Source organism: Vibrio sp. V30_P3S12P165 (assembly GCF_009904905.1).
Taxonomy (GTDB): domain Bacteria; phylum Pseudomonadota; class Gammaproteobacteria; order Enterobacterales; family Vibrionaceae; genus Vibrio; species Vibrio fujianensis.
This window is the reverse complement of record NZ_WXWH01000036.1, coordinates 57,672-115,342: the sequence shown is the minus strand read 5'-3', so window position 1 is coordinate 115,342 and position 57,671 is coordinate 57,672. Positions and strand designations below refer to the sequence as shown.

Here is a 57,671-nt window from a genome sequence, read left to right as displayed (position 1 = left end):
CGCCTCATCATCCAGTTGAAATTCGTTGGCGGCCACATAGACTGTTTGCCCAACTAAACTAGCGGTTGAAAGCACTTGCATGTTATCTAGTAAAACCATGCTGTTTTTCATCAAGCTGGACATATTTTCCATACTGCGAACTTGAGAAAACTGCGCTAACTGACTGACGTATTCCGTCCCATCTAAAGGGTTTAGAGGATCCTGATTTTGAATTTGAGCGACCATAAGATTGATAAACTCATTTTGCAAAGCAGTGCCTCCGTTGGGATCCTGAGGGTTAGCTGCAACTTTTGGCGTCTCATAATTAGTCGATGCTACTGGAATATCTGCCGAAAAAGCCGTGTATTGGGCAAGACTCATTAACTACCCTGCCCTAACTTAAGTAAACCTTGTTGCATACTTTTTACATTCGCAAGCACTTCAACGTTGGTTTCAAAACTACGAGTGGCCGACATCATATCCGCCATCTCGGCGACAACATCAATATCTGGATAGAAAACGTAGCCTTCATCATTCGCTAAAGGATGATGTGGCTCAAAGCGTTTTTCCGCTTGCCCAGCACTTTGTACGACATCAACAATGCGTACTTCCCCGCTCGGATAGCTGTTACTTTCTGGGGCCAGTTGTGTCTTGTTATACACCGTGGCAAAAACAGGCTTTAACGCCTTATAAGCATCATTTGGATTTGCAGATACCGCATCGGCATTTGCTAGGTTACTGGCGATGGTATTTAATCGCACTGTCTGTGCATTCATCGCCGAACCGGTAACAGAATAAATATCATTAAATGACATGGTTAACGTCCTTCAATTGCTTTCGCCAGCCCATTGAATTTCATATTCAGAAAAGTCAGACTGGTTTGAAAATCCATATTATTTTTCGTGAACTTAGCTTGCTCAACGCTCAGCTCTACGGTATTCCCATCTTTACTGTTTTGATAAGGGACGGCGTACTGAGTTTGCACTTCAAACCTAGCTCTAGGTTGACTTATACGGCCAGATGAGTGCTGATCCATAACAGTTGTAAAACTTAAATCTTTGGCCAAATATCCTGGGGTATCAACATTTGCTAGGTTACTGGCCAGGACTTTGGTACGCTGAACACGAAAGTTGAGAGCATCGGTATGAACACCCAGAGCACTATCAAATGAGATCGCCATTCAAGTTTCCTTTAAGTCGTTTACGGTCTGACTTAATAAGAATCAAAATACATGCCAATCAAATAAGTTATTTTTTTCAATGATTTATAAAAAAGAAAGGAAACCAAACTTCCGCAACGCGGAAAGAGAAAAAATCAGTAGGAAGCAAGGTAAACGCCACCCCATCCATACCATGCTACTTGCTGTCTGGTTGTTTTTTACTCTGCCAAGCTTAGCGATGGAAGCCCAGACTGAAAACCAAATCAAACAATATGTCTCAAGCCAGTTTGAACAAGAAGTGCACGATTATGCCCGCAATGAACATTGGCAGCACTACCGGCTAAATTACGAATTATGGCTACCTAAGTCAGTCCAGCATTTGCCTAAGTGTACAAAACGCCTTTTTATTTCAACCCGAGATTATCATTCACTGCCTATCGGAAACCTAAAACGTGCCATCAGTTGTAATGACCTTAATAATACTTGGCGTATTAATGTCACCATAAAAGCCAGCATCTCTTTACCTGTCGTCGTAGCAGATAAAACCATCAACCGAAATACCACACTCTCTGCCGCCGATCTAAAAGTAGAACGTCGAACATTAACCAAGCAAGACAGCTTCTACACCGACCCTAACCAAGCTATCGGTCTCGAAACCATCAGACGCATACGAGGTGGCAGCGTGTTGAGCCAAAGTGATGTACAAGTCTCCGCCGTGATCGAAAAAGGTAATGAAATTATTTTAATTGCTAACAAAGATGGATTTATCGCAACCACAAAAGGAATTGCTTTAGAAGATGGATACTTAGGCAAACAAATTGAGGTACAAAATATCAGTTCAGGAAACGTTATTCGTGCCGTCGTAACCGGAAAAAATCAAGCAAAAACGCTATTTTGATTTCCGATTCTAGTGATCCATATTCACGGCCGTGAATAACAAAGCAATTTTATATCCCCTTCCTACTTGAAGCCGCAGCGGTGTTGGCTACGTTCGTTCACCCCAATCACATCGCCTGTCTATGCTCATGGAGATGATGAGAGCCATCCGTGGCTCTCATCAAAGGCCAGCCTACGGCTGTTCACATTTGTTACTCACTTGCCGCCTACCTGCAACGCCAAGTTGTTTGGGTATACCTTTCAACATAAAAATAAGCTGAAGCTTAAAATCATAATTTCGATTTAACTATCGTCATCTGTTGGCCGCCTAAGTACAATAGGAGAGGATGATTGAGGATAATGACATGAAAATTGATAAAATAGCCGGTGGGAACGTATCTCACACAAGCTTGCAGCAAACAACAACAAAAACGGTCGACATGCCAACTAGAGCCAAAACACCAGAGCATCAGGTGCAAGTGGACACAACAGCAATCGAGCATGCTCAGAAAGAGATGGCCGCTCTTCCAGACATCGACATGGCAAAAGTAGAGCAAGTTAGAAATGCGCTGACAAACGGTCAATTAAGCCTAGACTCAAAAGCATTATCAAAAGCGCTAATGCAATTTTATACGGGACACGAGTAAGACTATCATTGAGGATATCACGATGGCATCACCCAAAGCTCAACGAATTCAAGCCGTTATTAACAGTATTAGCATCGATATAAAACTATACCAACAGCTGCTAGAGCTACTTAGAGAACAAAAATCTATTTACCTCACATTTGATAGCGTGGCATTAAACGACAACGTAGCTCAGCAAATCCCGATACTCAATCAGCTAAGTCATCATGCCACTGAGCGAAGTTTGCATCTACGCAAACTTGGGCTTCCCATTCATGAACACAGTGTCCAACGCATTTGTAATGCGCTTCCCTCAGAGCTTAATATCAAGGCCAGAAATCAATGGACATATCTCAAGAGTTTGATTCATGAGTGCCACCAGCTCAATCAAAGCAATGGACAAAGCTCTGCGGCTTTCCATGAAATAATGCATCATATCAAACATCCAACCCAGCATACTTATGAAGAACAACGGTTTTAATACCAGATTTTAATACTCATTGTCACCACCCAAAATCATCCGTAGCTTTCTAGGGTCTGTTTATCTTTCGCGGTTAAATTTTGTTCGAGATAAAAGTGTTTTAATCGCGGCGAGAGGTTTGTAGCCCAGTTATTCTAGGCAAAACACCTCTCAACAAAGAGTAAAACACTTTTAGCCGAACCCTTCGGGCAGCGTTTGTAGCTCCTTTCTACGGCGTTATCGGCTTCTCAGGTAGAATAATGACTACTTTGATGAGAGAAAAGCTGCCTTAACCAAACTCGCCAGTAAAATCAAATCCATTGCTTAAGATTTAACTATAATCATAAAAACCTAGAGGTGATTTTATTGTCGAGTAGTATTGCATCTCTACTAGTCTGAAAAAAGAGAGGGAAATCTCGTTTCCAGCTAGCGACAAGTCTCTCGATAATCCCCATATCGCCAGTTTTCCTAGCTGTTTTTATTTTATTTTGAAGCTGGCGAAATAATTTTAAGCGAGCTGCGCTTAGCCTTTCACAATTCAAGTTAAAAACTCTTATTGTTTCCTCAACAAGCAATAGTGTCGTCTCATGCACATTGCCTTCTATAACTTGCTCGTTACATGCTTGTAAATTCGGTGTCAGATTACCTGTAACTTTATCAAAATCAAACAACCCATGATCCTGAAGAATACTTAAAGGAGATAGAACTTTACCATTCCAATCTTTATCAACTATCGATTCCAACTCCTCTATATGCGCTTTATGCGAATCGCAACTTAAGTTTTCAGGCAACTCATATTCTTCACGATTTTTATAATCAGTCCCCCCTAAACAAACTCCAATAAGATTAAACCAATCTAAATGAACATTGCTGGACGAGGAAATGTCGGACTTGGACACAAAGTGTTCTATTCTCTTATTGTGGTTAGGCTCACCTTTCAAGCCCACTTCACAATATGCGCAAATTTCATACTGTTCCGAAAAAATCTTAGTCTTTATAGTTGCGTAAGATTCTCCCTTATTATGTTGCCTAAATTCATCCCAATTAGAGTCTGGGAACTCCGCGGCATACTCTGTGAGAACGTTGCTTTCGGTAGATTTGTTAATCCTCCTCAAACTCTTTCTCCCACTCTTTGTTTTCGATATACAGGTCTAACTCAACAATTTCGTCATAGTCTTTCCCAAAATTATCTATCAGTACTTCTCTTGCTTTTAGAGCTTCCGCACTATCATATTGATCAGCGTATACCAACTCTTTGTACTTATTGAAACGTTGAGTAATATCATCTTCAGGAGGGCGTTCTTCTACATAAAAGAGGTTTTTCAATACCCACGAGGACACCGCTCCTCTAACACCTTTAGGAGCATTAAACTTCTTACCATCTTTCAGTAACCATATATTGTCACTGTCTAGTGTATGACAGACTTGTGGGCTGTGGGTCGTAACTATGAACTGCAAATTAGGAAAAGTACTTTCTAGCCTTTGCATAATCTTCTGCTGCCACGAAGGATGGAGATGGAGATCTACTTCATCAATCAATACCAAACCACTACCTTCAAGTGGGTTCGCTAATGACGGATTCAACATAGTCAGTCTTCTCGCTATATCTGCGATTAGCGCAAGAACGCTTTTTTCACCTTGAGACAATTGTAATACGCTAAACTCTTGGCCATCTTTTTTAACAACCATATCCAATGGAGCTCTTTTCAGCTTGAGATCAGAAAAACCAGGAAGGAATTTATAAATTGCGTTTCTCACACTATCTAACGATTTATTTCCAACATTAGATTTCTCATTCAGCTGTTCTTGAAGCTCATTAATCTGATCCTCGTACTGCTTGATCAAGATTTCACCAGTTTCGACAGTTTCAGGGTTAGACAAAATAGACTTCATTAAAGAACTGTTAATTTCACTTTCTTTCGATTCTATCTGCGCTTTAATAACTTTAATGTCACTACTTTCATCATTCTCAGACTCAACTTGCTCTTTAAACCAACGAAAGAACAGTTTGAAGTCAGCCTTCCCTGTTAAGCTTTTACTATAAGCTTTAGATTTGTCCCAAGTATGACTGCTCAGTATTTCGTCAGATTCTTCAATATCCTTGGTCGTAACATCATTAGCCCTTTCTACGGTATAACTAGCTAACAGAGGGAGTGAAAGCTCTTTTTTTTCAGTATTCGCAAGGCGGTACAAATTTCCAATTTCATTTAACTCCGTAAACTTACTTTTTTTCCTAGGCTCTATCATTGGACGACTCTGAGATAGTTCGAAACTAAAACTAGTTTCCGCAACCTTAAACTCAGGAATGACTGTCGCAAAAGTTGCACCATTGGAAATATCGAACTCATCTAACTGATCGCCATTGTAAGATCTTGTAGATAAACGCGAAACAAAGTGTGTAAGAGATTTTTGAATGGCATCTAGTACACTAGACTTACCACTACCATTGTTACCAACAAGCACAGTAACATTTGATTTTTGACTGAAAGGAATATCTAAGGACTCAAACCCACGGTAGCCCATTAATTTTAATGAAGCCAATCTTAGGTTTGCACTAGTTAGCTGCTCGGCACATTTTATACGATAGTAGTGAACCTTTTCGACATCGACAGGTGCCCCCATCATGCCCTCAGAGTATATCTGCACTAACTGCGCAGAAGCCGCAAAGCTACCAGACTCCGATTTCGATACTATTTTATTAATCTGCCGATTTGGGGTACTAGGCATCATCTTCTCCAGAGTATTTTCTGATCGAATCAAGAACATTAGCGCCATATTTCAATGACATATTGCGTAAAAATCTCACTTCAATATGCTTGGCATACGATATCAAACCTTGTAAATGATATATATCTTCTTGATCCAGGAGCCCAAGCTTAAACTTGTGAATCAGAGATGATATATACCTTTTTTTATCTCTGCCCAAAGAAATCTTATTATTGTTAGTTAGAGTAACTCCTGTTACATGTCTATTATGAGCTTTAGATGAAAAAACCGTCTTTGATTCGTTCAAAACTAATCTTGCACCGAACTCTTTCTTCAGCACTTTTCTCACTTCATTCAAATGCTGAAACAAAATATTTTTATGAGTCGTAGAAAAAGTCAGATCATCTGCATAACGAGTGTATGTTATACCTGTACTTCTGCACAATTTAGACATTCTCTGATCAAAAGCAAACATAACTAGATTTGATACAAATGGGGAACTAGGAGCACCAACGCTAAGAACTAACTTTCCATTTGTTTTTTTTGTAATGTTCCAAAAAAGAAACTGACTCAAAACCATAATATCAGTTTGAGATATATTAATGCCTTGATGCTTTAGAGCCTTAACAAGCATTTTCGGTGTTATGCTATTAAAGAAGTTCTCTAAATCCACTTTCAGTAAATAGTCTGACTTTACATGTTGGAGCGCATTATCTTTTATCCCTTTTCCCGATACATAAGCCAAAGCAGATGTATGAATAGAAGTTTTAGGTATCAGATAGTCTACGATCTGCTTTTGGATTACCTTAACCGCGGGTGTAGGTTGAGCGATAGTACGAAAACCAAGTCGCTTCTTGGGGATCTTGTAAACCTTGTAGTGTTTTGATGGGGTCGCTCTTAAAAGATTCGTAAAGTTAGAGTTTTGACTTTCAAGATATTGATAAAGTTTCAAATCCATTAATTGTTTACTTTATTGAAGGTGACTTGGGAGTTTCCTCCCAAGTCACTCAGAGCTCTTTACTCGAAGCCGCGGAACAAAATTTTAGATCCGCAAGCGTCTGCGAAGGATGAGCAGCGGTTGCGGGTCTAAAATTTTGTTCCGCAACTGCAAATCTGCCCAATAAATGAGAGTTTAGCGCATCGCCAAACTAGATTAAACTACTGAAAATTCAATCCAAATTAACACTAAAGAGCCTTCTGATTTTAGCCTTTTTTTTTAAACAAAGCAAAGCTGATCTGCTCCAGCCAACCTGTTTGGGAATACCTCCATTTTAACGGCAATCGCTTTTATCTTCTGGCCGTATCCGGTGTTGTGCAGCCTCTATCTCCCAAAATAGAACGCCTTCATCGCTGTGAACTGATACAACCATAAAAAAATGCCAGTCAATAATACTGACTGGCATTTTTATTTTATAAGGACTTGGCTAGTTTTTACAACTAAGCCTACTCCCACTCAATGGTCGCTGGTGGCTTACCGGAGATGTCATACACCACGCGAGAAATGCCATCGACTTCATTGATGATTCGATTCGACACCTTACCTAAGAAATCATAAGGTAAATGCGCCCAATGAGCGGTCATAAAGTCGATCGTTTCAACTGCACGTAGTGACACAACCCAGTCGTATTTACGGCCATCACCCATGACACCAACCGAGCGCACGGGTAAGAAAACGGTAAACGCTTGCGATACTTTATTGTACAAATCGGCATTATGCAGCTCTTCAATAAAGATAGCGTCAGCACGGCGTAGCAAATCGCAATACTCTTTCTTAATTTCGCCCAGTACACGCACACCAAGGCCTGGCCCTGGGAATGGATGACGATAAAGCATGTTGTATGGCAAACCAAGCTCTAGGCCAATCTTACGCACTTCATCTTTAAACAGTTCGCGTAATGGCTCAACTAGCCCCATTTCCATGTCGTCAGGTAAACCACCTACGTTGTGATGTGATTTGATGACATGCGCTTTACCCGTTTTTGATGCAGCTGACTCAATTACATCTGGATAAATCGTACCTTGTGCTAACCATTTGGCATTTTTAAGTTTTTTAGCTTGTTCATCAAAGACTTCAACAAAAACATGACCAATGGTTTTACGCTTCTCTTCAGGATCTGCTTTGCCTTCTAAAGCTGATAGGAAGCGTTCTTCCGCATCCACTTTGATGATGTTTAGGCCAAATTTATTGCCAAACATGTCCATCACTTGTTGGCCTTCATTGAGACGTAGTAGGCCGTTGTCGACGAAGACACAAGTCAGTTTATCGCCAATCGCACGGTGGACTAGCATCGCAACGACAGAAGAATCGACCCCACCAGAAAGGCCGAGGATCACTTCATCATCACCCACTTGCGCTTTAATACGGGCAATCGCATCTTCAATGATGGATTCAGAAGTCCATAGTCGCTCACAACCACAAATATCGAGTACAAAATTCTCGAGCATTTTTAGGCCATTTTTAGTATGCGTTACTTCTGGGTGGAACTGAACCCCATAGTATTTCTTCTCTTCATTGGCCATTGCTGCGTATGGGCAAGTTTCGGTTTCACCAATTTTTACGAAATCGGCTGGAATTTCCACCACTTTATCACCGTGACTCATCCAAACATCTTGAATTGCTTCAAGATCTTTAAATAATGCCGACTGGCCTGAAACATTAACTTGTGCGTAGCCGAACTCACGCTCGTTTGAGCTAGCCACGCGGCCCCCCAACTGCTCAGCCATGGTTTGCATGCCATAGCACACACCAAAGACTGGCACGCCTGAATCAAATACATATTGAGGTGCGCGAGGTGAGTTAAGCTCAGTTACGCTTTCAGGGCCACCAGACAAAATAATGCCGTCAGGGTTAAACTCTCGAATATCGGCAGCTGCGACATCCCAGCTCCATAATTCGCAGTACACCCCGATTTCACGGACACGACGAGCTACCAGTTGAGTATATTGAGAACCGAAGTCTAGAATAAGGATTCGTTGATCATGAATATTCTTGGTCATTATTAAGCAATCTTATCAGCTAAATTAAGAAACGGAGGCGAGTCTACCCGCCTCTCGATAGGTCATCAAGGAAAAAAGCAAACGTTTACGTTTAACCCATACGATAATTAGGGGCTTCTTTTGAAATCTGTACGTCATGGACGTGAGACTCTTTCATGCCCGCTCCTGAAATTCGGACAAATTGTGCTTGCGTACGCAGTGCTTCAATACTTGCCGATCCGGTTAGCCCCATGCATGAACGAAGCCCCCCCATCTGTTGATGGACGATCTCTTTAAGGAGGCCTTTATAAGCAATACGGCCTTCAATACCTTCAGGAACTAATTTGTCTGCCGCATTATCGGTTTGGAAGTAACGATCAGAAGAGCCTTTAGACATCGCACCAAGCGATCCCATGCCACGGTAAGCTTTATAAGAACGACCTTGATACAGGATCACTTCACCGGGTGCTTCTTCGGTGCCAGCAAACATGGAGCCAACCATCACACAAGATGCGCCGGCAGCAATCGCTTTTGAAATATCACCCGAGAAACGAATGCCACCATCAGCAATAACAGGGATACCATACTCATTGGCAACACCCGCCGCATCGGCAATGGCAGTCACTTGAGGAACACCAACCCCAGTCACAATACGTGTGGTACAGATAGACCCAGGGCCAATACCCACTTTAACCGCACTAACACCAGCTTCAATCAATGCGCGAGCACCTTCCGCTGTTGCGACATTACCACCGATAATATCGAGATCAGGATAAGCCGCTCGAGTTTCACGAATACGTTGCAGTACACCTTCAGAATGGCCATGAGAAGAATCGATCAGTAAGACATCCACGCCAGCTTCCACTAACGCTTTCACGCGCTCTTCATTGCCAGGAGCGGCTCCAACAGCTGCGCCAACCCGTAAGCGACCTTGCTCATCTTTACAAGCATTGGGTTTACTTTCTGCTTTATAGAAATCTTTTGCCGTGATCATACCGGTTAATTGGAAATCGTCATTGACGACAAGAACTTTTTCAACACGCGCTTTATGCATCCGTTCTTGAACGTCTTCACGAGAAGCGCCTTCTTTAACCGTTGCTAGGCGATCTTTCGGTGTCATCACATCTGAAACCGATTTAGAAAGGTCTGTCACAAAACGAACGTCTCGCCCGGTAATGATGCCAACCAATTCGTGATTTTCAGACACCACAGGGAAGCCAGCAAAACCATGTTTTTTGGTTAAGCTCATGACATCGGCAATCGTTGCATCTGGACGAACTGTAACTGGGTTGGTGACGATACCCGCTTCAAAGATCTTAACTTGGCGGACTTCTTCAGCTTGCTGTTCAATGGACATGTTTTTATGGATAAAGCCCAAACCACCTTCTTGTGCAAGAGCAATTGCTAGGCGCGCTTCTGTTACTGTATCCATAGACGCTGAAATCATAGGAATATTTAGCGTGATGTTTTTGGTAAGTCGAGTGCGAAGATCGGCTGTGTTCGGCAGAACAGTAGAGTGTGCAGGAACGAGTAAAACGTCATCGAAAGTTAGTGCTTCTTTAGCAATTCGTAGCATTTGCAATATCTCACAACATAGATGTTAAAGAGTATTAAATCCACTTTATCGTTTCGCATAATAAAGGGATTTAGATTTGATATTGCGGATGGATTATACGCCCAGAGCAATCGATTGACCACTCATTTTTTTAATTTTAATTTGCAATCCCCCCCTTGCTATGTATTATATTGCCGCTAATTTCCATACTCACGTCTGGTTCAATTAGCGGTGCCCTCCTTGACTAATCAAAATATTTATACTGTTTCCCGCCTAAATGCAGAAGTCCGGTTGTTGCTCGAAAATGAAATGGGCGTTATATGGTTAATCGGCGAAATTTCTAATTTTTCTGCACCTGTTTCTGGCCACTGGTATTTAAGCCTGAAAGATAGTCGCGCCCAAGTGAAATGTGCCATGTTCAAAGGGAATAACCGTCTTGTTCGTTTTAAGCCTCAGAACGGCCAACAAGTGTTAGTCAAAGCTAGGCTCTCTTTGTATGAGCCTCGTGGCGATTATCAAATTATCATTGAAAGTATGCAGCCTGAAGGCGATGGACGGCTACAACAAGAATTTGAACAACTAAAAATGCAACTGGCCGCAGAAGGGTTATTTGCGCAATCACTCAAAAAACCACTGCCAGAACACCCGCGCTGTGTGGGCGTGATCACCTCAAAAACCGGAGCTGCTCTGCACGATATTTTGCAGGTGCTGAAACGCCGCGATCCAAGCCTGCCGATCATTATTTATCCGACCATAGTGCAAGGTAGTGAAGCTGCAATCAGTATTGCTCAGGCCATTGGCTGTGCTAATTCTCGCGCAGAATGTGATGTATTGATCGTGGGACGCGGTGGTGGCTCGCTAGAAGATCTCTGGTGCTTTAACCATGAAATTGTGGCGAGAACGATAGCGGCAAGTCAAATTCCGATCATCAGTGCCGTCGGGCATGAAATTGATGTCACGATTGCAGATTTCGTTGCAGACATGCGAGCCCCAACTCCGTCAGCGGCCGCTGAAATGGTTAGTCGAGATAATAGCCATAAAAAACAAACATTTGCTAATTATCAACATAAATTAGCAAGTGGCATGCGCTACTATTTAACTCAGCAATACACCGGCCTTAAACAGCGACAACATCAGTTGGATAAGCACCACCCGATTCATCGGTTACAACGTCAACAACAACAATTAGACGAGCTAAACTTTCGTTTAGAAAGAGCCATCCAACGCCGTTTGTCGACCGCGCATCAACAGGTTGTAAACTCATACCATCATCTGCAACGACTGTCTCCAGAAAAGCAGCTACAAGCTCAAAAATACCGCTTGAATTTATGCGAACGCCAATTAACAGCCGCAATGGAACGAGCCCTCGTTACCTCTCGCCATCGTTATACGCTACTGATTGACAAATTGCATACCGTCAGCCCATTAGCCACTTTATCGCGTGGTTATTCAATCACTCAAAATGAGCAAGGAAAAGTGATCCGCCGTGCAGATGAAGTCAAAACGGGCGATAAACTTGTGACACGACTTGCACAAGAAGCGATACATTCCACAGTAAATTAGTCGATTTTCTGAAATTCAGCACGAACCCGCGATTTAGATTTCAACTCATTGCACCGATTACAAAAGTAGTTAGCAGCGCCACATGCTTGGAGTTTTGCTAACTCTTGATCACAATCAGGACAATGCGCTATTTTTTTATAGTGAACCTGACAACTCACGCAGTGATACTGGCCATCCCACTTTAATGTATCCGCACACTGCGGACATAATTCATTCATGGTTTATTTCCGATGCTATTTTTTCTTGAATCATAATAGCTATAGCTTAAGAGTACAAATCGAACGGATTTAGATCGTACATTGACGCTGAAAATGATCTCCCCGACCAAATAGAAGCGATCATAGGCTGATCTTTTGCTTTCTTCAGCATGAGCAGCGATCACCAGCAAAAAGAACATTTATATCACCACACACCGAAAGCATAAGTTACATATTCTGCATTTGGATTTTAAACAGATAAAAAAACCAATTAAAACAAAAATACTCTAATTATTAGAATTTAATAAAACGATCATTAAGTGATCTCACTAGGAGAAATATGGCAACTAGGTGAATCGTAGGCAGATGCCCAAAGTCACGCTGCCACCTGAATAAGGAAAATAAAAGCAGCGATCAAAACAGTACAAAACAGAGAGGTGTAAGGCGCGGAACTAAGAAAAGATAAAGAAAAACCCAAGCACAATGCTTGGGTTTTTAAGGTTTATTTACGACGATCTTTGACCATATTCATTAAGCGTTTACGTTTACGCTCTTGGGATAAAGTCAATTTATTTGATTTGGTCTCAAATGGGTTTTCACTATTTTGGAACTGAATTCGAATCGGAGTTCCCATAATATCTAATGATTTACGGTAGTAGTTCATTAAATAACGTTTATACGAATCTGGTAAGTCATTCACTTGGTTACCGTGAATAACAATAATCGGTGGATTATATCCACCAGCATGAGCATATTTTAGCTTCACGCGTCGACCACGGATTAAAGGCGGTTGGTGATCATCGGTTGCCATCTTCATAATGCGCGTCAGTACTGATGTACCCACACGAGTGGTCGCAGATCGATAAGCTTCTTGTACGGACTCAAACAAGTGTCCAACACCCGTTCCATGTAAAGCAGAAATAAAGTGAATACGAGCAAAATCGACAAAGCCTAAACGACGATCCAGCTCTTTCTTCACTTGCTCTTTAATATCAGTGGTCAACCCATCCCATTTATTGACAGCAATGACGATAGAGCGCCCAGCATTAAGCGCAAACCCTAGCAAGCTTAGATCTTGATCAGAGATATTTTCTCGAGCATCGACAACAAGTAGAACAACGTTAGCATCTTCTATTGCTTTTAAGGTTTTGACGACAGAAAATTTTTCTACCGTTTCATTAATACGTTTGCGGCGGCGAACTCCCGCGGTATCGATCAGTACATATTCACGCTCATCACGCTGCATGGGAATATAAATCGAGTCTCTCGTGGTACCTGGCATGTCATAAACCACCACTCGCTCCTCCCCCAAAATACGATTGGTTAAGGTCGATTTCCCCACATTAGGTCGTCCAATGATCGCTAACTTAATGGGTTGATCTTGCAAACGCTGATAGACCGCTTCCGCTTCTTCTTCGGTATAATCAACTTGCTCTGGCTCATGGTCTTCAAATTGAGTTAAATCTTCTAGTTCACCACCTTGCTCAAGCATCTGCTCAGCTAAAGGACTCAAAACTCGATCAATCAATGCTCCCACACCACGGCCATGTGCTGCCGCAATATGATACATTTGCTGGCCCATGCCTAACTGCCAAAATTCCGCGCTAGCGGAATCCGCATCAATACCGTCAACTTTATTGACCACTAAAATGGCATGCTTTTCAATTCGACGTAAATGCTGGGCAATGGCTTCATCAGCAACCGTCAGTCCAGCACGGCCATCAACCATAAATAGGACGACATCCGCTTCATCAATCGCCGCTAACGATTGCTGCGCCATCTTGGTTTCTACACCTTCTTCACTGCCATCAATACCACCAGTATCAATCACAATAAATTCATGTTCACCTAACTTAGCTTGACCGTATTTTCGATCACGCGTTAAACCAGGAAAGTCCGCTACCAGTGCATCTCGTGTACGGGTGAGTCGGTTAAATAGCGTCGATTTACCTACATTAGGACGCCCAACAAGAGCAACAACAGGTATCATAACAACCTCAATAATGATTCTTTTCTTATGTAATTATACTGAAATAACTTCGCGACTTTGTAATTAAGCTTAGTATTCACAAGTCATTTGGGTATATAAACTCAAGGTTTATTTCAACAAAACGGCTCCCAACTGTTTCCAGCTAGGAGCCAACTGTGAATTGTATCACGATTTATTGACGGATCGTCAGTTTCTTTATTTTACCATCCCGTGTGATCACTAGGTATCCGTCATCTAAAGCCAACGGTCCGACTGCAAAACCACTTTTATGAATGAGTTGCTGTGCGACAAATTCACCACTGCCACGATCAAACCAATGTAAATAGCCTTCGCTGTCCCCAACAACCACATAACCATCAATAATTTTAGGTGCCGTTAATAAACGATGTTCTAGCTGCTTATTGCTCCACAATTCGGTACCGCTTCGCGCATCGACAGCAACAACATGATCTTTATCAGTAATCAAAAATAAGCGACTACCATCACTGGCCATGTTGGTTGTTGATGAATAGTTACGTTTCCATAGCGGATTTCCTGAACGTAAATCAATAGCCATCAATTGGCCATTAAAGCCGATCGTGTATAAGTTAGCACCAATAATCAGTGGTGCTGCATCCACATCCACAAGTCGATCGATTTCTGTTGCGCCTTTAGGCTGCCCGACCGGTAACTGCCAAATCAGTTGGCCTCGTTCAACAATTGCAGCCGCAAGACGGCCACTCGGTGTGCCCCAAAAAACTCCGCCTGATGTTGTGACAGGTTGGCTATCACCACGTAACGTGAGGCTTGGTACATCGGTACTTATGGTCCACTTTTGTTCGCCCGTGCTAGCATCTAAAGCCACTAAGATTCCTCGGCTGCTATTGGCGATAATAAAATTATTATCCGCGGCTACCGGAGCCAGCACTTCACCTTCGATATTTGCCCGCCAATTAACATTGCCACTCTCAGCATCCAACGCAATGACTTCGCCATTCTCACTGCCAATAAATAGTTGTCCATAAGCGGCAGTGATACCGCCAGAAAGACGAGCAGGAACGTCACCTTGAAGACGAACGCGCCAGAATGGCTGCCCATTTTCAGGATTCAGCGCTTTCACTTCCCCTTCACGGTTGGCGACAAAAATCTTATCGTAAGCGTATTCTGGAGCAAGGTTTGAAAAATAATGCCCCACCCCATCTCCGATCGAACTGCGCCACACGGATTGTGGGGTAAATTCACTCTTAACCAGCGGAAGAGGGGCCATGATGATATTTTCTTCTTCGCCTGAGCACCCGACCAATGCTCCTAACATGGCCGCTGACAAAAGCACTTTGTTGAACATTTTCTTCATCAAGTCATGCCCTTATCTGGCTAGATCATCCAGTTTTATTTGCAAGGTTTGGCTCGCGTCACTCGCTTGCTGAGCTTCAGTATAAGCAGTATAAGCTGTGTCTTTGTCACCCATACGCAAAGCGATATCACCACGTAGCTCAGCCACTCGCCCAGCCCAACTTTGCTCTTTTATTGTGGCAAGCTCAGCCAGAGCATCATCACTTTGCCCTTGCTCTGCCTGTAAGCGAGCAACACGATAGCTCAACAGTGGTTTTAGCGCGGCATCTTGGGTCGTATTTTTAGCCCATTCAAGTTGCGCTAATGCTTCATCCAAATGACCGGCTTCAACCTGTATTTTAGCTAACTGCATGGCAGCTAACACGGCATATTCCGATTGATTGTGGCTTGCAATAAAACGCTGTATGTCTGATTCAGCCTCAACGCCTTTTTGCGCTAAGTTCTGCATAACCTGGGTGTAGTTTTCTGAAGCTGCTTCTTGCCCAGCAATCACAGACTGCTGGTAATAACGCCAACCAAACAGTCCACCTAAACCAATAACGGCACCTAAAATGACCGCTTTACCGTTTTCTTTCCACCAATCTTTGATTGCTTCAACTTGTTGTTCTTCGGTATCGTAGAGTTCCACTTCCTGTCCTCTTAAAATCAGAAATCTCAAAAATTAGTGTTGTTCGATAAGATGCGCCAACTGGCTTGCAATCTCATTTTGAGAGAAGGTGGTTTGTTCCCCACCAAGTAAATCTTTTAGCACAACGGTTTGCTCTAGGACTTCATTTTCACCTAAAACCAACGCAACCGCTGCACCGACTTTATCAGCACGCTTAAATTGTTTTTTAAAGCTACCACCACCACAGTGATTCATGACTCGTAGTGCTGGTAACTGTTCACGCAAATGCTCAGCCAGTTTCATACCCGCCATCATGGTGCCTTCACCCGCAGTGACAACATAAACATCGACCTGACGACGAACGTCTGTATTGCCCAACGTTTCCATCATCAATACCAAGCGCTCAAGCCCCATCGCGAAACCAACCGCCGGGGTTGGTTTTCCACCAAGTTGCTCAACCAGTCCATCATAGCGGCCACCACCACACACCGTGCCCTGCGCCCCTAAACTTTCTGTGATCCATTCAAATACGGTTCGATTATAATAATCCAACCCACGGACCAAACGTTCATTGACGGTATATTCGATACCAGCTGCGTCAAGAAGTTCACATAACCCTGCAAAATGTTGTTTAGAATCGAAATCCAGATAGTCAGAAAGCTTAGGCGCATCACCTAATACCGCTTGTACCTCTGGATTCTTTGTATCTAAAACACGCAAGGGGTTGGTGTACATACGGCGTTTACAATCATCATCTAAGATGGCTTGGTATTGCTCTAAATAATCAATTAATGCACTACGATAATTCGCTCGGGCCTCTAATGAGCCGATCGAGTTCAGTTCCAAACGAACATGATTAGCAATGCCGAGTTCACGCCATAAACGCGCAGTCATCATGATCAGTTCCGCATCGACATCTGGCCCATCAATACCAAAGACTTCCACACCGCATTGATGAAATTGACGATAACGACCCTTTTGTGGCCGCTCGTGACGGAACATTGGCCCCATGTACCATAAGCGTTGTTCTTGGTTATACAGTAGGCCATTTTCAATCCCAGAACGAACACAACCAGCCGTTCCCTCTGGACGCAGCGTTAAGCTATCCCCATTGCGATCTTCAAAAGTGTACATCTCTTTTTCAACCACATCGGTCACTTCGCCAATCGCGCGGCTAAATAGATGCGTCATCTCAACGATCGGCATACGCACTTCACTGTAGCCGTATGCGCTGATCACGTTTTTTACCACGCCTTCCACTTTTTGCCAAAGCGGAGACTGAGTTGGGAGGCAGTCGTTCATACCTCGAATTGCTTGAATAGTCTTTGCCACTGTACTTACCGTAATATCGTTGAGATTAATCTTGTTCGAGTTGCTGAATATCGATGCGATTGTTTGCATCTAATTGAGCGGCTTTGGCGCGAATTTTGGCTTCAAGTTGAGCAACGAGATCATCGTTATCAAAACGCTCTTTTTGACGCACGCCATCTTCATAAAAGGCACTTTTCTTATTACTACCCGCAAGCCCTAAATGAGAAACTTCTGCTTCTCCGGGGCCATTGACTACACAGCCAATAATGGAAACATCCATCGGAGTTAAAACATCTTCTAATCGCTGTTCAAGTGCATTGACGGTGCCAATCACATCAAACTCTTGACGAGAACAGCTAGGACAAGCGATGAAGTTAATCCCTCGAGAGCGGATACGTAAAGATTTAAGAATATCAAACCCCACTTTGATCTCTTCAACTGGATTAGCCGCTAAAGAAATACGTAGCGTGTCACCAATCCCCTCCGCGAGTAACATACCTAAGCCAACCGCTGATTTGACTGAACCGGCACGTGCACCACCGGCTTCCGTAATGCCTAAATGCAGCGGCTGGTCAATTTTGGTCGCGAGTAATCGATAGGAATCAACAGCGAGAAAAACATCCGAGGCCTTTACACTAACTTTGAATTGATCGAAGTTTAGCCGATCAAGAATATCCACATGGCGCATTGCCGACTCGACGAGAGCTTCAGGAGTTGGCTCGCCATATTTCATCTGGATCTCTTTTTCTAGCGATCCACCATTTACGCCAATGCGAATTGGGATGCCTTTATCACGGGCACAATCAACCACCGAACGAATCCGATCCTCGTTGCCAATGTTACCAGGATTAATTCGCAAGCAGTCGACACCGTACTCTGCGACTTTTAGCGCAATACGGTAATCGAAATGAATGTCAGCCACTAAAGGAACCGAGACTTGTTGTTTAATCAGCCTAAATGCTTCTGCGGCATCCATTGTCGGAACCGATACCCGTACGATATCAGCGCCTACTTTTTCCAACGCTTTGATCTGAGCAACCGTGGCTGCTACATCCGTTGTTCTGGTGTTAGTCATGGATTGTACGGCGATGGGGGCACCATCGCCAATGGGTACATCACCCACATAAATACGTGTCGATGGGCGACGTTTGATAGGAGACTCGTATTGCATAATATTGTCTAAGGTAAGGTGAATCTAGCTACTTTACCTGAAGTATACCCAGAAAGGTCGATAGGTTCACTCGCAAATGTAACGGAAACGCCCTCAGGCGCACCAAGAATAACTTGTAAGGGTGTTTCTCCCTGTAAATTGACGGTTTGACCGGCTTTTTTTATTCCGGTCGATAACGTTTTCCCCGTGGCATCTTTAACTTGAATCCAACAATCTGCAGAAAAATGCATTGTAAGTAGATTATTGGGCACCGTTTCTACAGCGGCTATCGTTTGATCAGCAATAACTTGAGCTTCAGCGTCATCCTCAATGGAAGCAATGGGTTCAACAGGCTCAATCGCTTCAATATCACTCGTTGATGCCTCTTGCTCTTGCGCTTGAGTTAATTCGCTTACCGTAGCAAATTCAGAACTCGCCTCAACCACTGGTGGTGCAGTATCGATTTCATTTGAGTTAATGGGGAGATTATTGGCTGGTAACAAGCTGTCTTGCTGATTATTTTGCCACCACCAGAGTGAAGACATACCAATAATCACTAAAACAATAATCCAAGTAATGGTCATAATGCGATTATCGTGTTTAGCGCGCTTGGTCTTGCGAGAAAAACTCTGCATTTTTTGTTCTTGAGGCTCGCTTGCACAATTGGCTTCATAAGCATCCATAATATCGAGTTCATTAACACCCACGGCTCTCGCATAAGAGCGCAGATAACCACGAATAAAAGTCGAGACTAAATCAGAATCAAACTGATTCTCTTCGATATTGCGAATAATAGCGGCCCGCAAACGCAAACGATCAGCGATCTGCTTTTGGCTAAGCCCTAATGCCTCACGCTTCTGTTTCAGTAAAGTTCCCGGTTGTATTAATGGCTTATTGTCGATGCTGTTGTCTTGTTCTGTGTTCATCCGCAGTACTAATCTCTTATGTTCTTGTTCACGTCACGTGCTTTGGCTTGTTTTTATATTGATTGTTCGTTGCGTAAAGCAAGCGTAACTTGAACAGGGAAAATTTAATGATCCTTTTTCACTTGCAAGCAATGACTTTGCTAAATAGCTCACCATATTTTAATCAATAGGGCGAATAAGCGTTGTCCTAATCCCCAAGCGATTGGGATATCACGTATATTCTATTCGATATTAAACTCGAACGCAGTGTTAGAAATCATTCTAATGGATATTAAGCGCTAAACAACATTGATTTGGGAAAGAAATTACAGCCAGGTCAATATTTTTCGTTAAATTGACATGAAAACGTAACAAAAACACGCCCCAAACAGGGTCAATGTTAAAATAAGAGGATGATCATTGGACTTATTGGGACATCGGTATTCCCGATAAGGCAGAACTGAATCTGCCTTATCTCATAGATTAAATTGCTTTGACTGGAATCATTTGCTCTGCCTGTGCCTTCAATTTTGTCCGCTTAGTTCGGTCGATAACCTCTCCCACTAATTGTCCACATGCAGCATCAATATCATCGCCTCGCGTTTTACGGACTGTTACCGTATGTTCATATTGCATCAGCGTTTTTTGGAAACGATCAATCCTTGAATTGCTTGGTTTTTTATAAGGCGAACCAGGATAAGGATTAAACGGGATTAAGTTGATCTTACAAGGCGTATCTTTCATTAATTGAGCCAGTTCATGCGCGTGCTCGGTGCCGTCATTAACATGATCAAGCAAGACATACTCTACCGTTACTTTGCCACGGTTAGCATTGGATGAAGCAATATAACGACGAACTGATGCCAAGAAATCTTGGATATTCCACCGATCATTGATCGGCATAATATCGCTACGCAATTGATCATTGGGAGCATGTAAAGAAATCGCTAAGGCGACGTCAATTTGTCCCGTCATTTGATCGAGTCCAGACACCACACCAGAGGTCGAGACGGTGACACGGCGTTTTGATAACCCAAAACCTAGATCATCTAACATAATTTCTAACGCTGGGATCAGGTTTTTCATGTTCAACAGAGGTTCCCCCATCCCCATCATCACCACATTGGTAATAGGACGTCGGCCTGTTTCTTTTTCTAAACCGATTTCACGCGCAGCCCGCCAAACTTGGCCAATAATTTCAGATACACGTAGATTTCGGTTAAAACCTTGCTGAGCCGTTGAACAGAATTTACATTCTAATGCACAGCCAACTTGAGAGGAGACACACAAGGTGGCACGGTCTTCCTCTGGGATATAGACGGTTTCAACATCTTGATCTCCAACACGCATCGCCCATTTTATCGTTCCATCATTAGAGTGCTGAGCCTGAGAGACATAAGGGGCTTTAATTTCGCAATTTGCTTGTAATTTCTCGCGTAATGTCTTGTTGATATTGGTCATTTTTTCAAAGTCATCACAACCAAAGTGATAGATCCACTTCATGACTTGATCGGCACGAAAAGCTTTTTCACCTAACTCTTCAGCAAAGTAGGTACGTAAGCCTTTACGATCAAAATCGAGTAGATTGACTTTTTGCATGGTCATGTGGCCTCTCAGAGATGGAACAAGAATTAAGGGCGCGAATTGTACAGCCTTTATGCAGTCGCGACAAGAGCCGAAAAACCTTGCCATAAGTAGGTGTTTGACACGTTATCCCTAGGGCCTGTTGACTAAACCTGATACACACAAAAGGCCCGATTACACCGAGGGCCTTTAAATAAAACGATTAAAAAATCAAGAATCTAATCGTAAGCAAATTTCACTTTCAGGAAAGAAAAACTCGATTTCACGCGCCGCTGACTCTGGGCTATCACTGCCATGCACCGAGTTATAACGCATACTCAAGGCATAATCAGCTCGTAGCGTACCACAAGCAGCATCTTCTGGGTTGGTGGTTCCCATTAACTCTCGATAGCGAGAAATCGCATTTTCTCCCTCAAGTACCTGAACCATGATCGGGCCTGATGTCATGAATTTTTTCAATTCAGCAAAAAAGGGTTTGCCCTCATGCTCAGCATAAAAACCACTCGCTTGCTGCTCGGTTAAGTGCACCATTTTAGCGGCAATGATCCGTAGCCCTGCTTGCTCAATACGGTGATAAATTTCACCAATTAAGTTACGCTTTACTGCATCCGGTTTAATAATAGAAAATGTTTTTTCAAGAGCCATTAAATATCCTTCTAGTTCTTATCGTTATAAGAAGCCTAACTTAATAGGCTTCTATTTCCTTTATGATAGGAAGGTAAAAAATTATTTCGCCTGTTCTACTAGTAGGCGTGCAAGCGTTTTAACTCCCATCGCGGTTGCTCCAGCGGGCCATTTGTCACTCGCCGATTTACGATAAGTTCCAGCACAGTCAAAATGCAACCATCCTTGTTGATAATTATCAACAAAATAAGATAAGAATGCCGCTGCGGTACTCGCTCCTGGTGAGTAATCGCCCGATGAGATGTTAGATAAATCGGCAAAATTAGACGGTAGCATATCACGGTGAAATTCAGCTAAAGGCAAAGGCCATAAGCCTTCGTGCTCTTCTTTAGCGGCATTAAGAGCTTGATGCGCTAATGACTCATCAAAGCTAAGCATGGCATGGTAATCATTACCTAACGCATTTTTCGCCGCTCCGGTCAGCGTCGCACAATCAATAATGAGCGTAGGTTTTTGTTCTGAGGCATAAATAAGCCCATCAGCCAAAACCAAGCGTCCTTCGGCATCGGTATTCATGATTTCTACCGTTTTACCATTTTTATAAGTAATCACATCACCTAATTTCAGCGCTCGTCCAGAAACCATATTTTCAGCACAGCATAAAATCAGCTTAATTCTTTTATTTACGCCTCGCATCATCGCCAGCCCAAGAGCCCCTGTGATGGTCGCCGCTCCCCCCATATCTGATTTCATGGCAGACATAAAATTCGATGGTTTTAAGCTGTAACCACCTGAATCAAATGTAATTCCCTTCCCGACGAGACAAGCGAAAACTGGCGCATTCTCATCACCTGTCGGGTTAAAATCTAATTGTAACATTGCAGAGGTGCGTTCTGAGCCTCGGCCTACTGCAAAAATACCTTCCCAGCCTTCCGTTAATAGATCTTTATCTTTGACGATACGATAAGAAACCTGCTCTGGCGCTAATGATTTGATAAATTCTGCGGCCATGGTCGCCAGTTGACGCGGGGCGACCTCTTCTGCGCTTTTATTGATGATGTCTCGTGTCCAATCGGCAACTTTAATACGAGCTTGCAACTCTGTTTGTGCGGTTTTTTCTAGCTCGCTCCATTCCAGTACATTCTTCTTCTTCGCATCACGATAGCCTTGATAGAATGCCCAAATGGTTTCAAGCGTCCACTCATTGCCTTGTAAAGATAGATGGCGTAATCCTTGATTATCAAATTTACGCGCCGCACGTTGAATGCTGTCAATATCATTGGCTGTCGTAAGATGGATGACAGCAGCTTGTTCGGAAAATGAAATCAGTGCTTTTTCTCCCCACTGAGGCAGGGCTGGTTCTAAACTAATTCGTACCGACATTGGTGTAGACATGGTTTCTCCTTGTCTTTTTATATGATGTTATTCCAAATACTCTTTATACCATTTTGACTTGCAGATGCAGTGATGTGGGCTGGGTTTGTTTATCCAATCATATAGTCGGTCTATGCTGATAGGGATAAACTCACTGGCCGAGAACCTGCCGCTCCAAGTCGTTTGGCGATATGATCGCTTTAGCCAATCACTGGACTATATTCTCGACCATACCAAATGATTCACTTTTAAAGGTACTTTTTCTGTAAAAAGTGGTTACTTGATAAAAAAACGGACCATCAGGCCCGCTTTTTAGCATACTCACTCGACTCAAATTTGAGCGTGGATTTTAATCTCGCTCATCCATCCAACACAGGATAATAGCTTCAAGAATTTTTTCATTTGAACGATCAGGATCATCATTAAAATCATCCAAATCTAAAATCCATTGGTGTAGATCAGTAAAGCGTACATTTTGAGGTTCGACATCAGGATATTGTTCACAAAGTTCAATGGCAATGTCCCGTGAGTCTGTCCATTTCATAACAAGCTCCCTAGTGTAATTCATCCCCTTTAGATAAAAAATGAGGGAATGAGCATAAATTAATGATCTTCTTTCGCGTGATTCAGTGAATATTTGGGAATTTCGATCACTAAATCTTCATCAGCCACTTTTGCTTGGCAACTCAAACGAGATTCGGGCTCTAACCCCCAAGCTTTATCTAACATATCATCTTCAAGCTCGTCACTCTCATCTAAAGAATCAAACCCTTCACGGATAACGACATGACAGGTAGTACAAGCACAAGATTTCTCACAAGCATGTTCAATATGAATACCATTTTTTAAGGCTACATCAAGCACACTGTCACCACGATTGGCATCCAAAACCGCACCATCGGGGCATAAAGTATCATGAGGCAATACGATAATTTTCGGCATATTTTTTCTCTCAAATTTCATCAACAGAGTGGCCAGCTAATGCCGCTCGAATGGATTTATCCATACGACGGGAAGCAAACGCTTGGCTCACTTTATCCGTCTCTTTAATCCCTTGCTCAATGGCATCAGCGTCGTCGCCATTGCGAAGTTCAATGAGCGATTCTATGGCGGCAAGTAATGTTTCACGCTCTTGAGCTGTCAATAGCTCGTCACCATCGGCTTGCATTGCGGCAATTAAGCCCTCAATCACCCGATCCGCTTCAACTTTTTGTTCAACCAGAGCCCGGGTTTGCATGTCTTCTTTAGCATAAGCCATCGAGTCTTTTAGCATTTCAGCCACTTCGGTATCGCTTAAGCCGTAGGAAGGCTTAACTTGTATTTCAGCTTGAACCCCTGTGCTTTTTTCCATAGCGGTGACAGAGAGTAAGCCGTCCGCATCCACTTGGTAGGTCACTCGAATGTGAGCTGCACCAGCAGTCATTGGGGGAATGCCTTTTAATGAAAATCGAGCGAGTGACCGACAGTCATTCACCAACTCACGCTCTCCTTGCACGATATGGACGCTCATGGCCGTTTGTCCATCCTTAAATGTGGTAAATTCTTGGGCACGAGCAACCGGAATGGTGGTATTCCGTGGAATGATTTTTTCCACCAATCCCCCCATGGTTTCAATGCCTAATGAGAGGGGAATAACATCCAACAGCAACATTTCTGCATCGGGTTTATTACCGACTAATATGTCAGCTTGAATCGCAGCGCCAATCGAGACCACCTCATCCGGGTTAATCTCGGTAAGAGGGGGGCGACCAAAAAATTCCCCGACTAATTCTCGGACTAATGGTGTACGGGTTGATCCACCAACCATGACCACTTGCAAGACCTCTTTCGCACTGACCTGAGCATCTTTCAATGCCCGACGACACGACAGTAGCGTTTTTTTGATCAGTGGTTGGATCAACTCATTTAACTTGCTGCGCGTTAGCTCTCCTTGCCAACCGAAAACTTCGATATTGGTTTTATTTTGCTCAGTTAAAGCGATTTTTGCTTGCGTTGCGGTATCGAGCAACACTCGGCGTCTATCCGCACTCAATGGTGCGGATAAGCCAATTTCGGTTTGCAAATATTCGGCAATAAGGTGGTCGAAATCATCACCACCTAAAGCGGAATCGCCCCCCGTTGCTAAGACTTCGAACACACCTTTTGATAAGCGTAAAATCGAAATATCAAAGGTTCCACCACCTAAATCATAAACGGCAATAACGCCTTCTTGGCCAGAATCTAGCCCATAAGCGATTGCCGCAGCAGTCGGCTCATTGAGTAGGCGTAAAACGTGTAATCCAGCGAGATTGGCCGCGTCTTTGGTGCCTGCCCGCTGAGCATCATCAAAGTATGCTGGAACCGTAATCACTACCCCTGCCAGTTCACCACCTAAGTGATTCTGTGCTCGCTCAGCGAGCTTTTTCAAAATGTCGGCAGAGACTTGAATCGGATTTTTATCCCCTTGTGGGGTTTGAATCATAGGTAAACCTTGTTCACTCGATTTAAAGTGATAAGGCAATTGGTTATAACGGGTTTCGATATCTTTTAGCGAACGACCAATCAGACGTTTCACCGAGATGATGGTATGCGCAGGATCATGCTCTGCATGCTCACGCGCAACATCACCAACCAACGTCTGTTCATGAGCGTAATGCACAACCGAAGGTAGAATCTTCCGGCCTTGTTCATCGGCTAAAGGCGTCGCAATGCCGCTTCGAACAGAGGCGACTAGAGAGTTAGTTGTCCCCAAGTCGATCCCCGCGGCCAATTTATGTTGGTGAGGGGCCGAACTTTGACCGGGTTCTGCAATTTGAAGTAATGCCATGGATCGGTCCTTTTATTTGAATTAGCCGAGCAGTTTTTCTTCGACTCGTTCTATTTCAGTTTTTAATTTGGCAATAAATTTTAATTTACGGACAGTATCAGCGGCCTGCTGCCACTGTTCGCTATTTAGTTCAAGCTCGACCTGTTGTAAATGCGCTTGATAAGACTGTGTAACTTGGGTTTCAAAAGCCCATAGTGCATCTTCATTGGGAGCTTGTGCTAATAATTCCAGCTCTTCCCTTAGTTCCATTTGTTCCATCAAAAAGTGGGCGTCTTGCAAGGTTTGCTGTTCTCCGGCTAAGGTTATGTCATATTGCGTTAGCAAATATTCAGCACGAGCAATTGGATTTTTCAATACTTGATAAGCATCGTTAATTTCGGTCGCTTTTTGTACCGCCATCAGACGATCACGCTCAGATGCGGTTGCAAAATTATCTGGGTGAAATCGTTTTTGCAACTCACGGAACTGAGAAGAAAGAAGGCTACCATCCAGTTGATACTGAGTTGGTAGCCCAAATAGTTCAAAATAATTCATTAGTTTTTGGTCCTTCTACCGTCGCTAACGCTGGATCAATGGATGGCGTTTCTCTTATGCCCTAAAAAAGTATCTGATGACTTATTGATGATCAAACTAACGGTGTCTGCCATTAAACATTGAAGCTTTCCCCACAACCACATTCACTTTTTGCATTCGGATTATTGAATTCAAAGCCTTCATTCAAGCCTTCTTTTTTATAATCAAGTTCAGTGCCATCTAGATAGACTAAACTTTTCGCATCAATAATCACTTTGACTCCGTGATCTTCGAAAACTTGATCATCTTCGTTTAGCTCATCAACAAATTCGAGCACATACGCCATACCTGAGCATCCTGTCGTTTTCACTCCTAAGCGTAAACCGAGCCCTTTTCCTCGGCTATCTAGAAATGATTGAACTCGATTTGCTGCGGTTTCTGTTAACGTTATGGCCATACTACAACCTTGCTGGTCAATGAATAAAAGAGTAGGAGCAGAAACTCTGCTCCTAAATAAATGACTATTGGTGTTTTTTCTTATAATCGGCAACGGCCGCTTTAATCGCATCTTCAGCTAAAATAGAACAATGCACTTTTACCGGTGGTAGTTCTAACTCTTCTGCGATTTCGGCATTTTTAATCGATGCCGCTTCATCGATTGATTTCCCTTTGACCCATTCAGTGACTAAGGAACTCGATGCGATAGCACTACCGCATCCATAAGTTTTAAATTTTGCATCTTCAATAATGCCTTCAGGAGACACTTTGATTTGCAGTCGCATCACATCACCACAGGCGGGGGCACCAACCATACCGCTCCCGATGGATGGATCTTCTTTATCAAAAGAACCAACGTTACGTGGATTCTCGTAGTGATCAATAACTTTTTCGCTGTATGCCATGATAGTTACCTCGCATCCTCTATACTGGTGGAATAATTAGTGATGAGCCCACTCAACACTGTTTAAATCCACTCCTTCTTTATACATATCCCATAGAGGAGACATGTCGCGTAGTTTATTTACCGCGACACGAATTAATTCGATCGCGTAGTCTATCTCTTCTTCTGTCGTAAAACGACCGAATGAGAAACGAATAGAGCTGTGTGCTAATTCATCATCTAAACCTAAGGCACGTAAGACGTAGGAAGGTTCTAAGCTGGCAGAAGTACACGCACTACCAGAAGATACCGCTAGATCTTTTAATGCCATTAACAAGGATTCACCTTCGACAAAGGCAAAACTGATATTGAGGTTATGAGGAACTCGCTGGTCGAGATCACCATTAATGGTTACCGCTTCCATCTCTTTCACACCATTCAATAACCGTTCACGAAGCGTCTTTGCATGATCATAGTCTTGCTTCATCTCTAGCTTGGCAATACGGAACGCTTCGCCCATACCAACGATTTGATGGGTTGGTAAGGTTCCCGAACGAAAACCACGTTCATGACCACCACCGTGCATTTGCGCTTCAAGTCGAATGCGTGGTTTGCGACGAATATATAATGCGCCAATCCCTTTGGGGCCATAAATTTTATGTGCTGATAATGAAATTAAATCAACTTTCATCGCCTGAACATCAATGGCAATTTTACCTGCTGATTGAGCAGCGTCGACATGAAAAATGATTTTCCGTGAGCGACATAACTCACCAATGGCAGCAATATCTTGAATCACGCCAATTTCATTATTAACATGCATAATCGACACAAGAATTGTGTCATCACGCATGGCTTCAGCTAATTTATTTATATCGATTAAGCCGTTACTTTCCGGCTCAAGGTAAGTAACTTCGAACCCTTCACGTTCCAATTGGCGAGTGGTATCAAGAACTGCCTTATGCTCGGTTTTACATGTAATAATATGCTTACCTTGCTTTGCATAAAAATGCGCAGCACCTTTAATCGCTAAATTATCAGATTCGGTTGCACCGGACGTAAAAACAATTTCACGCGGATCCGCATTCAATAGATCAGCGATTTGCTCACGAGCCGTATCGACAGCCTCTTCTGCCTGCCAGCCATAACGATGCGATCGCGACGCTGGGTTACCAAACGTTCCATCCATTGTCATGTACTGAACCATCTTTTCAGCAACCCGAGGATCTACAGGGCATGTTGCTGAATAGTCTAAATAAATAGGCAGTTTCATTTTCTACTCCAGTGTAAAACATTGCCGCTATGAGCGAACGTTAAGGCCAAGGGGGGCGGCACCAATCGTGACAGATTTAGAATTTTTATGGCCGAACCCTTGGTTAACCGAAAGGTCCATACCTTGTCGGTCGGAAATTTGTAAGACTTCATTATCCATCATTAACTCACCAAGAGTGATGTTATTTAAGAAGTCACTAATACGTGAGCTTAAATCACGCCATAATGTGTGGGTAAGACAGCGCATGCCACCTTGGCAATCACCTCTACCGCTACATTTTGTCGCATCAACCGACTCATCAACCGCAGCAATTACAATACCAATTGAAATGGTGTCGGCATCAGCACCTAATCGATAACCGCCGCCAGGGCCTCGGACACTAGCAACCAAGCCTGCTTTACGCAATTTAGAAAATAGCTGCTCTAAATACGACAGCGAAATGCCTTGCCGTTCAGAAATATCCGCTAATGGTACTGGGGTTTGCTGCGAATGTAGAGCCACATCTAACATGGCTGTCACCGCGTATCTTCCTTTAGATGTAAGTCTCATATCACACTGTATCCACATTGACTATGTAGAATACATTCTTTCATACCTGACTAAATTGGTCAAGTATTTAGTTGACCAATTTAGTCAGGTATTTAACCCCATCAATTTAGTGGTCATAATCATTGCGACTTATCGATTAACGACTTTTCTACTGCGGTCAGAATTCCTCTTAAAATATTAATTTCTTGAGATTCAGGACGCGCTCGACTAAATAAACGTCGCAACTTATTCATCACCTGACCCGGTTGTTGAAGAGAGATAAAATCGGTTGTTAACAGCACAGTTTCTAAATGCTGATAAAACATTTCCAGCTCTTTATGTCGAGGGTAATCCACCTCACTCGGCGGAGAAAACTGTGTTTGCTGTTGAGTTAAATAAGCGACGCGAATCTCATAGCATATCGTTTGAACGGCCATTGCTAAATTCAATGAGCTGTATTCAGGGTTGGCAGGGATACACACATGATAATGGCAGCGTTGCAGCTCTTCATTGGTTAACCCTGTCCGTTCACGCCCAAAAACGACGGCAACCGAGTGGTTTTTTCCTTCAATTGCAAATTTTTCACCACACTGACGAGGTGTGAGCATCGGCCATTCTAAGGTTCGAGAACGTGCACTACTTCCCACGACTAACGGACAATCCTCAACGGCTTCACTCAAGGTTTTGGTCACCTTTGCGTTGAGTGCTATATCACTCGCTCCGGCCGCTAAAGCTATTGCTTGGGCATCAATTTCACATTGCGGATCAACCAAAACCAGTTGACTCAATCCCATTACTTTCATAGCTCTAGCAGCTGAACCAATATTTCCAGAATGAGAAGTTCCAACTAAAACGACTTTTACATTATCTAACATAAGATGAACAGAGCCTATTGAATATACCTAAACAACTTTTTAATCCACGAATTGATTTAGTGATGCATCTCACTTCAAGTTACTGTTCGATGATGAATAACGCGATTTTTATCAGCATCGATAACGCGATAATTGAAGAACAGCCACATCTGCAACACATACCAGCAGAAAAGGCATCAAGTCGCTTAGATTTAATCGCCATAGCCTAACATAAACTTGACTAAAATGGTCAGACCCTTTCTCTCTTTATGCATTGGTCGAGCAAAAAATAACCACTTCCTTTTTGTCGTAGTTTTGCTATACTCCGCTCCGCTTTTTCGTTCTTTAACATCCGTTGGGAAACTCGTATGCATCCTATGCTAAATATTGCTATTCGCGCAGCGCGAAAAGCAGGCAATCATATTGCTAAATCTCTAGAAAATGCTGACAAAATTGAATCCATTCAAAAAGGCACCAATGACTTTGTTACTAATGTAGACAAAGAAGCCGAAGCAATGATCATTGCCACCATTCAAAGCTCTTATCCTGAACACTGTATCGTGGCAGAAGAAAGCGGTCTTATCGAAGGTAAAGATAAAGACGTACAATGGATCATCGACCCACTGGATGGCACCACTAACTTTGTGAAAGGTTTACCACATTTCGCTGTTTCAATTGCGGTACGCATGAAAGGCAGAACTGAAGTGGCATGTGTTTATGACCCGATGTTAAATGAGTTATTTACTGCTCAACGTGGCTCTGGTGCTCAATTAAATAATGCTCGTATTCGCGTTAAACCGCTAAAAGATCTCCAAGGTGCTGTACTCGCCACCGGTTTCCCATTTAAGCAAAAACAACATTCAGAATCTTATATCAACATCGTTTCTTCACTCTTTGTCGAGTGTGCTGATTTTCGTCGTACAGGCTCTGCAGCATTGGATCTTTGCTACCTAGCCTCAAACCGTGTTGATGGCTATTTTGAGCTTGGATTAAAACCATGGGACATGGCCGCTGGCGAATTGATTGCTCGTGAAGCGGGGGCAATTTTGACTGATTTCGCAGGCGGTACTAACTACATGCAATCAGGTAATATCGTTGGCTCAAGTCCACGAGGCGTGAAGGCTCTGCTTCAGCATATCCGAGACAATGGTAATAGTGCGATTTTAAAATAACGACACCGAAGGCTATAACAAAAAACCGCTGCACAAGTCAGCGGTTTTTTTATCGTTATCTGTTATGCTCGATTACGGTAACTCATCGAGTTGTGCACCTTCTTTTTCTACCTGCTGAGGTAGAAGATGTTCACGCGTAATCCCTAGCTTCAAGGATAAGGCAGAAGCAACATAGATGGAGGAATAAGTCCCCACGGTAATACCGAGCAACAACGCCGTCGCAAAACCATGAATATTCGCCCCACCTTGGACAAATAGAGCAATAACAACAAATAAGGTCGTCCCAGAGGTAATTAAGGTTCGACTTAACGTCTGAGTAATCGAGTTATTAATAACCTCTACGGGTTCACCTTTACGGAGTTTGCGAAAGTTTTCTCGAATCCGGTCAAATACAACGATGGTATCATTCAATGAATAACCAACGACCGTTAGCAACGCCGCCACAATGGTCAGATCAATTTCGATTTGAAGGAACGAGAAAATACCGAGCGTAATCATCACATCGTGAGCAAGTGAAAGTACCGCACCAGACGCAAGACGCCACTCAAAACGCATCGAGACATAAAGCAAAATACAGATCAATGAAGCGAGGATTGCCAATCCTCCCGCCTCTGCGAGTTCATCGCCAACATTCGGCCCAACGAATTCAATACGTCGCATGTCGACATGCTCACCAGTACCTTCTTCAATCGCACTGAGGATTTGATTACCCAGCGTTTCGCCAGCAATACCTTCCCGTGGGCGTAAACGAACCATGACATCGCGTGCTGAACCAAAGTTTTGCACCGTGGCATCGCCAAAACCCTTCGCCTCTAGTGCATCACGAATTTGGTCTAAATGTGCGGGCTGCTCAAAACCCACCTCAATCAGAGTTCCCCCTGTGAAATCTAACCCCCAATTTAATCCCTTCGTCGCTAAGGTAAAAATCGAGGCTCCAACCATTAATAATGATAAGAGAAACGTAAGTTTCGACCAACGCATAAAGTCGATCGTTTTCTCTGCTTTAAGAATTTGAAACATAATGATTCCTAGCCTTAGATCGACAATTTGTTGATACGTTTACCGCCATACAATAAATTGACAATACAACGAGTGCCAATAATTGCAGTAAACATGGAGGTTAAAATACCGATAGACAGCGTCACCGCAAAACCTTTAATCGCGCCAGTACCCACAGCAAACAAGATAATCGCTGTGATTAGCGTAGTAATGTTAGCATCCGCAATGGTACTAAAGGCATTCGCATACCCTTGGTGAATCGCTTGCTGAGGATTACGACCTTCCCGTAGCTCTTCTCGAATACGCTCGAAGATAAGTACGTTTGCATCCACCGCCATACCGACCGTTAAAACGATACCCGCAATACCCGGTAAGGTCATGGTTGCGCCCGGAATCATCGACATCACACCGATAATTAACACAAGGTTTGAAACCAAAGCCACGTTAGCAATTAAGCCAAATTTACGATAGTAAAGCGCGGTAAAGATCATCACCGCCAACAAACCCCAAACACAGGCTTGAATGCCCATATCAATGTTTTGCTGCCCCATTGAAGGACCAATCGTTCGCTCTTCGACAATCGAAATCGGTGCGATCAAGGCACCAGCACGCAGTAGCAGCGCTAAGTTATGCGCTTCTGAAACAGAATCAATTCCGGTAATTCGGAAGTTGCGACCTAATGCCGACTGAATCGTCGCTTGGTTAATCACCTCTTCGTGTTTTTCAAGAATGACTTTACCATCGGCATGACGTTCGCCACTGTCTTTATATTCAGCAAAGACGGTCGCCATTAGCTTGCCAATATTATTTCTTGAAAATGCGGCCATTTTACTGCCGCCTTCACTATCAAGAGAAATATTCACCTGAGGACGACCATATTCATCGGTACTAGAACTCGCATCAGTAATACTTGAACCGCCTAAAATTACCCGTCTTTTTAATACGACTGGGCGACCATCTCGGTCAAGTTTCACCTCGCTCCCAGCTGGCACACGCCCTGCTGCTGCTGCGGCAAGATCAGCACTAGAATCGACTTCGCGGAATTCAAGCGTCGCCGTCGCACCTAAGATTTCTTTGGCTCGAGCTGTATCTTGTACACCGGGCAGTTCTACCACAATACGTGTTGCACCTTGGCGCTGAACCAAAGGTTCTGCAACCCCTAGCTCATTCACTCGGTTACGTAAAATAGTGATATTTTGCTCAACCGCGTAATTACGAATCTCTTGTAAACGCGCTTCAGTAAACTTAGCTTGTAGCACAAAACGGCCATCATTTTCTGAAGTCACAAACGTCATATCGCGATGGTTCGGCTCGAGAAGTTGCTTCGCTTGAGTCAGTTGATCGGCATCGCGCAAAATCAACTCAACCGAGTCGGCTTGTGCGCGGATAGCTCGATAACGAATTTTTTCATCACGAAGCTCACTACGAAATGCCTCTTCTTGTTGGTTGACCAGTTTGTCCATCGCAGCGTCCATATCTACTTCCATCAGGAAGTGAACACCACCACGAAGGTCAAGCCCCAACTTCATCGGAGCAGCACCGATTGACTCCAGCCAACTCGGTGTCGAAGGGGCGAGGTTTAAAGCAACAATAGTATCGCTACCAAGCGCCTCATTAATCATATCGCGCGCGCTGATCTGCGTATCGGTATCATTAAAGCGGACAAGAATGGAACCATTTTCAAGAGCAATGGATTTATGAGAAAGATGCGCTTTATCGAGCGCCTGAGTGACAGCATCCAGCGTTGACATATCTACAGAGGCGCCTCGCGCCCCTGTAACTTGAATAGCCGGATCTTCACCGTACAGATTTGGAAGTGCATATAAAGCGGAAATGGCAATGGCAAACACGACCATTAAATACTTCCATAACGGATAACGGTTTAACACAGCGAGGATCCTCTAGCTGTTTTACAGAGATTTAAGCGTACCTTTAGGTAACACTGCAGTGACGAAGTCTTTTTTGATCACAACTTCATTAGCGTGATTCAATTCAATTGAAATAAAGTCATTATCATCAGCAATTTTAGTGATTTTGCCAACCAACCCACCACTGGTGAGCACTTCATCTCCTTTCGCCATAGAGGCCATCAAGTTTTTATGCTCTTTAACACGTTTAGACTGTGGGCGGAAAATCATAAAATAGAAAATCACCGCAAACATACCAAGCATGATCAGCATTTCGAAACCACCACCTTGTGATGTACCTTCACCTGCTGCATGAGCGACAGAAATTAGACTCATTGAGAAACGTCCTCTAAGTTATTGTTTGTAATATTATTGGTATTGGGATACACCAAGATAAATTCAAGCCATGATAAGGATAAATTGATCTCGGTGTACACAATTATACTTGTTCAGTTTGTAACGGGGGAACGTCACGTTCACGACGTGCGTAAAACTCCACCACAAACTGCTCAAAGCGATCTTCATCAATCGCACTGCGAATACTCGCCATTAGGCGCTGGTAGTAGCGCAAGTTATGGATGGTATTCAAACGCGCACCGAGAATCTCATTACAGCGATCCAAATGGTGTAAGTACGATTTAGAATAATTTTTGCAAGTGTAACAGTCACAATGCGGATCGAGAGGGGTTGTATCGGTTTTATGTGCCGCATTACGGATCTTGATCACACCACCAGTCACAAATAAGTGACCATTACGGGCATTTCGGGTCGGCATAACGCAGTCAAACATGTCAATCCCACGGCGAACGCCTTCTACTAAATCTTCCGGTTTACCGACACCCATCAAGTAACGGGGCTTATCTTCAGGGAGCTGCGGACACGTGTGCTCAAGGATTCTATGCATATCTTGTTTAGGTTCTCCAACTGCTAAACCGCCCACGGCATAACCATCAAAACCGATTTCCGTTAACCCTTTCACAGAAACATCGCGTAAATCCTCATAGACGCCACCTTGAACAATCCCAAATAGTGAATTCGGATTTTCTAGTTTATCAAAATGATCTCGAGAACGCTGCGCCCAACGCAAAGACATTTCCATCGACTTTTTCGCTTCGTCATGAGTAGCCGGATAAGGGGTACATTCGTCAAAAATCATGACAATATCAGACCCTAAATCCTTTTGAATTTCCATGGATTTTTCTGCATCCATAAAAATTTTCGAACCATTGACTGGGTTACGGAAATGAACCCCTTCCTCGGTAATCTTACGAATATCTCCCAAACTAAACACTTGGAAACCACCCGAGTCAGTCAAAATCGGGCCTTTCCAGTTCATAAAATCATGCAAGTCCCCATGCATTTTCATCACTTCTTGTCCGGGACGAAGCCATAAATGGAATGTGTTACCCAATAGAATTTCAGCCCCTGTATCTGCGACTTCTTCTGGAGTCATTCCCTTCACCGTACCATAAGTACCTACTGGCATAAACGCAGGGGTTTGCACGGTGCCACGTTCAAAAGTCAATTGACCTCGGCGCGCATTGCCATTCTTCTTTTTTAGCTCAAACGTTAATTTCACAAAGCCTCCAATGTCAGAGAAACAGTCTGACGGTCTAAAAGTTCAGGACAAAATTAGTCCAATTTTTTATCAATAAACATGGCATCACCATAACTAAAGAAGCGATATTTTTGCGCTACAGCATGTCGATAGGCAGCCATGGTATGTTCATAGCCAGCAAAAGCGCTGACTAACATAATTAAAGTTGATTCTGGTAAATGAAAATTGGTGATCAAACCGTCGACGAGCTGATATTGGTATCCAGGGAAAATAAATATATCCGTATCACCAAAAAAAGGAACCAGTGCCGTTCCCTTCTTCAATGCATCTTGCGCTGCACTTTCCAATGAACGTACTGATGTGGTGCCAACCGCGATGATCCGCCCTCCTCGGGCCTTTGCCGCCGCAATCGCTTCAACCACCTCTTGTGGTACTTCGACATACTCGGCATGCATATGGTGATCCTGGATGTTTTCTACCCGCACCGGTTGGAATGTCCCAGCCCCTACATGCAAGGTCACATAGGCAAATTCAACCCCTTTGGCTTTAATTTGCTCAAGCAAAGCTTGGTCAAAATGTAAACCAGCGGTTGGTGCCGCGACGGCTCCCGGTTTTTGGTTATAAACCGTTTGATAGCGCTCTTTATCCGCCTCTTCATCCGGACGATCAATATAAGGAGGAAGCGGCATATGACCAATATGGTTAAGGATTTCTAATACCGGCGTTTGCGCACTAAAATGAATCTCAAACAACGCATCATGGCGAGCGATCATGGTTGCATGGTATTCATCTTGCTCTCCCAAATAAAGTTCAGCTCCGGGTTTGGGGGGCTTAGAGCTACGTACATGGGCTAAAATAGAATGTTCATCCAACATTCGCTCAACCAACACTTCTATTTTGCCACCGGTGACTTTACGGCCAAACATTCGAGCAGGAATGACTCGCGTATTGTTAAATACCAGCAAATCCCCCGGCTCTACGTAGTGTAAAACATCGGTAAATGTGCCATCTACCAGAGATCCCGTATTACCATCTAGGCGTAAAAGACGGCTTGAGGTTCTTTGCTCCTTCGGATAACGAGCGATCAACTCATCCGGGAGATCAAAATAAAAATCTGAAACTTGCATGACTCTTTCTTAGTTCGTTAAATTAGCGATGGTTTATTTCGCGGCGCGACAGTATATACCTTAGCGGTATTAAGATACAGGCTTGTACAACCTGTTGATCAATAAACCAAGCAATAGAGTGTAATCAAAAGTGACCAGCGACTCTCTGTTGCTTGCTGATAAAAACAGACTGAACTCTCAGATATTTTACAATAAAAACACTATAGTTTAGCTAGAGGATAAATGTTCAACAGACAAAGCATCGTTATACTACCGTGCTTACAGATACGTGCTTACAGATAAAAACAGGCTTAACGATAAAAAATAGAAAAAGGAGTTGGTTATGATCAAGGTTGAAGACATGATGACACGCAACCCACACACCTTGTTGCGTACACACACTCTGGGTGATGCTCGGCATATGATGGAGGCTTTGGATATTCGTCATATTCCCATTGTTGATGCCAACCGTAAACTACTCGGCGTGGTCACACATCGAGACGTCCTCTCGGCCCAAGAATCGAGTTTATATAACCAACAAACTGAGGCTTCATACACGGAAGAAACCCCTATCTATCAAGTGATGCATACTGGAGTGATGTCAGTTGCGCCTCAAGCGGGTTTAAAAGAGAGCGCCAAATATATGCAAAGGCATAAAGTTGGCTGCTTACCTGTGGTATCAAAAGGTGAATTAGTGGGAATCATCACCGATAGCGACTTTGTAACCATTGCAATTAATCTCCTTGAATTGCAAGAGGATGCAGAGCCTGATGAAATCGAGTTGGATGAAAGTATGGAAGATAATCTCCTCTAAGGTCTGTTGGCCTTTCGCGATTACATTTAATGCCAGTTAAACGCTCATTCAACGGTTAGACAATATACCGCTTCTCTGAGCAAGAAAAGAGCGGCTCTCGCCGCTCAAATTGTGTCGCAACAGCAGTGAGTATCGTCATCTTTTCAGATGATTAAAGCGTACTCTCTTTGAATACCATTAAAATTGATCTTCTTCAGTCGACCCAGTTAGCGCTGTGACAGAAGATGCCCCTCCTTGAATCGTATTGGTCATCTTATCAAAGTATCCAGTTCCTACCTCTTGCTGATGAGCAACAAACGTATAGCCTTTTTCTGCCGCTGCAAACTCTTTGCGTTGTACCATTTCCACATAGTGGCGCATTCCTTCGCCTTGTGCATAAGCATGAGCCAGTTCAAACATGTTAAACCACATGTTATGAATCCCAGCCAAAGTAATAAACTGATATTTATAGCCCATATCCGCCAATTCTTGCTGGAATTTCGCAATCGTCTCAGCGTCTAAGTTCTTTTCCCAGTTAAAGGAAGGAGAACAGTTATAAGCCAATAGTTGTTCAGGATATTGTGCAAGAATCGCCTCTGCAAATTTACGAGCTTCTTCGAGATCCGGTTTCGCTGTTTCACACCACACTAAATCGGCATAAGGCGCGTACGCAAGCCCGCGAGAAATCGCTTGATCAATCCCAGCTCTGACCCGATAGAAACCTTCAGCGGTACGCTCTCCGACAATAAAATCCGCATCATAAGGGTCGCAATCCGAAGTCAGAAGATCTGCTGCATTGGCATCCGTTCGTGCAATCACGAGTGTCGTGGTGCCGGATACATCTGCCGCTAAACGTGCAGCGATCAATTTTTGAACTGCCTCTTGAGTCGGAACCAGTACTTTTCCTCCCATATGGCCACACTTCTTCACCGATGCTAATTGATCTTCAAAATGGACACCTGCCGCTCCCGCCTCGATCATCGATTTCATCAATTCGTAAGCATTGAGTACCCCACCAAACCCCGCTTCAGCATCAGCAACGATAGGAAGAAAATAATCGATTCCACCTTCATCCTGAGGCGATTTACCATTTGACCACTGTATTTGGTCTGCACGACGAAAAGCGTTATTGATCCGTTTAACCACACTCGGTACCGAATCAACCGGATATAACGATTGATCAGGATACATGGTACCTGCGGTATTATTATCTGCCGCCACTTGCCATCCTGAAAGATAAATCGCTTCAATTCCCGCTTTGGCTTGCTGAACCGCTTGTCCACCAGTCAATGCACCTAGACAATTCACATAACCTTTTTTAGCGTCACCATTTACCAGTGACCAAAGTTTATCCGCTCCACGCTGCGCAATGGTATTAGCTGGAGTCACCGATCCCCGTAAATTCACTACGTCTTCCGCACTGTAGGTTCGTTTAACGTTTTTCCAACGCGGGTTGGTTGCCCACTCTTTTTCTAGTGCTTCAATTTGTTGGCGGCGAGTCAATGTCATAATCTATCCCTCTTGTAATAGGTGGCTACAATATCCACGTCTGTTGCTTCCTTTTCGCCATCAGATCCATGCTGGCTGATTTTGAAGATTGTGTTTCACGTTAAGTGTTCATGTGATGACTAAGCTAAGATGGCTAAGCTAAGTAGTCATAACCCGGTATGGTTAAAAAGTTGCTTAACTCATCGCTGGTGGTTAAACGCTCCATCAGGTCAGCCGCTTCCGTAAAGCGTCCGTGATTAAAACGTTCCTCGCCTATTTCGGCTTTCACGACTTCAATTTCTTGCGCGAGATAGGTACGGAACAAGTCTTTCGTTACCACCTGTCCGTTATCTAAAGTTTTTCCGTGTTGAATCCATTGCCAAATAGAGGCTCGGGAAATTTCAGCGGTTGCCGCATCTTCCATTAAGCCATAGATTGGGACACAACCATTGCCTGAAATCCAAGCTTCGATGTATTGCAGCGCAACCCGAATGTTATGCCTCATTCCGTCTTCACTTCGGGGGCCATCACAAGGCTGAAGCAGATCCTCGGCATGGATTGGGGCATCAGACATTCGAGTGACATCCAACTGATTATCTCGCTCACCCAAAACATGATTAAAAACCTCCATTGCCGTATCAGCAAGGCCAGGGTGAGCGACCCAAGTACCATCATGACCATTTTCCGCTTCCAGCATTTTGTCATGTCGTATTTTTTCCAACACTTGCGCATTGACTGCCGGATCTTTTGCTGGAATGAAGGCAGCCATCCCTCCCATTGCCAACGCACCTCGTCGATGGCAGGTATAGATCAAAAGTCGCGAATAAGCATTTAAAAATGGCTTATCCATCGTCACCACTTGACGATCGGGCAATATACGATCAGGGTGTTTTTTCAACGTTTTGATATAACTAAAGATATAATCCCAACGCCCACAATTAAGCCCAACAATATGTTCTTTGAGAGCAAAGAGAATTTCATCCATCTGAAAAACAGCAGGTAAGGTTTCAATTAACACGGTGGCTTTAATCGTCCCAGTGTCTAAACCAAAATAATCTTCTGTAAAATGGAATACCTCACTCCACCACTGTGCTTCTTGGTATGCTTGTAGCTTAGGAAGATAGAAGTAAGGGCCACTGCCTTTTTTGAGTAAAGCTTGATAGTTATTGAAGAAGTACAACGCAAAATCAAATAAAGAACCTGGAATCGCTTGCCCTGCAAAAGAGACATGTTTTTCTTTCAGATGCAATCCTCGCACCCGACAAATTAACACCGCTGGATGCTCTGTTAATTGGTACACCTTGCCATTATCTGGATTGCTATAACTGATCGTACCATTGACGGCATCACGTAAATTCACCTGGCCATCCAATATCTTATCCCAAGCAGGTGCCATAGAATCTTCAAAGTCGGCCATAAATACTTTCACGTTGGCATTTAACGCATTAATCACCATCTTGCGTTCAGTCGGTCCGGTAATTTCCACTCGGCGATTTTGGAGATCTTGGGGTATACCAAGAATTTTCCAGCTCCCTTCGCGAATCTCTTGTGTTTGAGCTAAAAAACCCGGCAGATTACCTTGATCAATCCACGATTGCTGACGCTCTCGCTCGCTCAGTAAAGTGTCCACTCGTGAAGCAAATTGCCCACACAACGCGGTTAAGAAAGTTTGAGCTGCTGGTGGGAAAATAGCCTGATGCTCAGGAGACAAAGTCCCCACCACCTCAAGCCGAGCTTCGGAATTGGGATGTTGATCGTGTAATTGTGACGTCTCTGAAGTTTGAGCAAGCATAACCATTTTCCTTATTGAGTTGGCAAAATACATTTGTAACTTTAAAACTACAAATTATTACTTTTGATATTTCTTATCCTAGGCTGTTTTAGTCTTTATACCGTCTCTTAAAATTGACCGAAACACAAGCTATCCCAAGCTAGACATTAGTATTAAAACTTGATTTAAACCTTACCCTATAAGGCTTTACTATAAAAGAGTAAAAGTTATCAATTGGTTAAATTCGAAGTTTTATTCCGTTTCAACCCTGATCACACCCAACCGATTAAAAATGTAACTTATTACGTAATTTAATTACCAAAAGAAAGCAGAATAAAAAGGCTTAAAACAGACAAGCAGAAGGTGGCTGAGTTGAATAATCTCAATGACAGCAGGAGTGAGAGAGAGAAAATATCAGCAGGTTTAAACAGGGATGTCTGTTATTTATGTAAAATTAACGGTGTGAATTTTTACTATTTTATGAAAGCTTCAAAAATTTATTACTGTAAAATTTGACAATCAAACGGTCACCAATAGTATAAAATACTAAAAAAGCGCACTACAATAGCGCACTTATATTGGTTAATGGCAAAATTTTGCCTACGACTAAACGCTATAATAGCTCTGCCACCACATCCGCTAATTGCTCAAAAGTAAGGTGACGAGATGAACTCGGCCGCCATACCAGACCAATTTCGCGATAAGCTTGTTGACCCGGCGGATCAATAACAACCAAATTTTGATTCTCTAACAAACCATGATCAATGGCCATTTGTGGAATAAAAGTTGTACCAAGTCCGTTAGCCACCATTTGTACTAATGTGTGTAAACTGGTAGCGGTAAATGGATTGATCTTCTCTTTATCTGTTAATTGACAAGCCGATACCGCATGCTCAGTTAAACAATGCTCATGCTCTAGTAAAAAAACCGATTCATCCGGCAAATCATCATACTTAATGGGAACTCGAATACCGTCTGCTTGTTGACGACTAATCACCATTCGAAAAGGATCTCGTCCAACAATACGGCTCTCCATTTGGCCAATATCAATCGGTAACGCGAGAATCAATACATCTAGCTCACCTAAACGTAATGCATGGAGAAGGTGAGCTGTAGTGTCTTCGCGCAGCAATAGATGAAGCTTGGGATAACGAATATTAAGCTCTTGAACCAGATCACACAGTAAAAAAGGAGCAATGGTAGGAATACAGCCTAACTTTAATTGTCCTTCCATCGGGCCGTTTTGGCACTGTTGCCCTAGTTCTAAAAGATCTTTCCCTTTTGCGAGTAACTCCCGCCCCCGTTTCACCACCAACTCACCGGCATGAGTAAAAACCAAAGGGCTTTTCTTATCCTGCTTTTCATACAAGGGACAACCAATTAATGCTTCTAAATTTTGAATGCCCTTGCTTAAAGTCGATTGGCTAACAAAACAACGTGCTGCCGCTTCGCTAAAATGTCGCGTTTCGTGTAAGGTGATTAGGTAATGTAACTGCTTTAAACTTGGCCACTTATTCATAATTTCCACGTTCTTATTCAATCGTTTTTTTCGATTAACTTAATCTATTTAATTCGCTTTTTTTCATACTACACTCTGTACTATAGTTTGTCTCGAATACACAAGGACTGGATAACACAATCTGGTGTTGTCTAGCATTGATCATCATTCTTAGGAGCAAAAAATGGTACTCGTAGGTCGTCAAGCCCCTGATTTTACTGCTGCAGCTGTTCTTGGTAACGGTGAAATCGTTGATACATTCAACTTCGCAGAGTTTACTAAAGGTAAGAAAGCCGTTGTTTTCTTCTATCCACTTGATTTCACTTTTGTTTGTCCTTCAGAGCTGATCGCGTTTGATAAGCGTTTTGAAGACTTCCAAGCCAAAGGCGTTGAAGTAATCGGTGTCTCTATCGATTCTCAATTCTCACATAACGCATGGCGTAACACTGCTATCGAAAATGGCGGCATTGGCCAAGTGAAATACCCACTGGTTGCTGACGTTAAACACGAAATCGTTAAAGCATACGATGTTGAACATCCTGAAGCCGGTGTTGCTTTCCGCGGTTCATTCCTTATCGACGAAGACGGTGTGGTTCGTCACCAAGTCGTCAACGATCTTCCTCTAGGTCGTAACATCGACGAAATGCTACGCATGGTTGACGCGTTAAATTTCCACCAAAAACACGGTGAAGTATGCCCAGCCCAGTGGGAAGAAGGTAAAGCAGGCATGAAAGACAGCCCTGCAGGCGTCGCAGCTTACCTTTCTGAACACACTGACGACTTGGGTAAAAAATAATCCCACAAACAGATAACCCGTGCTCAACTCGGGTTAATGGTTGGACATATAATAAAGCGATAACGCAACGCCAATCAGTTATTAAGTAAAGTCCTCAAAGCCCAAAGCCATTTGCTTTGGGCTTTTTATGCTGGTGAAGAACATAATGAGGAAAAACAAAACCGATAACTTTACCTCGATTCTGCTCTTTAAGAGACAGACTTGTGAGAACATGGCTGTTAAAATTCTGCCTCCTAAAAACGGATGAGACAGGCCATGAACTATCAACTCGAAGTTTGTATTGATAATGTAGAATCATTGCACTATGCCATTCAAGGCGGCGCAACGCGTATTGAGCTTTGCTCTTCCTTAGCCTTGGGCGGATTAACCCCGAGTTATGGATTGATGATACAGAGTGCCAGAATATCTGAGATTCCTATCTATGCCATGATTCGTCCCCGCCAAGGTGATTTTCTTTATAATCAAGAAGAGATCGCTGTGATGTTGGATGATATCGATGCCGCAGCCAATGCAGGGCTACAAGGGGTGGTGTTTGGTGTATTAACCGCGCAAGGTGAAATCCATCATGAGCACAATGCTCGGCTAGTTCAACATGCCAAGCAACGTGGGTTAGGTATCACTTTTCATCGAGCAATCGATCAATGTGTTAATGTTCAGCAAGCATTGAGCACGATCATTGAACTCGGTTTTGAACGGGTCTTAACCTCTGGTCTCGCAGCTCAAGTTGAAGATGGCATTGACACCCTAGCCGATATGGTAACGCTAGCTCAAGGTCGTATAAAAATTATGGCCGGAGCGGGACTCCATGCAAAAAACGTGGCTCGGATTATCCAACACACTGGCGTACAAGAAGTGCATTTATCCGGTAAAACGACTCGCGCCAGTTGCATGCAACTTCAGACGACCCACGCAAAGATGGGACAAGCTGATATTGATGATTTTGTTATCCCAGTCACCAATTCACAAGCGATCGCTGAAGTGGCTAAGCAACTTCAGGCGCTTTAACGCAGAGCATCATCTATCGATTGTTCGCCCAAATGGCGAACATCTTTGCCTTTTACAAAATAGATGATGTATTCACAAATATTCTGGCAGCGATCCCCAACCCGCTCAATCGCGCGAGCAGACCACATGACCTGTAAAATATGAGGAATATTTTTTGGATCCTCCATCATATAAGTCATTAATTGACGAATGACCGCTTCATATTCTTTATCCAATTTATCGTCTTGTTTATATACCTCTGCCGCGGCCTCTACATCCATTCGCGCAAAAGCATCAAGCACTTGGTGCAACATTGCTATCGCTTGACGACAAAGCGGTTCTAAAGAAACTTGGAATTGACGCTGTTTAATATTTGGACTTTCAATGACCACATAAGCCATCTTGGTCGCGACATCACCAATCCGCTCTAGGTCAGTGATCGTTTTAATAATGGCCATAATCAACCGGAGATCTTTCGCTGTCGGCTGGCGCTTAGCAATAATTCGAGTGCAGGCTTCATCAATCGACACTTCCATTTCATTGACTTTATGATCTTCACTGACCACTTTACGGGCTAAATCAACATCATCCTTATGCAGCGCTTGCATAGCAAAAGACAACTGTTGCTCGACCAGCCCTCCCATGGTTAGCACATGGGTACGAATCGACTCCAGTTCGATATTAAATTGCCCAGAGATGTGTCGTCCTAGCTGCATATTTACTTCCTATCTGATGCTCAATTACCCGTATCGGCCCGTAATGTAGTCTTCGGTTTGTTTTTTCAATGGCGAAGTAAAGATCGAGTCCGTATCGGAATATTCGATAAGTTTGCCCATGTGAATAAATGCCGTATGATCGCTGACTCTAGCAGCTTGTTGCATATTATGCGTCACAATCACTACGGTATATTTGTTTTTTAATTCGTGGATCAATTCTTCAATTGTTAAAGTTGAGATCGGGTCTAACGCAGAAGTCGGCTCATCCAGTAACAACACCTCAGGCTCAATAGCAATCGCTCGTGCAATGACTAATCGCTGCTGTTGCCCCCCCGATAACCCAAAGGCATTCTCGTCCAAACGATGCTTCACCTCATCCCATAACGCCGCGGATCGTAACGCATGCTCCGCAGCATCATCAAGAATACGACTATTTTTGATCCCTTGTAAGCGTAACCCATAAATCACATTTTCATAAATAGACTTCGGGAAAGGATTAGGCCGCTGAAACACCATACCAACCCGACGACGCAAAGCCGGGACATCGACATTCGGGGCATAAACATTTTTGCCATGCAATCTCACCGCTCCTTCGATACGACAACCTTCAACCAAATCATTCATTCGATTGATGCAGCGCAGTAAAGTCGATTTTCCACAACCGGATGGGCCGATAAAAGCCGTGACTTGCCCTTTGGGAATACGCATCGAAATATCGTTTAACGCCTGCGCTTGCTGGTAATACAAACTCAACCCTTCAATAGCAATGGCGGTTTGCTGATCGGTTAAGTTATTCACATCCAAAGGAGGCTGATAACCTAATGTTTGAGTGGCAGAAAACATGCTTAATCTTGTCCTAACGTTCGGTATTTCTCTCGTAAATTATTGCGAATGTGTATCGCGGTTAAGTTTAAACTCACCACCACGGTCACCAATAGAAAGGCGGTGGCATACACTAAAGGGCGAGCCGCTTCAATGTTGGTCGTTTGAAAGCCTACATCATAAATATGAAAACCTAAATGCATAAACTTTCGCTCTAAATGCACAAAGGGAAATTCACCATCCACTGGTAAATTCGAAGCCAATTTTACCGCACCGACTAACATCAATGGGGCAACCTCTCCTGCGGCACGGGCAATCGCTAGAATCAATCCGGTGATGATCGCAGGGCTTGCCATCGGTAACACGATACGCCAAATCGTCTCAAACTGGGTTGCGCCTAACGCTAACGATCCGTGACGAACAGATGCTGGAATACGGGTTAAACCTTCTTCGGTTGTCACAATCACCACAGGTAGAGTCAATACCGCTAAGGTGAGCGAGGCCCATAATAGCCCCGGCGTACCAAAAGTGGGAGCAGGAAGGCGATCAGAATAAAATAGATTATCGATGCTCGAGCCAATGGTATAAACAAAAAAACCTAAACCAAATACCCCATACACAATTGAAGGAACTCCCGCTAGGTTAATTACGGCAACACGAATCAAGCGGGTAAACGGATTATCTTGCGCATATTCATGCAAATAAACGGCTGCAATCACTCCCAATGGCATGACAATAATAGACATTAGCAACACCAATAATACGGTTCCAAAAATGGCTGGAAAAACCCCACCTTCCGAATTAGACTCTCGCGGATTATCCGATAAAAAGCGCCATAATTGTTTTCCCCACTGACGCAGTTTTTGCCCATGATTCATATCGTTTGGATACCAGTAATCCAAAATATGACTGAGTGGAATACGAACGATTTCCCCCCCCATCTCTTCCACCAATAAGGCTTGGCTATCCAACTGCTGACGCCGTTGATCTAACGTCTGTTCAGCATCGAACAAGTCACGTTCAACTTGCTGAATTTGCTGTGAAAGAGTAGCTACCTCTTGTCCATTTTTAGGTTGCTTAAGTGCTTGTTGCTTTTTGATACGCAACCCTTCCAATTGATGACCAAGCGGACGAATCGATTGATGAACGAGATGATCAATTTGTGCTCTGATTTGTTGAGCCTCTGCAAATGCTTGAGCTAACCAATCAACAACCTCAATCGGATGCTGAGTATCTTCTGGCTCAAAACCGACCGGCTTACCAAAAAACTGTCCATCACGTGTACGCTCCATCACTAACCAACCCGAAGGCTGGATCGGTGCAGAAAGCTTACTGTCTAAAATTGAAATAAAATCCGCATCATAACGTTCACGATTAGCCACCTTAATGTTCAGCCGTTGTACCGGTCGCTCCTCATCACCTGCGGCGATACCCAGTTGATGCAAATGGTTAATAGAAATGGCTTCACTCGCATACAATTGCCCAATCAAACGTTGCCCTTGTTCAGTTTGCCATTGATAGAGAGGAGCAGGCCAAAAATAATTCAACCCTTTCCAGCCAATCAACAATAAAAGCATCAAAACAGAAATTAGGCTAATACTCACCGCACCGCCGGTTAACCATATCCAGGGCGTGCCAGTTTTAAATGCCTGTAACACTTTCATCACGCCTCCTGATCATAAAGAGCGATAGCGGGTGCGTAAGCGCTGACGCACCCACTCAGCTAATGAGTTAACTACAAAAGTAAACAGAAATAACAATAAAGCGGATAAGAATAAAATTCGGTAATGGGAACTCGCAACTTCAGACTCCGGCAATTCAACCGCAATATTAGCCGATAAGGTGCGCATTCCTTGCAAAATATTCCAGTCTAAAATAGGAGTATTCCCGGTAGCCATCAACACGATCATCGTTTCACCAACCGCTCTGCCCAATCCCATCATGACCGCAGAAAAAATCCCGGGGCTTGCCGTTAAAAGCACCACCCGAAGTAAGGTTTGCCAAGCGGTCGCTCCTAATGCTAACGATCCATCCGATAAATGCTTAGGAACAGAGAAAATCGCATCTTCAGCAATGGTAAAAATCGTCGGGATCACCGCAAACCCCATCGCCATCCCCACCACAAGCGCATTACGCTGGTCAAACCCCATCCCACGTTCTTGCAAATAAAGTAAAATATCACCGGCAAACAAGAGCTGCTCTAACTCTTGGCTATAGGCTAAAGTCAAACTCATGATCGCCAACAAGCACGGCATCAAAATTAAAGCATGCCATGCCGCTAGCCCTCGGCCGACCAAACGCTTAGGTATCCAAGCGCCAATCAGCCCTATCAACACGGTCGATAAAGGTAATATGATCAGCAGCAATACGACCGCTGTCAGATGGTTTTCAATAATAGGTGCAAGCCATAACCCCGCTAAAAAACCGATGATCACGGTGGGTAATGCTTCCATCAGTTCAATCGTCGGCTTGACCACACGGCGCATAGACGGTGCCATAAAATATGCGGTATAAATAGCAGCCAATACCGCAATCGGTACCGCAAAAAGCATCGCATAAAAAGCGGCTTTTAGTGTGCCAAAAGCAATTGGCACCAAGCTTAATTTGGCTTCAAAATCATTATCGGCTGAAGTGGATTGCCAAATAAACTCAGGCTCAGGATAACTTTCATACCAAACTTTACGCCATAACGAATGAAACGAAATTTCCGGATGAGGATTATCAACTTTGGCAACTTGTACACTTCCCGAACTAAACATGATCAAATAACGCTCGTTATTTGACATCGCGGCAAGGCGAGGAGCCTGTGGTAATACACGCTCAAATAACACCAATTTTTCACTGGTTGTATAATGGCTCTGCAGTGTGCCGTTAGGATAAAAGGTATAAAACCCTTTGCGGTTGGTGTCCGGTAGCAGCAACTGGATATGAGGAGCTAAATCAAAATGACGAATCGATGTTAACGTCCTTTTTCCATTTTCTAATACATCAAACCATTGACTCACCAAGCCATTATCATAAGTAACCAATAACGAATAAGCACCGGATAACAAGGTCATCGTTGACACGGTAAGCTCCGTTTGAGCTTGACTCAGATCCACCTGTTCACGTAATCGATAATGTGGCCCTTCTTGTTGAATAACCGATAATAAAGCGCCCTGGCGTAGATACAGTGTTTTTCCGTCCGGAGTCATCATTAACTGATCAAGATGTGAGTAACGCTGCGCTAATACGGCTTCTTGAACTAACGTTGAGCCTGCTGACACCGAACGAACCATCACTCGGCCATCACTGAGATAACTTGCAAAATAGGTATTCGCTTGTGTTACCGCAAAACTCAATAAACGAATCTTCTGCTCGGTGGGTGCAACAGTCATCCCTTCAGGAATCGCTCGAAACTCAAGTTGAGGAGTAAATCTTCGCCCTTGTTTTTCGACCGAATAATGGAAAAGAGGACGAGCAATTTGAGGTTGATACTGACTGTCTACGGTTAAAAACCAACCTTCTTGAGGGTTTCCCGGCACAATCCATTGCGGAGTAAACGGTAAGGTTTGCGCCCAAACCGGCTCGTTTGATGGCTGCAGTGACCAAAATTGGCTTTGCCCTTGTTGACCAACGACAAAAAAATGCTCACCGTAATCATCAATCGCTAAGATTTGAGGTTCAATATTAGCCAGCGCCTGTCGAGCAACATTCGGCTGAAGCTTTGCGTCACCAAACAAAGGTAGCGCCACCAAGGCTAGATAGACAAAAATTAAGATCAACGCCCCTAATACACTGACACCGCCACACGTTACAGCGAAGCGAATCATACGGTCTTTAATCAACCGTTTACGATCGCGTTCTTGTAATGAGAATTCGACGTAAGCCATGAATATCATCAATCCTTTTTTATTTCACTGGCTAAACACCAGAGTGACACACGTTTAGGGGCAATCATGGATGACACCTTTTGGACTTGCAGCTAAAGCGGTTAGCGACGTTCATGTTCTTCCATTGCTTCATTATCTCGCTTATGGCAATTGGCTCACTTGTCACCAACCTGCAACGCCAAGTTGCTGGGATATCATTGCGGTTTAACAACAAAATTCTATTTCAAATACGTGACAATTATATTACAGATCACAATAACCGACTGAAAATAAAACAACTCTACATACTAACGTGTTTTGCAATAAATGTGTCATATAACTTGCTTAGTTTGCATAAAATGAAAGTAACGAACCGTCGTGAAGGACAAGATGAATGAGCACGGAAAAGCTGTATATCGATAAAGAGTTAAGTTGGCTCTCGTTTAATGAACGCGTCTTACAAGAAGCCGCAGATAAAAGCGTTCCTTTAGTCGAAAGAATTCGGTTTTTAGGCATATTCTCCAATAACTTAGATGAATTTTACAAGGTACGTTTCTCAGATGTTAAAAGGCGCATTTTAATCCACCGAGAACAAGGGGTGAAAGACACCTCAAAGCATTTGTTAACACGGATGCAAAATAAAGCCTTTAAACTCAATCAAGACTTTGACAACCTCTATAATGACATCATTCTCGAAATGGCTCGGCGACGAATTTTTTTAGTCAATGAAACCCAGCTCGATAGCGTTCAACAACGGTGGATCAGTAAATATTTTTATAAACAGGTACTACCTCATATTACGCCTTTGCTGATGCGCGACGATATTGATGTTTTACAATTTCTAAAAGATGAATACGCCTATATTGCTGTGGACCTTAAAAAAGGTGAACACTCAAGCTATGCGCTTATTGAAATCCCGACCGATCATCTGCCTCGTTTTGTCATGGTACCCGAGCAAAAAGGCAAAGGGCGCAAAACGATTATTTTATTAGATAATATCATCCGCTACTGTTTAGACGACATTTTCCGTGGTTTTTTCGACTACGATACCCTCGCGGGCTATGCGATGAAAATGACTCGTGATGCGGAGTACGATTTAAGTCGAGAAGTCGAATACAGTTTATTAGAGCAGCTTTCCGAAGGGTTAAGCCAACGCTTAACCGCCATGCCTGTGCGCTTTGTCTATGAGCGAGAAATGCCACAGGCGATGCTCAATTTCCTATGTGAAAAACTGAAAATATCCCATTATGATAGTCTATTACCCGGTGGTCGCTACCATAACTTTAAAGACTTCATTGCCTTCCCGAATGTCGGACGTGACTACCTAGAAAACCGCCCTTTACCGCCGCTAAAATGTGCCGATTTCGATGGGTATCTCAATGCCTTTGATGCAATTCGAGCGCAAGATATTTTACTGCACTACCCTTATCATACCTTTGAACACATCACTGAACTCGTGCGGCAAGCCTCCTTTGACCCGAAGGTCATCAGCATAAAAATTAATATTTATCGCGTCGCAAAAGATTCACGATTAATGAACTCATTAATTGATGCCGTACATAATGGAAAACGCGTCGTGGTGGTGGTCGAACTACAAGCTCGGTTTGATGAAGAAGCCAATATTGAGTGGTCTCGCGTACTCACAGAAGCAGGAGTTAACGTCATCTTTGGTGTCCCAGGGATGAAAATTCACGCTAAATTACTGTTGATTACTCGTCGGGAAGAGAAAGAACTCATCCGCTACGCCCATATTGGCACCGGAAATTTTCATGAAAAAACCGCACGTATTTATACTGACTTCTCGCTACTTACCGCAGATAAAGAACTCACCAGTGAAGTCCGTAACGTCTTTGGTTATATTGAAAATCCATTTCGCCCAGTTAAATTTAACCATTTGTTAGTTTCTCCACGCAATAGCCGAACGCAGTTGTATCGATTAATTGATGCCGAAATCGCCAATGCTAAACAAGGCAAAAAAGCCGAAATTATCATTAAAGTCAATAACTTAGTCGATAAGGGGTTGATCAATAAACTGTATGGTGCAAGTAGCTCTGGTGTTCACATTAAAATGATTATTCGTGGAATGTGTTCACTCGTTCCCGGTGTCACGGGTGTCAGTGATAACATCTCTATCATCAGTATTGTTGATCGCTTCTTAGAACACCCGCGAGTGCTCATTACTCACAACGAGGGGAATCCATTAGTCTATATTTCATCCGCTGACTGGATGACGCGTAACCTCGATCATAGAATCGAGGTGACCGCTCCAGTGCGAGATGCTCGCTTAAAACAGCGAATTATCGATATCCTCAATATCCAGTTTACCGATACGGTAAAAGCTCGCGTTATCGACAAAGAAATGAGCAATCGCTATGTCAAACGGGGCAATCGTAAGAAAATTCGCTCACAATTAGCAATTTATGACTATCTTAAACAGATAGAAAGAGAGACGCGCAAAAGCAAAGGACACCTAGAGCAGCATGAATACAGCACCACTAGATAACGTCTTAGAACCACCAACAAGCCGTGAAATCGCTGCGATTGATCTAGGCTCAAATAGTTTTCATATGGTGGTCGCAAAAGTCGTCGAGCAAGATTTGCAACTGATCAGTCGCCATAAACAACGTGTTCGTTTAGCCGCTGGCCTCGATGAACAAAAAAACTTAGATCATGCTGCCATGGAGCGAGGGCTTGAGTGTTTAGCCATGTTTGCTGAACGCCTGCAAGGCTTTACTTCTGATAATGTACGCATTGCTGCAACCCATACGCTTCGCCAAGCCAATAACGCACACCTTTTTTTACAGCGTGCCCGTGATGTGATCCCATTCCCGATCGAAATCATCCCTGGTAGTGAAGAAGCTCGCCTGATTTATCTCGGTGTCGCCCATACTCAACCCCAAGCTGACTCAATGTTAGTCATCGATATTGGTGGAGGAAGCACAGAGCTGGTGATAGGAAAGGGCTTTGAAGCAGAGTTAGTCAATAGTAAACAAATGGGGTGTGTCAGCTATACCGAGCGTTTTTTTACCAATGGTAAGCTTTCCAAGAAAAAATTTGCTCAAGCGATTCTAGCCGCAGAGCAAAAACTCGAATCTATCGCCAGTAAATACCGCAAAAAAGGCTGGCAAGTCGCGTTTGGCTCATCGGGAACCATCAAAGCCATCAATGAAGTGTTGGCCGGGTTAGGTGCCGAAGATGGCATCATCACCCAGCAACGATTAAATAAACTGACCGATAAACTATGTGAGTGGCACCATATTGATGAAATTCAATTGGAAGGCCTCACCGAGGATAGAAAACCGGTATTTGCCGCAGGGGTTGCTATCTTAACCGCCATTTTTAGCGCCTTGAACATGAAAGCAATGAATTTTTCCGATGGCGCATTGCGCGAAGGCCTACTGTATGAAATGGAAGAGCGCTTTAAATACACCGATATCCGGCTTCGTACCACCGAACACCTTGCCAGCAAACACCTAGTCGACTTAGAGCATGCCGCTAAAGTCAAAGGCTATGCCAAAGAGTTTCTCGCTCAAGTGAGCGAGAGTTTAGGCTTAAAACATAACAGTGAGCTATTTTCTCTTTTGGAATGGGCAGCCTTGTTGCATGAAGTCGGGTTAAGCATCAATTTACAAGCGTTTCACCGCCACTCAGCTTATATCTTACAGCACACCAATATGCCTGGGTTTAATAGTGAGCAGCAACGTGTACTCGCTACGCTAGCCCGCTTTCAACGTAAAGCGCTCAAATTGGGAGAAATGAGTGAGTTTAGCTTATTTAAGAAAAAGCATATTATTGGCTTAATTCAGGTTTTACGTTTAGCCATTGTGGTTAATGGTCAGCGAAATGATGATCCACTCCCGGATCTGCGTTTAATTGTTGACGATGGTGAATGGCAGTTATCCAGCACTGAAAACCACTGGTTAGAAAACAATAAACTTCTGCACGCCGATCTAATTTGTGAGCAGGCATATTGGCGTCACGTTGGCTGGACTCTAACCTTTTAAAGGAGCAACAGCACACCGACTACTTAATACCGACTTTCGCCAACTCTTGTTCAGCCAACTGAGCAGAAATCGGTAAGTAACCATCTTTACTGACTAATGCTTGCCCTTGTTTGGAAAAAATAAAACGAATAAATTCACGTTCAACTGGGGTTAAAGGGCGTGCTGGATGCTTATTAATATACACATACAAGTAACGTGAGAGCGGATAACGACCGGATAAAATATTATCGAGCGTCGGATCAACATAGTCACGCCCCTGCCGAGCAACAGGAATTAACCTCACGCCAGAAACGCGATATCCAACGCCTGAATAACCAAGTGTATTGATCGATGAAGCCACCGCCTGCACAACCGATGCCGAACCGGGTTGCTCATTCACATTTGCTTTAAAATCCCCACCACACAAAGCTTGTTGTTTAAAGTAGCCGTAGGTTCCAGACACTGAATTACGTCCAAATAGTTGCATACGACGCTTAGCCCAAGGAAAAGAAAGCCCTAACTGTGACCAATTTTCTACCGATTGACTCGCACCACAGCGTAAGGTACTGGAAAAAATACGGTCAAGCTGAGCAAAGTTAAGCCCTTCGATTGGATTATCACGATGAACAAATAGACCCACCGCGTCAATGGCCACTCGTAACTCGGTCGGTTGGTATCCGTAGGCTCGCTCAAACGCCTCAATTTCTCGATTTCGCATTGGGCGGCTCATGGGGCCAAATTGTGCCGTTCCTTCGGTTAATGCAGGGGGCGCGGTAGAGGATCCGGAGGCTTGTACTTGCGCATTAACATTCGGATATAACCGATTAAACTCTTCTACCCATAAGGTCATCACCCCCGCTAAAGTATCAGATCCGACCGACAGTAAACTCCCAGCAACCCCGCTTGTTTTCTGATAGCTAGTCAGCTCCTGACCATACCCCAGACTAGTTTGCAGGCTCAAAAAAACCAATATCAGTAATCGACCCAATCTCATCGCACCACCAAGCGCTTCGGTAAAACAAAAGAAAAACGGCTTCCGACCCCCACTTCACTGTGAATATCTAAATGCGAATCATGGTGAGATAATGCATGCTTCACAATTGCCAACCCTAAGCCACTGCCTCCGGTATCACGAGAACGTGCTTTATCGACCCGATAAAAACGCTCAGTTAAGCGGTGCAAATGTTGTGGCTCAATACCTTCACCCGTGTCTTGCACTTCAAGACAAGCCCCCTGTGAACTTTCAAACCAGCGCACATTGATTTCAGCACCCGGTGGGGTATATTTCACCGCGTTATACACTAAGTTAGATATCGCACTGCGTAGCTGATCGTCATCTGCCAATACTTTTAATTGCTTGTCGACCACAAAATGAATCTTGTGAGCATGCTCTCCACTTAAACTTACCGCTTCTTTTTCCAGCACTTCGAGCATCGTAGGCACATCGACCACTTGATCTAATTCATGAATGGGCGAAGCTTCTATTTTCGATAAAGTCAGCAATTGATTCACCAAACTCGACATTCGATTCAACTGTTCAGTCATCACACCATGCGCTTTAGTCCACATCGGCCCAACCAGTAAATCGGGATCTTCGGTCATCTCCAAATACCCTTGCAAAACCGTCATCGGCGTGCGTAATTCATGAGAAACGTTAGCAAAAAAGTTGCGCCGCATGCCCTCTAATTGCTTTAACTGAGTCACATCACGCACCACCATCAAATGTTCTCCTTCGGTATAAGGGACAATACGCAATTCAAGTGATCGCTCGACATTAAGGGGAGAACGCATAGTCAGCGGTTCAGAAAAGTCATCTTTTGTTAAATATTTAATGAAATCGGGCGTACGAATCAAGTTGGTGATTGGCTGCCCTGCATCATCTGGCCAACGAAAGCCAAGCAGATACTGCGCTAAGCGGTTACACCACACAATATTGCCTTCCGAACGAAAAACCACCACGGCATCAGGTAATGATTCAGCCCCATTGCGAAAACGACGAATTAAATTGGTGAGTTCTTTGCGTTTTTTGCGCTGACGTTGCTGCAAACGGTAAATGCCATTAAACAGCGATTCCCAGTTACCAGACCCCGAGGGAGGGGTTAAGCGCTTCTCATCCCATAACCAAGCAGAAAAACGCACTTGGTTGTGCAAATGCCAAACCAGTTGCAACACTGTTGCCGCCAGCAGCAACCAAGGCATATGGCCAAAAAACCACCCGACCACCACCCAAGGCAGATAAAAAAAAGCCAGCTCCCAAGCCAGCTTCTTCCAAGTCAAACGCTCAACCATAATACTCCATCGTTGATCTTATTAAGCTTTTATTGAAAAACGATAACCTGCGCCACGTACCGTTTGAATCAGTTTATCGTGCCCCGCCTCTTCCAACGCTTTACGTAAACGCCGAATATGCACATCGACCGTTCTATCTTCCACATAGACATTAGTGCCCCAGATGTTATTCAGCAATTGCTCACGGCTATACACCCGCTCTTGGTGGGTCATAAAAAAGTGTAGCATCTTAAATTCTGTTGGCCCCATCTCCAACGGCTGATCATTGGCGGTCACCCGATGCGAAACCGGATCTAACTTCAGCCCTTGCACATCAATCACCTCTTCCAACGCCGTTGGCGTAACTCGGCGAATGACCGCTTTTAACCGAGCCACAAGCTCTTTAGGTGAAAAAGGTTTGGTGATGTAATCATCTGCGCCCACTTCCAAACCACGAACTTTATCTTCTTCTTCACCACGCGCCGTTAACATCACAACCGGAATATTTCGGGTAAGCTCTTCTCGCTTCATGTGTTTAATAAAGTTTATACCACTGCCCCCCGGTAACATCCAATCAAGCAGCACAAGGTCTGGAAACGGTTCGGCTAATTTACTGACCGCGGTATCGTAATCTTCTGCTTCCACCGCCTGATAGCCTTTTTGTTCAAGAACAAAGCACAGCATTTCACGAATCGGCGCTTCGTCTTCAACCACCAGAATCCTTCTCGACATAATTAAATAACCTTTGTTATTAATCAACATTATGCATTATGGGAAATATTTATGACACTTTTGTGACCATTGCAAACAAATTTTAATATAAACGTCACCAATTCAGTTCCATGTGACACAAAACCAATCCTCTGTGGTTTTTTCACAATTCGGTAAGACTTTAAGTTGAAAATCCCCTATGATGACAAAATTTTCAACAAGAGAAAGAAGGGTAATATGTGGTTTAAAAACTGTATGGTTTATCGTGTGAATCGTGATATCCAGTTCAATGCCGATCAACTGGAACAGCAACTGGCCGAGTTTCGTTTTACCCCCTGCTCCAGCCAAGATAAACAAAAATTTGGCTGGGTCCATGCACTGGGTAAACATGGCGACATGATGACCCATGTTAGTGAAGATCGCATTTTGATCTGTGCGAAAAAAGAAGAAAAAATGTTACCCGCATCGGTGATCAAAGAGTCGTTAAGTGCCAAAGTTGAAAGTCTGGAGGTCGAAGAAGGCCGCCCACTGAAGAAAAAAGAAAAAGACAACTTAAAAGAAGAGATCGTCATCGATCTGCTGCCGCGAGCGTTTAGCCGTAGCCACTATACGTACGTTTTAATTATGCCTAAAGCGGGCCTGGTTCTCGTTGATGCGAGTAGTTATAAAAAAGCCGAAGACGTGCTAGCACTACTGCGTAAAACCATGGGCAGTTTACCGGTGGTGCCTGCGATCCCTGAAGTTGCGGTGGAAACCACCATGACTCAATGGGTTAAAGAAGGCAACTTGCCACAGGGCTTTAACTTACTTGATGAAGCTGAGCTAAAATCCATTCTTGATGATGGTGCGACCATTCGTTGTAAGAAACAAGAGCTATCGAGTGATGAGATCCTCAGCCATATTCAGGCCAACAAAGTAGTCACTAAACTTGCGCTCAACTGGCAAGATAGAATTAGCTTTATTCTAGCAGACGACTGTAGCTTGAAACGCTTAGCCTTCAGTGATGAGCTGAAAGATCAAAATGAAGATATCCCCAGAGACGATCAAGCCGCTCGCTTTGATGCCGATTTCTCATTAATGTGTGGTGAATTTTCGGTATTTCTTCCTAATTTATTTGACGTACTCGGCGGGCTTCCTCACGCTGACGCTTAATGTCAATTCAGGCTCTTGCAACCAAGAGCCTCTCCTTTGTGATGATTTTTCTTTATTCGCTCGCTTTCTCTCGCGAACTATAGTCAGGCTATGCTTTTTAGCGTAAAATTTGCGCCTTTTCCAATACCATCAGGTGGTATTGGCCTGACTTGAGATCAGATTGAGAAACAAATGATGAGTATAAAAACCCCCTTCGTTCCAGAGCTACTGTCACCAGCGGGTAGCCTTAAAAATATGCGTTATGCCTTTGCCTATGGTGCTGATGCCG

At 43.6% G+C, this 57,671-nt stretch carries 54 protein-coding genes and 2 pseudogenes (2 of these 56 cut by a window edge); 13 read left to right on the top strand and 43 right to left on the bottom strand.

Translation table 11 applies throughout. The annotated features are described in order from the left end of the window. The 3 genes in view from flgD to flgB are tightly spaced (at most 2 nt apart) and all read right to left on the bottom strand, a layout consistent with a single transcriptional unit that may run on beyond the window. Positions 1 to 360 carry the 5' portion of a flagellar hook assembly protein FlgD gene (gene flgD, locus CAG57_RS07815; RefSeq protein WP_099611923.1) on the bottom strand. The gene continues 324 nt to the left of window position 1, outside the view, so the window shows 360 of its 684 coding nt (coding positions 1–360); it begins with the start codon at positions 358 to 360; the stop codon falls past the left edge of the window. Then, positions 360 to 794 (bottom strand): flagellar basal body rod protein FlgC, encoded by a 435-nt coding sequence (gene flgC / locus CAG57_RS07810; RefSeq protein ID WP_161428353.1) that lies wholly within the window; start codon positions 792 to 794, stop codon positions 360 to 362. The genes flgD and flgC overlap by 1 nt, the downstream gene beginning before the upstream one ends. 2 nt (positions 795 to 796) lie before the next feature. Further along, positions 797 to 1,159 carry a flagellar basal body rod protein FlgB gene (gene flgB, locus CAG57_RS07805; protein ID WP_099611921.1) on the bottom strand — a complete coding sequence of 121 codons (363 nt, stop codon included), beginning with the start codon at positions 1,157 to 1,159 and terminating at the stop codon, positions 797 to 799. 79 nt (positions 1,160 to 1,238) lie between these two features. Here flgB and flgA point away from each other — a divergent pair, with 79 nt between their 5' ends. The 3 genes from flgA to CAG57_RS07790 all read left to right on the top strand — a co-directional run bounded on the left by flgA (position 1,239) and on the right by CAG57_RS07790 (position 3,121). Next, on the top strand, positions 1,239 to 2,036 hold the full coding sequence (gene flgA / locus CAG57_RS07800; protein WP_161428352.1) for a flagellar basal body P-ring formation chaperone FlgA: 798 nt from the start codon (positions 1,239 to 1,241) through the stop codon (positions 2,034 to 2,036). A gap of 343 nt (positions 2,037 to 2,379) precedes the next feature. After that, positions 2,380 to 2,661 carry a flagellar biosynthesis anti-sigma factor FlgM gene (flgM, locus tag CAG57_RS07795; protein ID WP_161428351.1) on the top strand — a complete coding sequence of 94 codons (282 nt, stop codon included), beginning with the start codon at positions 2,380 to 2,382 and terminating at the stop codon, positions 2,659 to 2,661. Between the two features lie 22 nt (positions 2,662 to 2,683). Beyond that, positions 2,684 to 3,121 carry a flagellar protein FlgN gene (locus CAG57_RS07790; protein WP_161428350.1) on the top strand — a complete coding sequence of 146 codons (438 nt, stop codon included), beginning with the start codon at positions 2,684 to 2,686 and terminating at the stop codon, positions 3,119 to 3,121. A 320-nt stretch (positions 3,122 to 3,441) separates the two neighbouring features. On the opposite strand, the gene ptuB is transcribed toward CAG57_RS07790, so the two are convergent. The 5 genes from ptuB to guaB all read right to left on the bottom strand — a co-directional run bounded on the left by ptuB (position 3,442) and on the right by guaB (position 10,358). Then, positions 3,442 to 4,215, bottom strand: a complete 774-nt coding sequence (gene ptuB, locus CAG57_RS07785; protein ID WP_161434094.1) for a retron Ec78 anti-phage system effector HNH endonuclease PtuB — start codon at positions 4,213 to 4,215, stop codon at positions 3,442 to 3,444. Then, complete coding sequence (ptuA, locus tag CAG57_RS07780) at positions 4,202 to 5,830, bottom strand: retron Ec78 anti-phage system effector ATPase PtuA (RefSeq protein WP_161428564.1); 1,629 nt, start codon at positions 5,828 to 5,830, stop codon at positions 4,202 to 4,204. Before ptuA ends, ptuB begins: the two co-directional genes overlap by 14 nt. Further along, a complete protein-coding gene (locus CAG57_RS07775) occupies positions 5,820 to 6,764 on the bottom strand; it encodes a retron St85 family RNA-directed DNA polymerase (RefSeq protein WP_161430774.1) in 945 nt (314 codons plus the stop codon). Before CAG57_RS07775 ends, ptuA begins: the two co-directional genes overlap by 11 nt. Positions 6,765 to 7,249: 485 nt before the next feature. After that, positions 7,250 to 8,803 carry a glutamine-hydrolyzing GMP synthase gene (gene guaA, locus CAG57_RS07770; RefSeq protein ID WP_161427913.1) on the bottom strand — a complete coding sequence of 518 codons (1,554 nt, stop codon included), beginning with the start codon at positions 8,801 to 8,803 and terminating at the stop codon, positions 7,250 to 7,252. 91 nt (positions 8,804 to 8,894) lie between these two features. Beyond that, positions 8,895 to 10,358: an IMP dehydrogenase gene (gene guaB, locus CAG57_RS07765; protein ID WP_157928701.1), complete on the bottom strand. Its 1,464-nt coding sequence runs from the start codon at positions 10,356 to 10,358 to the stop codon at positions 8,895 to 8,897. A gap of 210 nt (positions 10,359 to 10,568) precedes the next feature. On the opposite strand from guaB, the gene xseA reads away from it, so the two are divergent. Then, positions 10,569 to 11,900, top strand: coding sequence for an exodeoxyribonuclease VII large subunit (xseA, locus tag CAG57_RS07760; protein WP_161427914.1), 1,332 nt, complete (start codon positions 10,569 to 10,571; stop codon positions 11,898 to 11,900). On the opposite strand, the gene CAG57_RS07755 is transcribed toward xseA, so the two are convergent. The 19 genes from CAG57_RS07755 to trmJ form a co-directional block, all read right to left on the bottom strand. Continuing rightward, positions 11,897 to 12,118 (bottom strand): zinc ribbon domain-containing protein, encoded by a 222-nt coding sequence (locus CAG57_RS07755; protein ID WP_161427915.1) that lies wholly within the window; start codon positions 12,116 to 12,118, stop codon positions 11,897 to 11,899. The two genes, xseA and CAG57_RS07755, sit on opposite strands and share 4 nt — an antisense overlap. Positions 12,119 to 12,599: 481 nt before the next feature. Next, on the bottom strand, positions 12,600 to 14,087 hold the full coding sequence (gene der / locus CAG57_RS07750) for a ribosome biogenesis GTPase Der (RefSeq protein ID WP_099611912.1): 1,488 nt from the start codon (positions 14,085 to 14,087) through the stop codon (positions 12,600 to 12,602). Between the two features lie 172 nt (positions 14,088 to 14,259). After that, positions 14,260 to 15,420, bottom strand: a complete 1,161-nt coding sequence (gene bamB, locus CAG57_RS07745; protein ID WP_161427916.1) for an outer membrane protein assembly factor BamB — start codon at positions 15,418 to 15,420, stop codon at positions 14,260 to 14,262. A 12-nt stretch (positions 15,421 to 15,432) separates the two neighbouring features. Continuing rightward, positions 15,433 to 16,047 (bottom strand): YfgM family protein, encoded by a 615-nt coding sequence (locus tag CAG57_RS07740; RefSeq protein WP_099611910.1) that lies wholly within the window; start codon positions 16,045 to 16,047, stop codon positions 15,433 to 15,435. Positions 16,048 to 16,080: 33 nt separating this feature from the next. Continuing rightward, positions 16,081 to 17,358 (bottom strand): histidine--tRNA ligase, encoded by a 1,278-nt coding sequence (gene hisS, locus CAG57_RS07735; protein WP_161427917.1) that lies wholly within the window; start codon positions 17,356 to 17,358, stop codon positions 16,081 to 16,083. A gap of 25 nt (positions 17,359 to 17,383) precedes the next feature. Further along, positions 17,384 to 18,508 (bottom strand): flavodoxin-dependent (E)-4-hydroxy-3-methylbut-2-enyl-diphosphate synthase, encoded by a 1,125-nt coding sequence (gene ispG / locus CAG57_RS07730; protein WP_099611909.1) that lies wholly within the window; start codon positions 18,506 to 18,508, stop codon positions 17,384 to 17,386. An 8-nt stretch (positions 18,509 to 18,516) separates the two neighbouring features. Then, positions 18,517 to 19,413 (bottom strand): RodZ domain-containing protein, encoded by an 897-nt coding sequence (locus CAG57_RS07725; protein ID WP_161427918.1) that lies wholly within the window; start codon positions 19,411 to 19,413, stop codon positions 18,517 to 18,519. A gap of 462 nt (positions 19,414 to 19,875) precedes the next feature. Beyond that, complete coding sequence (locus tag CAG57_RS07720; protein ID WP_099611907.1) at positions 19,876 to 20,997, bottom strand: bifunctional tRNA (adenosine(37)-C2)-methyltransferase TrmG/ribosomal RNA large subunit methyltransferase RlmN; 1,122 nt, start codon at positions 20,995 to 20,997, stop codon at positions 19,876 to 19,878. A 189-nt stretch (positions 20,998 to 21,186) separates the two neighbouring features. Next, complete coding sequence (ndk, locus tag CAG57_RS07715) at positions 21,187 to 21,621, bottom strand: nucleoside-diphosphate kinase (protein ID WP_161427919.1); 435 nt, start codon at positions 21,619 to 21,621, stop codon at positions 21,187 to 21,189. Between the two features lie 81 nt (positions 21,622 to 21,702). Beyond that, positions 21,703 to 22,995 (bottom strand): aminopeptidase PepB, encoded by a 1,293-nt coding sequence (gene pepB / locus CAG57_RS07710; RefSeq protein ID WP_099611905.1) that lies wholly within the window; start codon positions 22,993 to 22,995, stop codon positions 21,703 to 21,705. A 328-nt stretch (positions 22,996 to 23,323) separates the two neighbouring features. Continuing rightward, positions 23,324 to 23,518, bottom strand: coding sequence for a Fe-S cluster assembly protein IscX (iscX, locus tag CAG57_RS07705; RefSeq protein ID WP_099611904.1), 195 nt, complete (start codon positions 23,516 to 23,518; stop codon positions 23,324 to 23,326). Positions 23,519 to 23,577: 59 nt separating this feature from the next. Further along, complete coding sequence (gene fdx, locus CAG57_RS07700) at positions 23,578 to 23,916, bottom strand: ISC system 2Fe-2S type ferredoxin (RefSeq protein WP_161427920.1); 339 nt, start codon at positions 23,914 to 23,916, stop codon at positions 23,578 to 23,580. A gap of 10 nt (positions 23,917 to 23,926) precedes the next feature. Continuing rightward, positions 23,927 to 25,780 (bottom strand): Fe-S protein assembly chaperone HscA, encoded by a 1,854-nt coding sequence (gene hscA / locus CAG57_RS07695; RefSeq protein WP_161427921.1) that lies wholly within the window; start codon positions 25,778 to 25,780, stop codon positions 23,927 to 23,929. A 21-nt stretch (positions 25,781 to 25,801) separates the two neighbouring features. Further along, complete coding sequence (hscB, locus tag CAG57_RS07690; RefSeq protein WP_099611901.1) at positions 25,802 to 26,314, bottom strand: co-chaperone HscB; 513 nt, start codon at positions 26,312 to 26,314, stop codon at positions 25,802 to 25,804. Positions 26,315 to 26,426: 112 nt separating this feature from the next. Next, on the bottom strand, positions 26,427 to 26,750 hold the full coding sequence (iscA, locus tag CAG57_RS07685) for an iron-sulfur cluster assembly protein IscA (RefSeq protein WP_099611900.1): 324 nt from the start codon (positions 26,748 to 26,750) through the stop codon (positions 26,427 to 26,429). A gap of 64 nt (positions 26,751 to 26,814) precedes the next feature. Beyond that, positions 26,815 to 27,195 (bottom strand): Fe-S cluster assembly scaffold IscU, encoded by a 381-nt coding sequence (gene iscU, locus CAG57_RS07680; protein ID WP_099611899.1) that lies wholly within the window; start codon positions 27,193 to 27,195, stop codon positions 26,815 to 26,817. A gap of 36 nt (positions 27,196 to 27,231) precedes the next feature. Next, positions 27,232 to 28,446 carry an IscS subfamily cysteine desulfurase gene (locus CAG57_RS07675; protein ID WP_099611898.1) on the bottom strand — a complete coding sequence of 405 codons (1,215 nt, stop codon included), beginning with the start codon at positions 28,444 to 28,446 and terminating at the stop codon, positions 27,232 to 27,234. 27 nt (positions 28,447 to 28,473) lie between these two features. Beyond that, positions 28,474 to 28,995: a Fe-S cluster assembly transcriptional regulator IscR gene (iscR, locus tag CAG57_RS07670; RefSeq protein WP_099611897.1), complete on the bottom strand. Its 522-nt coding sequence runs from the start codon at positions 28,993 to 28,995 to the stop codon at positions 28,474 to 28,476. A gap of 119 nt (positions 28,996 to 29,114) precedes the next feature. After that, positions 29,115 to 29,849 carry a tRNA (cytosine(32)/uridine(32)-2'-O)-methyltransferase TrmJ gene (gene trmJ / locus CAG57_RS07665; protein WP_161427922.1) on the bottom strand — a complete coding sequence of 245 codons (735 nt, stop codon included), beginning with the start codon at positions 29,847 to 29,849 and terminating at the stop codon, positions 29,115 to 29,117. A 17-nt stretch (positions 29,850 to 29,866) separates the two neighbouring features. Between trmJ and CAG57_RS07660 the strand changes: the two genes are divergently transcribed. Together CAG57_RS07660 and suhB are read left to right on the top strand one after the other, a co-directional pair. Next, entirely contained in the window at positions 29,867 to 30,058 is a 192-nt protein-coding gene (locus CAG57_RS07660) for a hypothetical protein (RefSeq protein WP_161430758.1), read from the top strand. Positions 30,059 to 30,196: 138 nt separating this feature from the next. Beyond that, positions 30,197 to 31,000 carry an inositol-1-monophosphatase gene (suhB, locus tag CAG57_RS07655; protein ID WP_099611895.1) on the top strand — a complete coding sequence of 268 codons (804 nt, stop codon included), beginning with the start codon at positions 30,197 to 30,199 and terminating at the stop codon, positions 30,998 to 31,000. Positions 31,001 to 31,072: 72 nt separating this feature from the next. Here the strand turns inward: suhB and secF are convergent, their stop codons facing one another. From secF to queA, 5 genes are all read right to left on the bottom strand, one after another. Next, the gene (gene secF, locus CAG57_RS07650) at positions 31,073 to 32,020 is read right to left on the bottom strand and encodes a protein translocase subunit SecF (RefSeq protein ID WP_161427721.1); all 948 of its coding nucleotides are present in this window, start codon (positions 32,018 to 32,020) and stop codon (positions 31,073 to 31,075) included. 14 nt (positions 32,021 to 32,034) lie between these two features. Next, positions 32,035 to 33,888, bottom strand: a complete 1,854-nt coding sequence (secD, locus tag CAG57_RS07645; RefSeq protein ID WP_161427722.1) for a protein translocase subunit SecD — start codon at positions 33,886 to 33,888, stop codon at positions 32,035 to 32,037. Positions 33,889 to 33,909: 21 nt separating this feature from the next. Further along, the gene (yajC, locus tag CAG57_RS07640; protein WP_099611893.1) at positions 33,910 to 34,242 is read right to left on the bottom strand and encodes a preprotein translocase subunit YajC; all 333 of its coding nucleotides are present in this window, start codon (positions 34,240 to 34,242) and stop codon (positions 33,910 to 33,912) included. Positions 34,243 to 34,345: 103 nt separating this feature from the next. Next, positions 34,346 to 35,485 carry a tRNA guanosine(34) transglycosylase Tgt gene (gene tgt, locus CAG57_RS07635; RefSeq protein ID WP_099611892.1) on the bottom strand — a complete coding sequence of 380 codons (1,140 nt, stop codon included), beginning with the start codon at positions 35,483 to 35,485 and terminating at the stop codon, positions 34,346 to 34,348. A gap of 53 nt (positions 35,486 to 35,538) precedes the next feature. Further along, on the bottom strand, positions 35,539 to 36,591 hold the full coding sequence (gene queA / locus CAG57_RS07630) for a tRNA preQ1(34) S-adenosylmethionine ribosyltransferase-isomerase QueA (protein WP_161427723.1): 1,053 nt from the start codon (positions 36,589 to 36,591) through the stop codon (positions 35,539 to 35,541). Positions 36,592 to 36,913: 322 nt separating this feature from the next. On the opposite strand from queA, the gene CAG57_RS07625 reads away from it, so the two are divergent. Then, positions 36,914 to 37,384 carry a CBS domain-containing protein gene (locus CAG57_RS07625; protein WP_099611890.1) on the top strand — a complete coding sequence of 157 codons (471 nt, stop codon included), beginning with the start codon at positions 36,914 to 36,916 and terminating at the stop codon, positions 37,382 to 37,384. A 177-nt stretch (positions 37,385 to 37,561) separates the two neighbouring features. On the opposite strand, the gene aceA is transcribed toward CAG57_RS07625, so the two are convergent. The 3 genes from aceA to CAG57_RS07610 form a co-directional block, all read right to left on the bottom strand. After that, positions 37,562 to 38,872: an isocitrate lyase gene (aceA, locus tag CAG57_RS07620; RefSeq protein ID WP_099611889.1), complete on the bottom strand. Its 1,311-nt coding sequence runs from the start codon at positions 38,870 to 38,872 to the stop codon at positions 37,562 to 37,564. A gap of 133 nt (positions 38,873 to 39,005) precedes the next feature. Beyond that, entirely contained in the window at positions 39,006 to 40,643 is a 1,638-nt protein-coding gene (aceB, locus tag CAG57_RS07615) for a malate synthase A (protein WP_161427724.1), read from the bottom strand. Between the two features lie 592 nt (positions 40,644 to 41,235). Then, the gene (locus tag CAG57_RS07610) at positions 41,236 to 42,141 is read right to left on the bottom strand and encodes a hydrogen peroxide-inducible genes activator (protein ID WP_161427770.1); all 906 of its coding nucleotides are present in this window, start codon (positions 42,139 to 42,141) and stop codon (positions 41,236 to 41,238) included. Positions 42,142 to 42,304: 163 nt separating this feature from the next. Between CAG57_RS07610 and CAG57_RS07605 the strand changes: the two genes are divergently transcribed. Together CAG57_RS07605 and CAG57_RS07600 are read left to right on the top strand one after the other, a co-directional pair. Further along, positions 42,305 to 42,916, top strand: a complete 612-nt coding sequence (locus CAG57_RS07605) for a peroxiredoxin C (protein ID WP_099611887.1) — start codon at positions 42,305 to 42,307, stop codon at positions 42,914 to 42,916. A 255-nt stretch (positions 42,917 to 43,171) separates the two neighbouring features. Next, the gene (locus tag CAG57_RS07600) at positions 43,172 to 43,921 is read left to right on the top strand and encodes a copper homeostasis protein CutC (RefSeq protein WP_099611886.1); all 750 of its coding nucleotides are present in this window, start codon (positions 43,172 to 43,174) and stop codon (positions 43,919 to 43,921) included. On the opposite strand, the gene phoU is transcribed toward CAG57_RS07600, so the two are convergent. From phoU to CAG57_RS07580, 5 genes and pseudogenes are all read right to left on the bottom strand, one after another. After that, on the bottom strand, positions 43,918 to 44,616 hold the full coding sequence (gene phoU / locus CAG57_RS07595) for a phosphate signaling complex protein PhoU (protein ID WP_099611885.1): 699 nt from the start codon (positions 44,614 to 44,616) through the stop codon (positions 43,918 to 43,920). The two genes, CAG57_RS07600 and phoU, sit on opposite strands and share 4 nt — an antisense overlap. A 24-nt stretch (positions 44,617 to 44,640) precedes the next feature. After that, on the bottom strand, positions 44,641 to 45,459 hold the full coding sequence (gene pstB / locus CAG57_RS07590; RefSeq protein WP_099611884.1) for a phosphate ABC transporter ATP-binding protein PstB: 819 nt from the start codon (positions 45,457 to 45,459) through the stop codon (positions 44,641 to 44,643). 2 nt (positions 45,460 to 45,461) lie between these two features. Beyond that, positions 45,462 to 46,841 (bottom strand): annotated as a pseudogene (gene pstA / locus CAG57_RS07585) (phosphate ABC transporter permease PstA); the annotation flags it as partial. Positions 46,842 to 46,903: 62 nt separating this feature from the next. Continuing rightward, positions 46,904 to 47,102, bottom strand: a pseudogene (locus tag CAG57_RS16295) (phosphate ABC transporter permease PstA); the annotation flags it as partial. 12 nt (positions 47,103 to 47,114) lie between these two features. Beyond that, positions 47,115 to 49,310 carry an ABC transporter permease subunit gene (locus tag CAG57_RS07580; RefSeq protein WP_161427771.1) on the bottom strand — a complete coding sequence of 732 codons (2,196 nt, stop codon included), beginning with the start codon at positions 49,308 to 49,310 and terminating at the stop codon, positions 47,115 to 47,117. Between the two features lie 373 nt (positions 49,311 to 49,683). Here CAG57_RS07580 and ppk1 point away from each other — a divergent pair, with 373 nt between their 5' ends. Next, positions 49,684 to 51,792, top strand: a complete 2,109-nt coding sequence (gene ppk1, locus CAG57_RS07575; protein WP_161427523.1) for a polyphosphate kinase 1 — start codon at positions 49,684 to 49,686, stop codon at positions 51,790 to 51,792. Beyond that, positions 51,770 to 53,293 (top strand): exopolyphosphatase, encoded by a 1,524-nt coding sequence (ppx, locus tag CAG57_RS07570; RefSeq protein WP_161427524.1) that lies wholly within the window; start codon positions 51,770 to 51,772, stop codon positions 53,291 to 53,293. Before ppk1 ends, ppx begins: the two co-directional genes overlap by 23 nt. 19 nt (positions 53,294 to 53,312) lie before the next feature. Here the strand turns inward: ppx and CAG57_RS07565 are convergent, their stop codons facing one another. From CAG57_RS07565 to phoB, 3 genes are read right to left on the bottom strand one after another with little or no spacing between them, the layout of a single operon-like run. After that, a complete protein-coding gene (locus CAG57_RS07565) occupies positions 53,313 to 54,266 on the bottom strand; it encodes a PstS family phosphate ABC transporter substrate-binding protein (RefSeq protein ID WP_099611880.1) in 954 nt (317 codons plus the stop codon). After that, positions 54,263 to 55,561: a phosphate regulon sensor histidine kinase PhoR gene (phoR, locus tag CAG57_RS07560; RefSeq protein WP_099611879.1), complete on the bottom strand. Its 1,299-nt coding sequence runs from the start codon at positions 55,559 to 55,561 to the stop codon at positions 54,263 to 54,265. The genes CAG57_RS07565 and phoR overlap by 4 nt, the downstream gene beginning before the upstream one ends. A gap of 21 nt (positions 55,562 to 55,582) precedes the next feature. After that, positions 55,583 to 56,272, bottom strand: a complete 690-nt coding sequence (phoB, locus tag CAG57_RS07555; protein WP_099612034.1) for a phosphate regulon transcriptional regulator PhoB — start codon at positions 56,270 to 56,272, stop codon at positions 55,583 to 55,585. A 216-nt stretch (positions 56,273 to 56,488) separates the two neighbouring features. On the opposite strand from phoB, the gene rdgC reads away from it, so the two are divergent. Both rdgC and trhP read left to right on the top strand, forming a co-directional pair. Beyond that, the gene (gene rdgC / locus CAG57_RS07550) at positions 56,489 to 57,403 is read left to right on the top strand and encodes a recombination-associated protein RdgC (protein WP_099611878.1); all 915 of its coding nucleotides are present in this window, start codon (positions 56,489 to 56,491) and stop codon (positions 57,401 to 57,403) included. A gap of 174 nt (positions 57,404 to 57,577) precedes the next feature. Next, positions 57,578 to 57,671 carry the start of a prephenate-dependent tRNA uridine(34) hydroxylase TrhP gene (gene trhP / locus CAG57_RS07545; RefSeq protein ID WP_099612033.1) on the top strand. The gene runs 1,307 nt beyond the window's last position, so 94 of the gene's 1,401 nt are visible here — the first part of the coding sequence; the start codon lies at positions 57,578 to 57,580; its stop codon lies off the right edge, out of view.

Excerpts from the sequence above, each read along its gene's own strand:
- CAG57_RS07755 (WP_161427915.1), bottom strand. The coding sequence starts at position 12,118 with ATGAATGAATTATGTCCGCAGTGTGCGGATACATTAAAGTGGGATGGC.
- pstB (WP_099611884.1), bottom strand. The coding sequence starts at position 45,459 with ATGTTTTCTGCCACTCAAACATTAGGTTATCAGCCTCCTTTGGATGTG.
- iscA (WP_099611900.1), bottom strand. The coding sequence starts at position 26,750 with ATGGCCATAACGTTAACAGAAACCGCAGCAAATCGAGTTCAATCATTT.
- CAG57_RS07725 (WP_161427918.1), bottom strand. The coding sequence starts at position 19,413 with ATGAACACAGAACAAGACAACAGCATCGACAATAAGCCATTAATACAA.
- CAG57_RS07605 (WP_099611887.1), top strand. The coding sequence starts at position 42,305 with ATGGTACTCGTAGGTCGTCAAGCCCCTGATTTTACTGCTGCAGCTGTT.
- CAG57_RS07565 (WP_099611880.1), bottom strand. The coding sequence starts at position 54,266 with ATGAGATTGGGTCGATTACTGATATTGGTTTTTTTGAGCCTGCAAACT.
- CAG57_RS07600 (WP_099611886.1), top strand. The coding sequence starts at position 43,172 with ATGAACTATCAACTCGAAGTTTGTATTGATAATGTAGAATCATTGCAC.
- CAG57_RS07610 (WP_161427770.1), bottom strand. The coding sequence starts at position 42,141 with ATGAATAAGTGGCCAAGTTTAAAGCAGTTACATTACCTAATCACCTTA.
- pepB (WP_099611905.1), bottom strand. The coding sequence starts at position 22,995 with ATGTCTACACCAATGTCGGTACGAATTAGTTTAGAACCAGCCCTGCCT.
- suhB (WP_099611895.1), top strand. The coding sequence starts at position 30,197 with ATGCATCCTATGCTAAATATTGCTATTCGCGCAGCGCGAAAAGCAGGC.
- guaB (WP_157928701.1), bottom strand. The coding sequence starts at position 10,358 with ATGCTACGAATTGCTAAAGAAGCACTAACTTTCGATGACGTTTTACTC.
- CAG57_RS07720 (WP_099611907.1), bottom strand. The coding sequence starts at position 20,997 with ATGACCATGCAAAAAGTCAATCTACTCGATTTTGATCGTAAAGGCTTA.
- CAG57_RS07580 (WP_161427771.1), bottom strand. The coding sequence starts at position 49,310 with ATGGCTTACGTCGAATTCTCATTACAAGAACGCGATCGTAAACGGTTG.
- flgA (WP_161428352.1), top strand. The coding sequence starts at position 1,239 with ATGATTTATAAAAAAGAAAGGAAACCAAACTTCCGCAACGCGGAAAGA.
- queA (WP_161427723.1), bottom strand. The coding sequence starts at position 36,591 with ATGCAAGTTTCAGATTTTTATTTTGATCTCCCGGATGAGTTGATCGCT.
- flgB (WP_099611921.1), bottom strand. The coding sequence starts at position 1,159 with ATGGCGATCTCATTTGATAGTGCTCTGGGTGTTCATACCGATGCTCTC.
- bamB (WP_161427916.1), bottom strand. The coding sequence starts at position 15,420 with ATGAAGAAAATGTTCAACAAAGTGCTTTTGTCAGCGGCCATGTTAGGA.
- ppx (WP_161427524.1), top strand. The coding sequence starts at position 51,770 with ATGAATACAGCACCACTAGATAACGTCTTAGAACCACCAACAAGCCGT.
- phoR (WP_099611879.1), bottom strand. The coding sequence starts at position 55,561 with ATGGTTGAGCGTTTGACTTGGAAGAAGCTGGCTTGGGAGCTGGCTTTT.
- phoB (WP_099612034.1), bottom strand. The coding sequence starts at position 56,272 with ATGTCGAGAAGGATTCTGGTGGTTGAAGACGAAGCGCCGATTCGTGAA.
- flgM (WP_161428351.1), top strand. The coding sequence starts at position 2,380 with ATGAAAATTGATAAAATAGCCGGTGGGAACGTATCTCACACAAGCTTG.
- fdx (WP_161427920.1), bottom strand. The coding sequence starts at position 23,916 with ATGCCGAAAATTATCGTATTGCCTCATGATACTTTATGCCCCGATGGT.
- yajC (WP_099611893.1), bottom strand. The coding sequence starts at position 34,242 with ATGAGTCTAATTTCTGTCGCTCATGCAGCAGGTGAAGGTACATCACAA.
- aceA (WP_099611889.1), bottom strand. The coding sequence starts at position 38,872 with ATGACATTGACTCGCCGCCAACAAATTGAAGCACTAGAAAAAGAGTGG.
- der (WP_099611912.1), bottom strand. The coding sequence starts at position 14,087 with ATGATACCTGTTGTTGCTCTTGTTGGGCGTCCTAATGTAGGTAAATCG.
- guaA (WP_161427913.1), bottom strand. The coding sequence starts at position 8,803 with ATGACCAAGAATATTCATGATCAACGAATCCTTATTCTAGACTTCGGT.
- phoU (WP_099611885.1), bottom strand. The coding sequence starts at position 44,616 with ATGCAGCTAGGACGACACATCTCTGGGCAATTTAATATCGAACTGGAG.
- CAG57_RS07625 (WP_099611890.1), top strand. The coding sequence starts at position 36,914 with ATGATCAAGGTTGAAGACATGATGACACGCAACCCACACACCTTGTTG.
- trmJ (WP_161427922.1), bottom strand. The coding sequence starts at position 29,849 with ATGTTAGATAATGTAAAAGTCGTTTTAGTTGGAACTTCTCATTCTGGA.
- CAG57_RS07790 (WP_161428350.1), top strand. The coding sequence starts at position 2,684 with ATGGCATCACCCAAAGCTCAACGAATTCAAGCCGTTATTAACAGTATT.
- iscU (WP_099611899.1), bottom strand. The coding sequence starts at position 27,195 with ATGGCATACAGCGAAAAAGTTATTGATCACTACGAGAATCCACGTAAC.
- ndk (WP_161427919.1), bottom strand. The coding sequence starts at position 21,621 with ATGGCTCTTGAAAAAACATTTTCTATTATTAAACCGGATGCAGTAAAG.
- CAG57_RS07675 (WP_099611898.1), bottom strand. The coding sequence starts at position 28,446 with ATGAAACTGCCTATTTATTTAGACTATTCAGCAACATGCCCTGTAGAT.
- hscA (WP_161427921.1), bottom strand. The coding sequence starts at position 25,780 with ATGGCATTACTTCAAATTGCAGAACCCGGTCAAAGTTCGGCCCCTCAC.
- ispG (WP_099611909.1), bottom strand. The coding sequence starts at position 18,508 with ATGCAATACGAGTCTCCTATCAAACGTCGCCCATCGACACGTATTTAT.
- rdgC (WP_099611878.1), top strand. The coding sequence starts at position 56,489 with ATGTGGTTTAAAAACTGTATGGTTTATCGTGTGAATCGTGATATCCAG.
- iscR (WP_099611897.1), bottom strand. The coding sequence starts at position 28,995 with ATGAGACTTACATCTAAAGGAAGATACGCGGTGACAGCCATGTTAGAT.
- hscB (WP_099611901.1), bottom strand. The coding sequence starts at position 26,314 with ATGAATTATTTTGAACTATTTGGGCTACCAACTCAGTATCAACTGGAT.
- ppk1 (WP_161427523.1), top strand. The coding sequence starts at position 49,684 with ATGAGCACGGAAAAGCTGTATATCGATAAAGAGTTAAGTTGGCTCTCG.
- flgC (WP_161428353.1), bottom strand. The coding sequence starts at position 794 with ATGTCATTTAATGATATTTATTCTGTTACCGGTTCGGCGATGAATGCA.
- ptuA (WP_161428564.1), bottom strand. The coding sequence starts at position 5,830 with ATGATGCCTAGTACCCCAAATCGGCAGATTAATAAAATAGTATCGAAA.
- iscX (WP_099611904.1), bottom strand. The coding sequence starts at position 23,518 with ATGAAATGGACAGACTCACGGGACATTGCCATTGAACTTTGTGAACAA.
- secF (WP_161427721.1), bottom strand. The coding sequence starts at position 32,020 with ATGTTTCAAATTCTTAAAGCAGAGAAAACGATCGACTTTATGCGTTGG.
- CAG57_RS07775 (WP_161430774.1), bottom strand. The coding sequence starts at position 6,764 with ATGGATTTGAAACTTTATCAATATCTTGAAAGTCAAAACTCTAACTTT.
- aceB (WP_161427724.1), bottom strand. The coding sequence starts at position 40,643 with ATGCTTGCTCAAACTTCAGAGACGTCACAATTACACGATCAACATCCC.